This window comes from Actinophytocola sp. NPDC049390 (assembly GCF_044466355.1).
Taxonomy (GTDB): Bacteria; Actinomycetota; Actinomycetes; order Mycobacteriales; family Pseudonocardiaceae; genus Actinophytocola.
Genome location: NZ_JBITMQ010000008.1, coordinates 233,643 through 290,508, shown reverse-complemented (window position 1 = coordinate 290,508; position 56,866 = coordinate 233,643). Strand labels below are relative to the sequence as shown.

54 protein-coding genes and 1 riboswitch (2 of these 55 only partly in view) are annotated in these 56,866 nt (G+C 71.4%); of the genes, 11 read left to right on the top strand and 43 right to left on the bottom strand.

Annotation, left to right across the window (positions count from 1 at the left end; translation table 11 throughout):
* The 3 genes in view from ACIBVP_RS23880 to ACIBVP_RS23870 are tightly spaced (at most 22 nt apart) and all read right to left on the bottom strand, a layout consistent with a single transcriptional unit that may run on beyond the window.
* Positions 1-832, bottom strand: the 5' portion of a protein-coding gene (locus ACIBVP_RS23880; protein ID WP_396108468.1) for an RluA family pseudouridine synthase. It extends 101 nt beyond the left edge of the window; only the first 832 of its 933 coding nucleotides appear in the window; its start codon is at positions 830-832; its stop codon lies beyond the left edge, outside the window.
* Positions 829-1,401, bottom strand: coding sequence for a signal peptidase II (lspA, locus tag ACIBVP_RS23875; RefSeq protein WP_396108467.1), 573 nt, complete (start codon positions 1,399-1,401; stop codon positions 829-831). Before lspA ends, ACIBVP_RS23880 begins: the two co-directional genes overlap by 4 nt.
* Positions 1,402-1,423: 22 nt before the next feature.
* A complete protein-coding gene (locus ACIBVP_RS23870; RefSeq protein ID WP_396108466.1) occupies positions 1,424-2,773 on the bottom strand; it encodes an aminotransferase class V-fold PLP-dependent enzyme in 1,350 nt (449 codons plus the stop codon).
* A gap of 39 nt (positions 2,774-2,812) precedes the next feature.
* Positions 2,813-2,941, bottom strand: a riboswitch (SAM riboswitch).
* A 71-nt stretch (positions 2,942-3,012) separates the two neighbouring features.
* Between ACIBVP_RS23870 and sthA the strand changes: the two genes are divergently transcribed.
* Together sthA and ACIBVP_RS23860 are read left to right on the top strand one after the other, a co-directional pair.
* Positions 3,013-4,416 (top strand): Si-specific NAD(P)(+) transhydrogenase, encoded by a 1,404-nt coding sequence (gene sthA / locus ACIBVP_RS23865; RefSeq protein ID WP_396108465.1) that lies wholly within the window; start codon positions 3,013-3,015, stop codon positions 4,414-4,416.
* 70 nt (positions 4,417-4,486) lie between these two features.
* Positions 4,487-5,020, top strand: a complete 534-nt coding sequence (locus ACIBVP_RS23860) for a hypothetical protein (RefSeq protein WP_396108464.1) — start codon at positions 4,487-4,489, stop codon at positions 5,018-5,020.
* A 47-nt stretch (positions 5,021-5,067) separates the two neighbouring features.
* Here the strand turns inward: ACIBVP_RS23860 and ACIBVP_RS23855 are convergent, their stop codons facing one another.
* A complete protein-coding gene (locus tag ACIBVP_RS23855; RefSeq protein WP_396108463.1) occupies positions 5,068-6,552 on the bottom strand; it encodes a potassium/proton antiporter in 1,485 nt (494 codons plus the stop codon).
* 127 nt (positions 6,553-6,679) lie between these two features.
* Between ACIBVP_RS23855 and ACIBVP_RS23850 the strand changes: the two genes are divergently transcribed.
* The gene (locus tag ACIBVP_RS23850) at positions 6,680-7,639 is read left to right on the top strand and encodes a M28 family metallopeptidase (RefSeq protein ID WP_396108462.1); all 960 of its coding nucleotides are present in this window, start codon (positions 6,680-6,682) and stop codon (positions 7,637-7,639) included.
* On the opposite strand, the gene ACIBVP_RS23845 is transcribed toward ACIBVP_RS23850, so the two are convergent.
* From ACIBVP_RS23845 to ACIBVP_RS23740, 22 genes are all read right to left on the bottom strand, one after another.
* Positions 7,629-7,883, bottom strand: coding sequence for a DUF167 domain-containing protein (locus tag ACIBVP_RS23845; RefSeq protein ID WP_396108461.1), 255 nt, complete (start codon positions 7,881-7,883; stop codon positions 7,629-7,631). The genes ACIBVP_RS23850 and ACIBVP_RS23845 overlap by 11 nt on opposite strands.
* Positions 7,880-11,032, bottom strand: a complete 3,153-nt coding sequence (ileS, locus tag ACIBVP_RS23840) for an isoleucine--tRNA ligase (protein ID WP_396108460.1) — start codon at positions 11,030-11,032, stop codon at positions 7,880-7,882. The genes ACIBVP_RS23845 and ileS overlap by 4 nt, the downstream gene beginning before the upstream one ends.
* A gap of 229 nt (positions 11,033-11,261) precedes the next feature.
* Positions 11,262-11,906, bottom strand: a complete 645-nt coding sequence (locus tag ACIBVP_RS23835) for a hypothetical protein (RefSeq protein WP_396108459.1) — start codon at positions 11,904-11,906, stop codon at positions 11,262-11,264.
* Positions 11,907-11,930: 24 nt separating this feature from the next.
* Positions 11,931-12,761, bottom strand: a complete 831-nt coding sequence (locus tag ACIBVP_RS23830) for a DivIVA domain-containing protein (protein ID WP_396108458.1) — start codon at positions 12,759-12,761, stop codon at positions 11,931-11,933.
* Between the two features lie 49 nt (positions 12,762-12,810).
* Positions 12,811-13,095: a YggT family protein gene (locus ACIBVP_RS23825; RefSeq protein ID WP_396108457.1), complete on the bottom strand. Its 285-nt coding sequence runs from the start codon at positions 13,093-13,095 to the stop codon at positions 12,811-12,813.
* A 19-nt stretch (positions 13,096-13,114) separates the two neighbouring features.
* A complete protein-coding gene (locus ACIBVP_RS23820; RefSeq protein WP_396108455.1) occupies positions 13,115-13,819 on the bottom strand; it encodes a cell division protein SepF in 705 nt (234 codons plus the stop codon).
* Positions 13,820-13,855: 36 nt separating this feature from the next.
* Complete coding sequence (locus ACIBVP_RS23815; protein ID WP_396108454.1) at positions 13,856-14,584, bottom strand: YggS family pyridoxal phosphate-dependent enzyme; 729 nt, start codon at positions 14,582-14,584, stop codon at positions 13,856-13,858.
* Positions 14,581-15,297, bottom strand: a complete 717-nt coding sequence (pgeF, locus tag ACIBVP_RS23810; RefSeq protein ID WP_396108453.1) for a peptidoglycan editing factor PgeF — start codon at positions 15,295-15,297, stop codon at positions 14,581-14,583. Before pgeF ends, ACIBVP_RS23815 begins: the two co-directional genes overlap by 4 nt.
* Before the next feature lie 109 nt (positions 15,298-15,406).
* Positions 15,407-16,819 (bottom strand): cell division protein FtsZ, encoded by a 1,413-nt coding sequence (gene ftsZ, locus ACIBVP_RS23805; protein WP_396108452.1) that lies wholly within the window; start codon positions 16,817-16,819, stop codon positions 15,407-15,409.
* 192 nt (positions 16,820-17,011) lie between these two features.
* A complete protein-coding gene (locus ACIBVP_RS23800; protein WP_396108451.1) occupies positions 17,012-17,509 on the bottom strand; it encodes a DinB family protein in 498 nt (165 codons plus the stop codon).
* A complete protein-coding gene (locus ACIBVP_RS23795) occupies positions 17,506-18,510 on the bottom strand; it encodes a cell division protein FtsQ/DivIB (RefSeq protein WP_396108450.1) in 1,005 nt (334 codons plus the stop codon). The genes ACIBVP_RS23800 and ACIBVP_RS23795 overlap by 4 nt, the downstream gene beginning before the upstream one ends.
* The gene (murC, locus tag ACIBVP_RS23790) at positions 18,510-19,904 is read right to left on the bottom strand and encodes a UDP-N-acetylmuramate--L-alanine ligase (protein ID WP_396108449.1); all 1,395 of its coding nucleotides are present in this window, start codon (positions 19,902-19,904) and stop codon (positions 18,510-18,512) included. Before murC ends, ACIBVP_RS23795 begins: the two co-directional genes overlap by 1 nt.
* Positions 19,904-21,004, bottom strand: coding sequence for an undecaprenyldiphospho-muramoylpentapeptide beta-N-acetylglucosaminyltransferase (murG, locus tag ACIBVP_RS23785; protein ID WP_396108448.1), 1,101 nt, complete (start codon positions 21,002-21,004; stop codon positions 19,904-19,906). The genes murC and murG overlap by 1 nt, the downstream gene beginning before the upstream one ends.
* Positions 21,001-22,407, bottom strand: a complete 1,407-nt coding sequence (gene ftsW / locus ACIBVP_RS23780; protein ID WP_396108447.1) for a putative lipid II flippase FtsW — start codon at positions 22,405-22,407, stop codon at positions 21,001-21,003. Before ftsW ends, murG begins: the two co-directional genes overlap by 4 nt.
* Positions 22,404-23,768, bottom strand: a complete 1,365-nt coding sequence (gene murD / locus ACIBVP_RS23775) for a UDP-N-acetylmuramoyl-L-alanine--D-glutamate ligase (protein WP_396108446.1) — start codon at positions 23,766-23,768, stop codon at positions 22,404-22,406. The genes ftsW and murD overlap by 4 nt, the downstream gene beginning before the upstream one ends.
* A complete protein-coding gene (gene mraY / locus ACIBVP_RS23770; protein WP_396108445.1) occupies positions 23,744-24,832 on the bottom strand; it encodes a phospho-N-acetylmuramoyl-pentapeptide-transferase in 1,089 nt (362 codons plus the stop codon). The genes murD and mraY overlap by 25 nt, the downstream gene beginning before the upstream one ends.
* A complete protein-coding gene (gene murF / locus ACIBVP_RS23765) occupies positions 24,829-26,289 on the bottom strand; it encodes a UDP-N-acetylmuramoyl-tripeptide--D-alanyl-D-alanine ligase (RefSeq protein WP_396108444.1) in 1,461 nt (486 codons plus the stop codon). Before murF ends, mraY begins: the two co-directional genes overlap by 4 nt.
* Positions 26,290-26,395: 106 nt before the next feature.
* Positions 26,396-27,940, bottom strand: a complete 1,545-nt coding sequence (locus ACIBVP_RS23760) for a UDP-N-acetylmuramoyl-L-alanyl-D-glutamate--2,6-diaminopimelate ligase (protein ID WP_396108443.1) — start codon at positions 27,938-27,940, stop codon at positions 26,396-26,398.
* Between the two features lie 71 nt (positions 27,941-28,011).
* Complete coding sequence (locus tag ACIBVP_RS23755; RefSeq protein ID WP_396108442.1) at positions 28,012-28,677, bottom strand: rhomboid family intramembrane serine protease; 666 nt, start codon at positions 28,675-28,677, stop codon at positions 28,012-28,014.
* Positions 28,678-28,759: 82 nt separating this feature from the next.
* Entirely contained in the window at positions 28,760-29,971 is a 1,212-nt protein-coding gene (locus ACIBVP_RS23750; protein WP_396108441.1) for an RNA polymerase sigma factor, read from the bottom strand.
* On the bottom strand, positions 29,972-30,319 hold the full coding sequence (locus ACIBVP_RS23745) for a YciI family protein (protein ID WP_396108440.1): 348 nt from the start codon (positions 30,317-30,319) through the stop codon (positions 29,972-29,974).
* Between the two features lie 74 nt (positions 30,320-30,393).
* Positions 30,394-31,176, bottom strand: coding sequence for a TetR/AcrR family transcriptional regulator (locus tag ACIBVP_RS23740; protein ID WP_396108439.1), 783 nt, complete (start codon positions 31,174-31,176; stop codon positions 30,394-30,396).
* A 73-nt stretch (positions 31,177-31,249) separates the two neighbouring features.
* Between ACIBVP_RS23740 and ACIBVP_RS23735 the strand changes: the two genes are divergently transcribed.
* Positions 31,250-33,514 carry an ATP-binding cassette domain-containing protein gene (locus tag ACIBVP_RS23735; RefSeq protein WP_396108438.1) on the top strand — a complete coding sequence of 755 codons (2,265 nt, stop codon included), beginning with the start codon at positions 31,250-31,252 and terminating at the stop codon, positions 33,512-33,514.
* A 6-nt stretch (positions 33,515-33,520) separates the two neighbouring features.
* Here ACIBVP_RS23735 and ACIBVP_RS23730 read toward each other — a convergent pair whose 3' ends face one another.
* From ACIBVP_RS23730 to mraZ, 6 genes are all read right to left on the bottom strand, one after another.
* Entirely contained in the window at positions 33,521-35,080 is a 1,560-nt protein-coding gene (locus ACIBVP_RS23730) for an SWIM zinc finger domain-containing protein (RefSeq protein ID WP_396108437.1), read from the bottom strand.
* A gap of 45 nt (positions 35,081-35,125) precedes the next feature.
* The gene (locus ACIBVP_RS23725) at positions 35,126-36,013 is read right to left on the bottom strand and encodes a haloalkane dehalogenase (RefSeq protein ID WP_396108436.1); all 888 of its coding nucleotides are present in this window, start codon (positions 36,011-36,013) and stop codon (positions 35,126-35,128) included.
* Positions 36,014-36,024: 11 nt separating this feature from the next.
* A complete protein-coding gene (locus ACIBVP_RS23720) occupies positions 36,025-38,085 on the bottom strand; it encodes a peptidoglycan D,D-transpeptidase FtsI family protein (protein WP_396108435.1) in 2,061 nt (686 codons plus the stop codon).
* A 55-nt stretch (positions 38,086-38,140) separates the two neighbouring features.
* Entirely contained in the window at positions 38,141-38,692 is a 552-nt protein-coding gene (locus tag ACIBVP_RS23715) for a septum formation initiator (protein WP_396108434.1), read from the bottom strand.
* Positions 38,689-39,651, bottom strand: coding sequence for a 16S rRNA (cytosine(1402)-N(4))-methyltransferase RsmH (rsmH, locus tag ACIBVP_RS23710; RefSeq protein ID WP_396108433.1), 963 nt, complete (start codon positions 39,649-39,651; stop codon positions 38,689-38,691). The genes ACIBVP_RS23715 and rsmH overlap by 4 nt, the downstream gene beginning before the upstream one ends.
* 158 nt (positions 39,652-39,809) lie before the next feature.
* The gene (gene mraZ / locus ACIBVP_RS23705; protein WP_184814412.1) at positions 39,810-40,241 is read right to left on the bottom strand and encodes a division/cell wall cluster transcriptional repressor MraZ; all 432 of its coding nucleotides are present in this window, start codon (positions 40,239-40,241) and stop codon (positions 39,810-39,812) included.
* Positions 40,242-40,719: 478 nt separating this feature from the next.
* Between mraZ and ACIBVP_RS23700 the strand changes: the two genes are divergently transcribed.
* Genes ACIBVP_RS23700 through ACIBVP_RS23690 form a run of 3 tightly spaced genes read left to right on the top strand, consistent with a single transcriptional unit; the run spans position 40,720 to position 45,618 of the window.
* Positions 40,720-41,841 (top strand): AAA family ATPase, encoded by a 1,122-nt coding sequence (locus tag ACIBVP_RS23700; RefSeq protein WP_396108432.1) that lies wholly within the window; start codon positions 40,720-40,722, stop codon positions 41,839-41,841.
* 7 nt (positions 41,842-41,848) lie between these two features.
* Positions 41,849-43,123: a DUF58 domain-containing protein gene (locus ACIBVP_RS23695; RefSeq protein WP_396108431.1), complete on the top strand. Its 1,275-nt coding sequence runs from the start codon at positions 41,849-41,851 to the stop codon at positions 43,121-43,123.
* Between the two features lie 14 nt (positions 43,124-43,137).
* Positions 43,138-45,618 carry a transglutaminaseTgpA domain-containing protein gene (locus ACIBVP_RS23690; protein ID WP_396108430.1) on the top strand — a complete coding sequence of 827 codons (2,481 nt, stop codon included), beginning with the start codon at positions 43,138-43,140 and terminating at the stop codon, positions 45,616-45,618.
* 162 nt (positions 45,619-45,780) lie between these two features.
* On the opposite strand, the gene ACIBVP_RS23685 is transcribed toward ACIBVP_RS23690, so the two are convergent.
* Positions 45,781-46,305 carry a GNAT family N-acetyltransferase gene (locus tag ACIBVP_RS23685; RefSeq protein ID WP_396108429.1) on the bottom strand — a complete coding sequence of 175 codons (525 nt, stop codon included), beginning with the start codon at positions 46,303-46,305 and terminating at the stop codon, positions 45,781-45,783.
* Here ACIBVP_RS23685 and ACIBVP_RS23680 point away from each other — a divergent pair.
* Positions 46,304-46,900, top strand: a complete 597-nt coding sequence (locus ACIBVP_RS23680) for a helix-turn-helix domain-containing protein (protein ID WP_396108428.1) — start codon at positions 46,304-46,306, stop codon at positions 46,898-46,900. The genes ACIBVP_RS23685 and ACIBVP_RS23680 overlap by 2 nt on opposite strands.
* Here ACIBVP_RS23680 and ACIBVP_RS23675 read toward each other — a convergent pair.
* Positions 46,897-48,459: an aldehyde dehydrogenase family protein gene (locus ACIBVP_RS23675; RefSeq protein WP_396108427.1), complete on the bottom strand. Its 1,563-nt coding sequence runs from the start codon at positions 48,457-48,459 to the stop codon at positions 46,897-46,899. The genes ACIBVP_RS23680 and ACIBVP_RS23675 overlap by 4 nt on opposite strands.
* Before the next feature lie 146 nt (positions 48,460-48,605).
* Positions 48,606-49,010: a DUF3040 domain-containing protein gene (locus ACIBVP_RS23670; protein WP_396108426.1), complete on the bottom strand. Its 405-nt coding sequence runs from the start codon at positions 49,008-49,010 to the stop codon at positions 48,606-48,608.
* A 217-nt stretch (positions 49,011-49,227) separates the two neighbouring features.
* Here ACIBVP_RS23670 and ACIBVP_RS23665 point away from each other — a divergent pair, with 217 nt between their 5' ends.
* Together ACIBVP_RS23665 and ACIBVP_RS23660 are read left to right on the top strand one after the other, a co-directional pair.
* Entirely contained in the window at positions 49,228-50,235 is a 1,008-nt protein-coding gene (locus ACIBVP_RS23665) for a PHP domain-containing protein (RefSeq protein ID WP_396108425.1), read from the top strand.
* 82 nt (positions 50,236-50,317) lie between these two features.
* A complete protein-coding gene (locus ACIBVP_RS23660) occupies positions 50,318-51,070 on the top strand; it encodes an SIR2 family NAD-dependent protein deacylase (RefSeq protein ID WP_396108586.1) in 753 nt (250 codons plus the stop codon).
* Here the strand turns inward: ACIBVP_RS23660 and ACIBVP_RS23655 are convergent.
* On the bottom strand, positions 51,063-51,455 hold the full coding sequence (locus tag ACIBVP_RS23655; RefSeq protein ID WP_396108424.1) for a hypothetical protein: 393 nt from the start codon (positions 51,453-51,455) through the stop codon (positions 51,063-51,065). The genes ACIBVP_RS23660 and ACIBVP_RS23655 overlap by 8 nt on opposite strands.
* Before the next feature lie 55 nt (positions 51,456-51,510).
* Here ACIBVP_RS23655 and ACIBVP_RS23650 point away from each other — a divergent pair, with 55 nt between their 5' ends.
* Positions 51,511-52,467 (top strand): penicillin-insensitive murein endopeptidase, encoded by a 957-nt coding sequence (locus ACIBVP_RS23650; protein ID WP_396108423.1) that lies wholly within the window; start codon positions 51,511-51,513, stop codon positions 52,465-52,467.
* On the opposite strand, the gene ACIBVP_RS23645 is transcribed toward ACIBVP_RS23650, so the two are convergent.
* The 7 genes from ACIBVP_RS23645 to ACIBVP_RS23615 form a co-directional block, all read right to left on the bottom strand.
* On the bottom strand, positions 52,455-52,754 hold the full coding sequence (locus tag ACIBVP_RS23645) for a hypothetical protein (protein WP_396108422.1): 300 nt from the start codon (positions 52,752-52,754) through the stop codon (positions 52,455-52,457). The genes ACIBVP_RS23650 and ACIBVP_RS23645 overlap by 13 nt on opposite strands.
* A gap of 82 nt (positions 52,755-52,836) precedes the next feature.
* Positions 52,837-53,214: a hypothetical protein gene (locus ACIBVP_RS23640; RefSeq protein WP_396108421.1), complete on the bottom strand. Its 378-nt coding sequence runs from the start codon at positions 53,212-53,214 to the stop codon at positions 52,837-52,839.
* Positions 53,215-53,314: 100 nt separating this feature from the next.
* Positions 53,315-54,394, bottom strand: coding sequence for a WXG100 family type VII secretion target (locus ACIBVP_RS23635; protein WP_396108420.1), 1,080 nt, complete (start codon positions 54,392-54,394; stop codon positions 53,315-53,317).
* Positions 54,384-54,701, bottom strand: a complete 318-nt coding sequence (locus ACIBVP_RS23630; RefSeq protein ID WP_396108419.1) for a hypothetical protein — start codon at positions 54,699-54,701, stop codon at positions 54,384-54,386. The genes ACIBVP_RS23635 and ACIBVP_RS23630 overlap by 11 nt, the downstream gene beginning before the upstream one ends.
* A gap of 10 nt (positions 54,702-54,711) precedes the next feature.
* Positions 54,712-55,200 (bottom strand): YbaB/EbfC family nucleoid-associated protein, encoded by a 489-nt coding sequence (locus ACIBVP_RS23625; RefSeq protein ID WP_396108418.1) that lies wholly within the window; start codon positions 55,198-55,200, stop codon positions 54,712-54,714.
* Positions 55,201-55,211: 11 nt separating this feature from the next.
* Positions 55,212-55,988 carry an ESX secretion-associated protein EspG gene (locus tag ACIBVP_RS23620; RefSeq protein WP_396108417.1) on the bottom strand — a complete coding sequence of 259 codons (777 nt, stop codon included), beginning with the start codon at positions 55,986-55,988 and terminating at the stop codon, positions 55,212-55,214.
* Positions 55,981-56,866 carry the 3' portion of a PPE domain-containing protein gene (locus ACIBVP_RS23615; protein ID WP_396108416.1) on the bottom strand. The gene runs 347 nt beyond the window's last position, so the window shows 886 of its 1,233 coding nt (coding positions 348-1,233); its start codon lies beyond the right edge, outside the window; its stop codon occupies positions 55,981-55,983. The genes ACIBVP_RS23620 and ACIBVP_RS23615 overlap by 8 nt, the downstream gene beginning before the upstream one ends.

Here is a 56,866-nt window from a genome sequence, read left to right as displayed (position 1 = left end):
GCCGCCGTGCGTGCAGCCACTGGCGGGAGAGCCCGAGCCGCTTGGCGAGCGTCGGGTCGGCGCCGTAGGTGAGGTCGCCGACGCACGGGTGCTTCAGCGCGGAGAAGTGCACGCGGATCTGGTGTGTGCGGCCGGTTTCGAGGCGGATGTCCACGAGTGTCGCGGCACGGAACGCCTCGATCGTCTCGTAGTGGGTGACGCTGGGGCGGCCACCGGCGACGACCGCGAACTTGTAGTCGTGCCTGGGGTGCCGGTCGATCGGCGCGTCGATGGTGCCCGACGACGGGTCGGGGTGGCCCTGCACGAGCGCGTGGTAGCCCTTCTCGACCGTGCGTTCCTTGAACGCGCGCTTGAGGACCGTGTACGCGTGCTCGCTCTTCGCCACCACCATGATCCCGGTGGTGCCGACGTCGAGCCGGTGCACGACGCCCTGCCGCTCGGCCGCGCCGGACGTCGACACCCGCACACCGGCGGCCGCGAGCCCCCCGATGACGGTCGGCCCGGTCCAGCCGGGGCTGGGGTGGGCGGCGACGCCGACCGGCTTGTCCACGATCACGATGTCGTCGTCCTCGTGGATGACCGACATGCCCGGCACCTCGATCGCGGGTGGCGGGCCGCCGTCCTCGCGCTCCGGGTCCGGGATCGTGACCTCCAGCCACGCACCCGCGGTCAGCTTGTCCGACTTGCCCGCCGTGCGCCCGTCGAGCAGCACGTCACCGGACTCGGCGATCGCGGCGACCGCGGTGCGGGACAGGCCGAGGAGCTTCGCGAGCCCCGCGTCCACCCGCATGCCGTCGAGCCCGTCCGGCACGGGCAGGGTCCTGGCGGTCATCGGGCGTCCTTCTTGTCCGAGGTGCGGCGGCCGTCGTAGTCCCGGCCCAGCACCGCCATCAGCACGATCAGCGCGCCGCCGACACAGATTGACGAGTCGGCGATGTTGAACACGGGGAACGCCTCGCCGTTGGGCGCGAACGGGGACAGGAAGTCCACGACGTGGCCGTGCATGGCGCCGGGCGCGCGGAAGAACCGGTCGAGGAGGTTGCCGAGCGCGCCGGCGAGCACCAGCGCGAGACCGATGGCCCAGCCGGTGGACCGCAGCTTCGGCATCACCCAGATGATGCCGATGACCACTGCGAGCGCGATGAGCGTCAGCACCCACGTCATGCCGGTCGCCATGCCCCAGGCGGCACCCGGGTTGCGCACGATCTGCAGGTAGAACAGGCCGCCGAGCACCCGGACGGGCTGCTCGTGCTCGAGCCCGGCCAGCGCGAGCTGCTTGGTGATCTGGTCGATGACCAGCACGACCGGAGCGACGGCCGCGACGAGCCACACCTTCCTCGGTGGCAGCGGCGCCACGGGTGGCTCCGCGGTCTCGGGATCGGTTCTCGGCTCGTCAGTCACTCAGTCATTGTCCATGGTCTGTTCACAGACCGGACAGGAAGGCTGGCAGGGGCCGGGTGTCCCCGACCGGCGCGTACCTGCCGTCGACCAGCTCGTAGCGCTCCGCGGTGCCGTCGGTGACCAGCCGCCGCAACGCGGTGAGCAGGCGGTCGACGTGCTCGGCGGTGCTGCCGAGCCCGAGGCTCGCCCGCAGCGCGCGCCCCGTGGTGAGCCTGCTGACCGCGATGTGCGCGCAGAACGCGCCGTCCCGCACGCCGATGCCGTGCTCGGCCGACAGGTACGCGGCGACAAGGCCGGGGTCGTGGCCGTCGACGGTGAAGCTGACGACGCCGACGCGCGGGTTGTCGTCACCGAGGATCGACAGCTGCCGGACGCCCGGGATGCTCGCGAGCCCGGTACGCAGGCGGTCGAGCAGCTCCTCCTCGTGCGCGACCACCGCGTCCCACGCCGCGCCCAGCGTCCGGCAGGCGACCGCCAGCGCGTACGCGCCGACTACGTTCGGCGACCCGGCCTCGTGCCGCTCCGGCCCGAAGTTCCACGACACGGCACGGTCGGTGACCAGGCGCGTCGCGCCGCCGCCCGCGAGGTACGGGTGCGCGGCCCGCAGCCAGTCGGCCCGCCCGACGAGGGCGCCGGCGCCGAACGGGGCGTACAGCTTGTGCCCGGAAAGGACCACGTAGTCGACGTCGGCCTCGGTGACGTCGACCGGCCGGTGCGGCGCGAGCTGCGCGGCGTCGAGCACGACCCGGGCGCCGTGGCGGCGGGCGACGGCGGCGAGCCGCGCGACGGGCCACAGCTCACCGGTGACGTTCGCGGCGCCGGTGACCACGACGAGCCGAGGGCCGGTCGGCGTGGCGGCGAGCGCCTCGTCGAGGTCGCGCTCCACGTTCGCGGTCGGGGTCACCCGGTACACGTTGGGGCCGCGCCACGGCAGGAGCGCGGCGTGGTGGTCGGTGTCGAAGACGATCACCGAGGTGTTCTTCGGAAGCGCCCTGGCGAGCAGGTTCAGCGCGTCGGTGGTGTTGCGGGTGAAGATCACCTCGTCGGTGCGGCGGGCGCCGACGAACGCGCGGACCACGCCACGGGCGCGCTCGTAGACCTTCGTGGACACCTGCGAGGCGAACCCGGCGCCCCGGTGCACGCTGGCGTACCAGGGCAGGAACTCGTCGACGGCCCGCTGGACCGCGTCGAGACAGGGCGCGCTGGCGGCGTGGTCGAGGTTGGCGTACTGGACCTGTGTGCCGTCGGTGAGCGGCACGGTGAGCCCGCTGCCCGCGACGGACGGCAGGTTCGGCCTCGGTGCTTCGACCGCGGCTCGGGCGTGGGGGATCGCGAGCGTTCCGAACGGAGCTTGCGGAGTGAGCGTTGACACTGTCGGGCGCCTCCTGGGTCGGGGACCCCGTTCCCCAGGGGCCCGCGCTTGCCCGTCCGCGCTGCGCGGCGGGCCTGGTCCTCACCCGGGGCACCCCACCGCGGTTGGAGGGTTGCCGGTCAGCAAGCCGGGGCTTGGCAGAGTCAACTGCAGCTGACACTCATGACCTTCGTGAAGAAAAGGTAGCCGATGTTCGGTTCGGCTGTCCAACGGATGTGACCCTTGCCAGACTGTGCCGCATGGCTGACTACGACGTGCTGGTGCTGGGATCGGGTCCGGGCGGTCAGAAGGCGGCGATCGCCGCGGCGAAGCTCGGCGCGTCCGTCGCGTTGATCGAGCGGCGCAACATGATCGGCGGCGTCTGCATCCAGACGGGCACGATCCCGTCGAAGACGCTGCGCGAGGCGGTGCTGTACCTGACCGGCATGTCGCAGCGGGAGCTGTACGGGCAGAGCTACCGCGTCAAGGAGGACATCACCATCGGTGACCTGACCGCGCGGACGTCGCACGTGATCGGTCGCGAGGTGGACGTGATCCGCAGCCAGCTGGCCCGCAACGACGTGGACCTGCTGCCCGGCCTGGGCCGGTTCGTGGACCGGCACACGGTGCAGGTGGTCGACGGCACCGGCCAGGAACGCAAGGTCACCGCGGAGAAGATCGTGATCGCCACCGGCACCCGCCCGGCTCGGCCATCCACTGTGGCGTTCGACGACCAGACCATCGTGGACTCGGACGGGATCCTCGGCCTGGAACGGATCCCCCGCTCGATGATCGTGGTCGGCGCGGGTGTGATCGGCATCGAGTACGCGTCGATGTTCGCCGCGCTCGGCACCAAGGTGACGGTGATCGAGCAGCGGATGCGGATGCTGGAGTTCGTCGACACCGAGGTCGTGGAGGCGCTCAAGTACCAGCTGCGGGACCTCGCGGTGACGTTCCGCTTCGGCGAGACGGTGACCGCGGTCGAGCGGTACGAGAAGGGGACGGTCGCGGTCCTGGCGAGCGGCAAGAAGATCCCCGCGGACACGGTCATGTACTCGGCGGGGCGGCAGGGCGTGACCGACGGGCTGGACCTCGCCGCGGCGGGCCTGACCGCGGACAAGCGCGGCCGGATCACCGTGGACTCGTCGTTCCGCACCGAGGTGGACAACATCTACGCCGTCGGCGACGTGATCGGCTTCCCCGCGCTCGCGGCGACGTCCATGGAGCAGGGCAGGCTGGCGGCGCACCACGCGTGCGGCGAGCCGGCGCACGAGATGCACGAACTGCAGCCGATCGGGATCTACACCATCCCGGAGATCAGCTACATCGGGCGGACCGAGGACGAGCTGACCGAGCAGCGGGTGCCGTTCGAGGTCGGCGTGTCCCGGTACCGCGAGCTGGCGCGCGGCCAGATCATCGGCGACTCGTACGGGGTGCTGAAGCTGCTGGTGTCCCCCGAGGACCGGTCACTGCTGGGCGTGCACGTGTTCGGCACCAACGCGACCGAGCTGGTCCACATCGGACAGGCCGTGATGGGCTGCGGCGGCACGGTCGACTACCTCGTCGACACGGTGTTCAACTACCCGACGCTGGCGGAGTCGTACAAGGTGGCCGCCCTGGACGCGACGAACAAGATGCGGCAGATCAGCATGCTCACAGACTGACCGCTCGTACGAACAGGACAGTTCCAGGTCATCGGGCAACGTTTCGCCCTGCCGCGGCGAACTGCTGACCATGAGTCACCCGAATCCGGAAATCCCGCCACCGTACGTGCCGGTCCCGCCTCGACCGAGGCGGAGTCGCGTACCTCTCGCCGCGATCGGGGTCGTCGCCGTCGTCGTTGCCGCCGCGGCGGTCATCGTGGTTCTGGTCGGTGGGGCGGACAAACCCGCCGCGACCGGCGACAGCCCGGAGGCATTCGCCGCCACCCGTGACACCGAGACCACCACGACGACAACGACGACGTACACGCGCACGCCGTACGTCCCGAAGCCGGAGGACTTCGAACTGGAGGTACAGGTTCTCGAACAGCAGTGCTACGGCAGCGCGGGATGCAACGTGACGTTCCGGATCAGCGTCGCCTACAACGGCGACACGATCTACGACGGGGATGGTCCGTACACCGTCGTGTACAGCCTCACGGGCACCGACGATCCGTTCGTCAGCCGTTTCACCCTGCTTTCGCAGTATGAGTACTCGGCAACCGAAGAAATGGTGTCCACTCCGCCCGGCGCGAAGCTGAAAGCCGCCGTGACGCAGGTGTTCTGACCGGGTCAGATCCACGCGGCCGTCGGCGACGTACCTGGACACCACACCTAGTCCTCGCCGGTTTCGCCGCGCCAGCGGGCGAAGCGGCCCGCGCGGTCGACGGCGCGGATGCGGCGTTCGGTGGCGGAGCGGACCTGTTCGGTGGCCACGACCAGCAGCTGGTCGTGTTCCTGCACGCGGGTCGACGGGCCGGGGGTGTGGCCGACGCCGTCGCGGACCAGCAGGCTCACGGTCGCGCCCGCCGGGAGGCGCAGCTCGGTCAGGTAGACACCGTGCATCTTGGAGCCCTTCGGCACGGTGAACGTCAGCAGCACGGCACCCAGCTCGTCGAGCGGCGCCGCGTCGACGTCGACCTCGCGGGTCTCCCCCGTCTTCGCGAGGCCGAGCCACCGGGCGATCAACGGCAGGGTGCTGCCCTGGACGATCGTCAGCACGATGACCAGCACGAACACCGCGTCGACGAGCCGTTCCGCGCCCGGCACGCCCTCGGTGAGCGGGATCATCGCCAGCACGATCGGCACGGCACCGCGCAGGCCGGCCCACGACAGGAACGCCTGCTCGCGCCACGGCACGCGGAACGGGGTCAGCGACACCGCGACCGAGATGGGCCGGGCGAGGAACGTGACCACGAGACCGGCGACGAGACCCGGCACCACCGCGTCCAGCAGCCGGTTCGGCGACATGAACAGTCCCAGCAGGACGAACAGGCCGATCTGCGACAGCCAGCCGAGCCCCTCGGCGAACGACAGCGTGTCGTTGCGGTGCGGGAGCTTCGCGTTGCCCAGCACGAGCGCCGCGAGGTACGCGGCGAGCAGGCCGGACGCGTGCACGAACGCCCCCGAGGAGAACGCCAGCACCGAGACCGCGACCGTCGCGAGTGGATAGAGACCCGTCGCGGGCAGCGCCGACCGGCGCAACGCGTGCGCGCCGACCCAGCCCAGGGCCACCCCGATCAGCCCGCCGACCACCAGCTCGTACACGGCGAGCAGCGGATCGGTCCACGACGCGCTGCCGCCGGACGCCAGCAGCACCACCACGAGGTAGGCGGCCGCGTCGTTCATGCCGGACTCCAGCTCCAGCGCCCCGACCAGCCGTCTGCCGACGGAGATGTTGCGCAGCACGCTGAACACGGCGGCCGCGTCGGTGGACGCGAGGACCGCGCCCCACAGGAACGCGATCCGCCAGTCGAGCCCGAGGATCCAGTGCAGCGCGGCGCCGGTGACCGCGATGCTCACCGCCACGGCCACAGTGGACAGCACGACCCCCGGCCAGAACGAGGCCCGCACGTCCGACCAGCGCGTGGTCAGCCCGCCCTCGGTCAGGATCAGCACGAGCGCCGCGAGGCCGAGCGACTCGGTGAGCGACGCGTTCTCGAACTCGATGCCGATGCCGGCCTCGCCGAGCAGGACGCCGATCGCCAGGTAGAGCACGAGCGACGGGAACCCCAGCCGCACCGACACCCGCACCGCGAGCACGGAGATCAGCAGGACAGCGGCGACGGCCCCGAGCACCACCGAAAGCTCCTGGGCCACACCTTCCTCCTGACCGCCGCTGTGTCTGACATTCGATCCACGAAGTGGAAAATCCCGACGAACGAACCTACCGGCTCGACCGCCCCGTTGACACGCTGAGCAGGGCCGTCGACCCCCGGGAGTAGCCATGATCACGCGCCGAGTTCCGATCGTCGTGGCGCTGCTGTGCGCGACGATCACCGGCTGCGCCACCGCGACCGCCGTGCCGGAGCGGCTGGCAACCGTCGCACCGCACGCGGCTCCCGACATCCCCGTGGCCGACGTCCAGGCACACCTCGCCGAGCTGTCGCGGATCGCGGACGAGAACGGCGGCAACCGCGCGCACGGGCAGCCCGGCTACCGGGCCGGGCTCGACTACCTCAAGGGCAGGCTCGACGCCGCCGGGTACACCACCGCGCTCCAGGAGTTCACGATCGGCGGCGCGACCGGCTACAACCTGATCGCGGACTGGCCGGGCGGCGACGAGAACGCCACCGTGATGTTCGGCGGCCACGCCGACAGCGTCAGCGCGGGCCCCGGCATCAACGACAACGGCTCCGGCTCGGCCGGGTTGCTGGAGGTGGCGCTGACCGTCGCCGAGCAGAACCTGCGGCCGGCCAAGCACCTGCGGTTCGCCTGGTGGGGTGCGGAGGAGCTGGGGCTCGTCGGGTCGACCGAGTACGTCGAGAGCCTGCCGGACGCCGAGCTGGCGAAGATCGCGGGCTACGTCAACTTCGACATGATCGGCTCGCCGAACCCCGGCTACTTCGTGTACGCGTCGGGCAGCCAGCCGCCCGGCTCGGAGGCGATCGAGAAGGTGCTCGCCGACCACTTCGCCGCCATCGGCGTCCAGACCGAGCCGGTCGAGGTCGGCGGCCGGTCCGACCACGCCGCGTTCGCGCGGGCGGGCGTCCCGACCGGCGGGGTGTTCACCGGCGCGGAGGAGACCAAGTCCGGCGAGCAGGCGGCCAAGTGGGGCGGCACGGCCGGGGAGGCGTTCGACCCGTGCTACCACCGCGCCTGCGACACCCTCGACAACATCGACACGACCGCGCTGGACCGCAACTCCGACGCCATCGCCAACGCGGTCTGGACCCTCACCGGCTGAGCAGTTCGTCGAGCCGGGTCTGGTCGCCGGGCAGTTCGACGACCTTGTCCCGGCCCTTCTCCCCCACCACGATCGCGACGTCCTGCCTGCGGACCCCGAACGCCTTCGCGAGCGCCTTGCGGACGGCCTCGTTCGCCTTGCCCTCGACGGGCGGGGCCGTCACGGCGACGACCAGTGCGTCACCGTGACGGCCACCGACGGCGTCCTTCTTGGCGCCGGGCTTGACCCGGACCGCGAACCTCACGCCTTCGTGACGGTCACCGCGACCTCGATGCCGTCGCCGACGGTGCCCGTGAAGCCGCCCGCCGGGCCGTACGTGACCTGGTTCGCCAACGTCTCGCCCGCCAGGAACTCCTCGTACGCGCGCACCGCCGCGACCACCTCGTCCGGTGCCTGGACGGTCACCGTGACGCGGTCGGCCACGTCCAGGTTCGCCTCGCGGCGGGCCTGCTGGACCACCCGGACCATGTCGCGGGCGATGCCTTCCGCCTCCAGCTCCGGCGTGGTGGCCGTGTCGAGGACGACCAGGCCCGACGAGTTCGGCAGCTCACCGGTCGCGCCCCTGTCCGTGGCCACCAGCCTGCGCTGGAACTCGCCCGGCAGCAGCTCGATGCCCGCCGCGACGACCGAGTCGCCGGACGTCGTCCACTCGCCCGCCTTGACCGCGCGGATGACCTTCTGCGTGTCCGCGCCGAGGCGGGGGCCGCAGGCGCGGGCGTTGACCACCAGCTCGAAGTGGCCGTGGGCCGCCACGTCCGTGGTCAGCGTGACCCGTTTGACGTTCACCTCGTCGGCGATCAGGTCGGTGAACGACGACAGCGAGTCCGCGTCCTCCGCCGCGACCGTCAGCTCCGCCAGCGGCAGCCGCACGCGCAGCTTGTTGGCCTTGCGCAGCGCGAGCGCCGCCGAGCAGACCTGCCGCACGCGGTCCATGGCCGTCACCAGCGCGGCGTCGGCGGGCAGCAGGTCGTCCGACGGCCAGTCCGCCAGGTGCACGGACCGCTCGCCGGTCAGGCCGCGCCACACCGCCTCCGCCGTGAGCGGGAGCAGCGGCGCCACCACCCGCGACACGACCTCCAGCACCGTGTGGAGCGTGTCGATCGCGTCCTTGTCGCCCGACCAGAAACGGTCGCGGGAGCGGCGGACGTACCAGTTGGTCAGCGCCTCCAGGTACTCGCGCACCCCGGCGCACGCACCCGACAGGTCGTAGACGTCGAGCGCGGCCCTGGTGTCGACCACCAGCTCCTGCGTCTTCGCCAGCACGTACCGGTCCAGCACGTGCTTGGAGTCCGTGCGCCACTCGCCCTCGACGCCCTCGGCGTTCGCGTACAGCGCGAGGAAGTACCACGTGTTCCACAGCGGCAGCACGGCCTGGCGGACGGCGTCGCGGATGCCGCGTTCGGTGACCACGAGGTCGCCGCCGCGCAGGATCGGTGAGGACATCAGGAACCAGCGCATGGCGTCGGAGCCGTCGCGGGCGAAGACCTCGTTGACGTCCGGGTAGTTCTTGCGCGACTTGGACATCTTCTGGCCGTCGTCGCCCAGGACGATGCCGTGTGCCATGCAGTTGCGGAACGCCGGTCGGTCGAACAGCGCCGTGGCCAGCACGTGCATGGTGTAGAACCAGCCGCGGGTCTGGCCGTTGTACTCGACGATGAAGTCGCCCGGGTAGTGGTGCTCGAACCACTCGCGGTTCTCGAACGGGTAGTGCACCTGCGCGTACGGCATGGAACCGGACTCGAACCAGCAGTCCAGGACCTCCGGGGTCCTGCGCATCATGGATTTTCCGGTCGGGTCGTCCGGGTTCGGGCGGGTCAGCTCGTCGATGAACGGGCGGTGCAGGTCGGTCGGGCGCACGCCGAAGTCGCGCTCCAGCTCGTCCAGCGACCCGTACACGTCGACGCGCGGGTACTCGGGGTTGTCCGACACCCACACCGGGATCGGGCTGCCCCAGAAGCGGTTGCGGGAGATCGACCAGTCGCGCGCGTTCTCCAGCCACTTGCCGAACTGGCCGTCCCGCACGTGCCCGGGGACCCAGTTGATCTGCTGGTTCAGCTCGACCATGCGGTCGCGGAACTTGGTCACCGCCACGAACCACGACGTCACCGCCCGCTGGATCAGCGGGTTGCCGCAGCGCCAGCAGTGCGGGTACGCGTGGTCGTAGGTCTCCTGCCGCAGCAGCTTCCCGGCCGCCTTCAGGTCCCTGATGATCTGGCCGTTGGCCTCGTTGAGGACGTGCATGCCCTCGTAGGCGGGCACGGTGGCGTCGAAGCGGCCGTGCGCGTCCACCGGCGTGACCGGGGTGATGCCCGCCGCGTCGGTGACGACCTTGTCCTCCTCACCGTAGGCGGGGGCGATGTGCACGATGCCCGTGCCGTCCTCGGTGGTGACGTAGTCGGCGGCCAGGATCTGGTGCGCGTTCTCCGTGCCCGCGAAGAAGTCGAACGGCGGCGTGTACCCGCGGCCCAGCAGGTCGGCGCCCTTGTACCTGGCGACGACCGGCGGCTCCTCGCCCAGCTCACGGGCGTACGCGGCCACCCGGGCCTCGGCCAGCAGGTAGCGCTCGCCGTTCGCCTCGACGGTCACGTAGTCGACGTCCGGGTGCACCGCCATCGCGAGGTTCGACGGCAGCGTCCACGGCGTGGTGGTCCAGATGAGCGCCAGCTCGCCCGTCTCCAGCCGCAGGCCGACCGTGACGGCCGGGTCCTGGCGGTCCAGGTAGACGTCGTCCATCTTCGTCTCGGTGTTGGACAGCGGCGTCTCGCAGCGCCAGCAGTACCAGAGGACGCGGTAGCCCTCGTACACCAGGCCCTTGTCCCAGAGGGACTTGAAGGCCCACATGACGCTCTCCATGAAGTCCAGGTCGAGCGTCTTGTAGTCGTTGTCGAAGTCGACCCAGCGGGCCTGGCGGGTCACGTAGTCGCGCCACTGCTGCGTGTACTGCAGCACCGACGTGCGGCACGCCGCGTTGAACTCGGCGATGCCCATGTCCTCGATCTCGGCCTTGGTCTTGATGCCGAGCTGCTGCTCCGCCTCGAACTCGGCGGGCAGGCCGTGGGTGTCCCAGCCGAACCGGCGCTCGACGTGCTTGCCGCGCATGGTCTGGTAGCGCGGCACCACGTCCTTGACGTAACCGGTCAGCAGGTGCCCGTAGTGCGGGAGGCCGTTGGCGAAGGGCGGTCCGTCGTAGAAGACGAACTCGTTCGAGCCGCGGTCACCGGCCGGGCGCACGTCGACGGACGCGACGAACGTGCGGTCGGAGTCCCAGTAGTCGAGCACGGCCAGCTCGAGGTCCGGGAAGGACGGCTGCGCTGCGACGCCGTGGGCAGAGCCGCTGCCGGAGCCGTTGCCAGAGCCCTCGCCAGAACCGTGCCGCGCCTTGGGGTATGCCATCGGGGTCCTCGTGGTCCGTCGTTCGTGTGCGTTTCCACACGGGGACGACGTGACGCCGCGGTACCACCCCGCTTGCCGGCGCACGTGCGCGCCGACCTCTCGTTCACCGGCTGTGACGGGCCGACCCGTCCGGTTCTACTGAGGCCACGAGGCCCGTTCTTCCGGAGGCTCCCCGGTGATGGCCGGATCAACGCCTGCTACGTCAAGGATGCCAGAGCGCGCAAGCCGGTTAGCGCGCGGCCCGGTGCCTGGCGGCGAGGACCGCGTCCGGGCTGCAGCGGGCGCACGGCGTGAAACCGAGCTGGCGCGCCTCGGACACCGCGATCGGGATCGTCGGGCGCGGGCCGAGCCACGTGCAGGTCGCCAGGTGGTACCGGGGGTGCTCGTCGACCACGCGCACCTCGGCGGTGAGGTCCGCGACCACCAGCAGGTCGCTCGCGTCGGTCGGTTCCTCGTCCGGCTCCTCGTCGAACGAGGCGGGCGCGTCGGCCATGGCGGGCTCGACGGGCTCGATGTTCCTGGTCACCTCGGCGTCCGACTCCGGCGGCACCGGCGTGGCCCCGTTCCGGGACCCGGCAGGCGGCTCGCCGCCCTCCGGGTCACCGAACCAGTCGGCGTCGCCGCCGTCACCTCGGTCATCGCCTCGCTCACCGGGCTGGTCGTCGCGGTGGCCACCCACCGTGACCACCGTGGGCTTGCCGGCCTCCTTCGCGCGGGCCTTGCGTCTGCCGCTCAGCCAGTCGGCGACCAGGAGTCCCGCCGCCAGCACGCTCACCACGACGGAGACCCAGGCCCACAGCGTGTTGGCCGTGGTGAGCGCGGCGATGAGCAGCCCGAGGGCAGCCACCACCAGCGCCAGGACGATGTACAGCACTGGTCAGTCAGTCGGGGTTACGACTCAGCCGGCTTCGGCGCGCGGACCGAACGCGTAGCCCTGCTGGCCCGACGACCTGCTGCCCTCCGAGGACGACGAACCCGTGGTCGGCGCGGCGGAACCCCGGTCGCCCAGCTCGCGCAGGCTCGACTCGAGGAACGTCTTCAGTCGCGTGCGGTACTCGCGTTCGAACGTGCGCAGCTCGTCGATCTTCTTCTCGAGCGCCGTGCGCTCGGCCTGGACCTGCCCGATGACCTCGGCGTGCTGCCGCTGCGCCTCGCGCTCCAGCGTGGTGGCCTTGTCGCGGGCCGAACGCTCAAGGGTCTCGGCGCGGGTGCGCGCGTCGTTGAGCATGGTCTCGGCACGCGTGCGCGACTCGTTGATCATGGTGTCCGACTTGGCGCGGGCGTCGGACAGCAGCTGCTCGGACTTGGTGCGCGCCTCGGCGAGCATGCCGTCGGACTCCGCCTTGGCCTCGCCGGTGAGCCGGTCCGCCATCTCCTGGGCGAGCCCGAGCACCTTCGCGGCCTGGACGTGATGATCGCCACCGGACGAGCCGGGGGAAGTCTGCTCCAGTGCGCTCGGCGGCGGCACCGGCGTGAGCCGTCGCTCCTGGACCGGCTGTGGCGCGGGTGCGACCGAGCGCGCGTCCTCGATGTCGGCACGGGCCGACTCGAGCTGCGCGTCGAGCTGCTCGACCTGCGCACGCAGGTCGTTGTTCTCCTCGATCAGGCGGGACAGCTCGACCTCGACCAGGTCAAGGAACGCGTCCACCTCGTCCTCGTTGTAGCCCCGCTTGCCAATGGGAGGCTTGCTGAACGCGACGTTATGCACGTCAGCGGGGGTCAACGACATCTGATCACCTCACGCACTCAGGGGCTGCCTGTCCACCCGGGTTCCCCAACTACCCGGGATAGGCCAGTCGCATCAGTATGAACACGACCAACAGCAGCACCATAATCGATAGGTCCAGCCCTACGCCTCCGATCCGGACCATCGGTATCAACCGACGGACCAAGCGGACCGGAGGATCGGTCACTGTGTAGATGGTCTCCAGCGTCACCGCAACCCCGCCTGCCGGGCGCCACTCCCTCGAGAACGCTCGGACGAGCTCCACCACGACGCGCGCGGTCAGGAACAGCCAGAAGACGAACAGTACCCAATACAAGACAAGCCGGAGCGGATCCACGTGTCAACTCTGCCATCACTCACTGCCGGTTGAGCAACCCGCCCTCCGCTATGCGCCGTTTGTCCTCGGCGGTCGGGTCCTGGTTCGGCGGTGAGATCAAGAACACCTTGTTGGTGACCTTGTCGATCGAGCCGCGCAGCGCGAACGCCAGACCGGCGGCGAAGTCCACCAGCCTGCGGGCGTCCGAGTCGTCGAGCTCGGTCAGGTTGATGATCACCGGGGTGCCGTCCCGGTAGTGCTCGCCGATGGTTCTGGCCTCGGCGAAGCTCGTCGGGTGCAGTGTCACGATCCGGCCCATCGGGTAGCCCCCAGCGCTCGGCTTTGCCACCGGTTCGGGGCGCGGCAGCGGCCGCGGCGCCGGGTCCCGGCGGGGTTCCACGGCCAGCGCGCCCTGCGTCGGCGCGTCCGTCGACCAGGACGGGCGCGGCCTGCCCGCGGACCGGGCCGGGAAGTCGGCGCGCGCCGACAGTTCCGTCTCGTACCCGTCCTCGTACCGCGCGTCGTCGCCCCGGCGACCGAACCCGCGCCTGCGCGGCGGCTGGTCGTACGGGTCGTAGTCGTCCTCGTCGGACAGGTACTCGGGACGGCGGTGGCCCCGGCCGCGGTCGACGTAGTCGCCGCTGTAGTCACCGCCGTATTCGTCCAGGTCATCGAGGTCGTAGCCGTCGTACTCGTCGGCAGGGACCATGCCGAAGTAGGCCTTCAGCTTCTGCAGCGTGCCCATACCCCTGCCCTCGCTACGTACGACTACCGGAACGTGTTATGGCGAGGCTAGGCCACGGGTGCCCAGGAGAGCGGTTCCGACACGCACGCAGGTTGAACCGTGAGTAACGGCCGACTCGAGATCACCGGTCATCCCGGCGGACAGTTCCGTGGCCCCGGGATGATCTTCACGCAGGCGATCGGCAGCACGCGCGAGGCGTTCGAAGGCGTCGTCCGAGGTCATCGTGAGCGGCGCCACAGCCATCAGACCACGCAACCGTAATTCACTCGAACGGGCGACATGATCGGCGAGTGGCATGAGCGTGTCGAGCGGCGCTCCCCCGCGTTCGGGGTCGTCGTCGATGCTCACCTGGAGCAGGACGTCGAGCGGCTCGGTGCGGTCGCCCGCCTCGCGCGCGTTGCGCACGGCCTTGTCCAGCGCGTCGACGAGCCGGTCCGAGTCGACGGACTGGACCTCGGCCGCCCAGCGGGCCACGGCACGGGCCTTGTTGCGCTGCAGCCTGCCCAGCATGTGCCACCGCACGGCCGCGTCCGGACGGAGTTCCCGCAGGTCAGCGGTCTTCGGACCGGCTTCCTGCTCGCGGTTCTCGCCGAGGTCGGTGACCCCGAGGTCGGTCAGCAGGGCGGCGTCCGAGGCCGGGAACGTCTTGGTGACCGCGATGAGCCGAACGGCGTTCTCCGCGCGCCCGGCGGTGCGGCAGGCGGTCGCGATCCGTTCCCGGACGGTCGTGAGCGCGGCGTCGATCTCCGCCCGTCGATCACTCATGACGCGTCCTCGGGGTCGAGCCACGTGAGCGCGGCCAATCGCCCAGTGGTCCCTTCCCTGCGGTGACTGAACAGCGTTTTGTCCTCGATCGTGCACCGCGGATCGATCCCGATCTTGGCGACACCGGCGTCGGCGAGCTGCTGCCAGAGACCGGCGCGGATGTCGAGCCCGGGCGTGCCCTTGCGGGTCTTGGACGCGCTGCCCGGCAGGTGGGCCGCCACGTCGGCCTGCATGGCGGCGGGCACCTCGTAGCACTCGCCGCACGCGGCCGGACCGAGCAGCACCTCGATCCGGTCGACGCTCGCGCCCGCCTTCTCCATCGCGGCGAGGGCGGCGGGGACCACCCCGATCCGCGCGCCGACCCGGCCGGCGTGGGCCGCGCCGACGACCCCGGCCTCGGGGTCGGCGAGCAGCACCGGCACACAGTCGGCGCAGAGGGCGACGAGCGCGAGGTTCGGTTCCGCCGTGACGATCGCGTCGGTCGCCTCGACGCCGCCGGGTCGCGGACCGTCGACGACCTCGGCGTTGCGGCCGTGGATCTGGTCCATCCAGACGAGCCGGTCCCGCTCGAGCCCGAGCTCGTCGGCGAGCCGCGCCCGGTTGGCGGCGACGTCGGCCGGGTCGTCGCCGACACCGCCACCGAGGTTGAACGACTCGTACGGCGGCTTCGACCGGCCACCGGCCCTGGTCGTCACCACCCGCCTGATCCGCAAGGTTCCCTCCGGGGTTCGGGAGTGCTTGTTCCACTATCCAACCGGATCGCCGGAGACGGATCGGGGCCGCCACGCGCTTGGCGTGACGGCCCCGTCTCCGAGCCTCGCGTTACCTCCGCATGAACGGCGGGACGTCGACCTCGCCGTCGTCCGGCTCGTCGGTCACCGGGACCGCGCGGGGCGGAAGGCTGCCCGTGCCGCCGGTGGGGCGGGGCCGGGGCGACGCCGCGGGCGGGACGCTCGCGTTGCCCATCGGGTTCGAGTAGCCGACCGCGGCCTGCCGGGGCGGCGGAGCGGTCTGCTGCGTGCTCGTGGCCGGGTTGGTCGGCTGCGGCGGGGTGGCCTGAGGCTGCGGGGTCACCTGGGCCTGCGGCGGGTTGGCATGCGGCGATGGGCGCGGCGGGTCGTGCTGCACGGGTGGCTGCGCCGGCGGGTGGACCGTCGCCGCCTGCGGCTGCGCGGGCGGCGGCGCGGGCTCCTGGTGCTCCGGCCTGCCGACCTCACCGGACTGGGCCGAGGCCGTGCCCGTGCTCCGCGAGCTGACCATGGTCGGGTCGAGCTTCTTGTGCGTGGGCGTGCCGCTGTCGAACCCCGCCGCGATGACCGTGACCCGGACCTCGTCGCCGAGCGAGTCGTCGATCACCGTCCCGAAGATGATGTTGGCCTCGGGGTGCGCGGCCTCCTGCACCAGCGACGCGGACTCGTTGATCTCGAACAGGCCCAGGTCGGAGCCGCCCGCGATGGCGAGCAGCACGCCGTGGGCGCCGTCCATGGACGCCTCCAGCAGCGGCGAGTTGATCGCCTTCTGCGCGGCCTGGACCGCGCGGCCCTCGCCGCGGGCCGAGCCGATGCCCATGAGCGCGCTGCCCGCGCCGGACATGACGCTCTTCACGTCGGCGAAGTCCAGGTTGATCAGACCCGGCGTGGTGATCAGGTCGGTGATGCCCTGGACACCGGACAGCAGGACCTCGTCGGCCGAGCGGAACGCGTCCATCAGCGAGACGCCGATGTCGCCGAGCTGCAGCAGCCGGTCGTTCGGGATCACGATGAGCGTGTCGCACTCGTTGCGCAACTCGGTGATCCCGTCCTCGGCCTGGCGCGCGCGGCGCTTGCCCTCGAACGCGAACGGCCTGGTGACCACACCGATGGTGAGCGCACCGAGCTTGCGGGCGATCGACGCGACGACCGGCGCGCCGCCGGTGCCGGTGCCGCCGCCCTCACCCGCGGTGACGAACACCATGTCGGCGCCCTTGAGGACCTCCTCGATCTCCTCGCGGTGGTCCTCGGCGGCCTTGTGACCGACCTCGGGGTTCGCGCCCGCGCCGAGGCCACGGGTCAGTTCGCGGCCGATGTCGAGCTTGACGTCGGCGTCGGACATGAGCAGTGCCTGCGCGTCGGTGTTCACCGCGATGAACTCGACGCCCTTGAGGCCGACCTCGATCATGCGGTTGACAGCGTTGACCCCACCGCCGCCGATTCCGACGACCTTGATCACCGCCAGGTAGTTGTGCGGGGGCGTCATCGGACCGCCTTCCTGATCTGAAGCCTTGTGCTGTTCCCCGAGACAGTCGCCAGACGTAAACCCTGAACCTCTACGAGAGACTTAGAGTTATGTCAAGCGCTGACGTCGAATCAGGACGGTAGGCATGGACCGTTCCCGTTTCCAGCCGCCACGCCGTGTAGTTGCGCTTCTGTGTGTGCCTTTCACCCTTCGCTACTCGCCGGTGCTGCCGTCCAGCAACTCGCGAAGCAGGTCCAGATGACCGGCGTGGCGCCCGGTCTCCTCAATCATATGGATCAAAACCCAGCGGAGGTTCACGGGTTCGCCGCCCCGCGTCGCGGTCGCCTCGAGGTCGAGGTTCTCCGCCACCGCCCTGCTCCGGGCGCACTCCTTCACGTAGCTCTCGACCAGCTCGGTCAGCGGCGTGGTCATGCCCGCGCGGAACTCGGCGTCCGGGTCGGCCGCGAACCGTTCCCGCCACTCGTCGGGCCTGCCGTCGAACAGCACGCCGAACCAGTACTGCTCCACATAGGTCAGATGGGCCACCAGCCCGGCGACGGTGGTCAGCTCGGACGGGACCAGCTGCTGGCGGGCCTGTTCGTCGGTGAGGCCGGTGGCCTTCACGACGACGGCCTCGCGGAGGAAGTCGAGGAAGCCGGTCAGCTGCTCGCGTTCACCCGCCACCCACGGCGGTTCGGTTCTGGGAGTCACCCGGCAACCGTAGGGAACTCCGGGGTCGCGACGTCATAGGTTTTTCCCGGGCGGGTCAGCAGCGGGGCGAGCACGGCGGCCTTGCGTTCGTTGTCGCGGGCGTTGCCCCACTTGATCACGCGGCGGTCGGCGAGGGTGAGGCGCACGTCGCCGGGGGTCTTCGCGGTCACGGTGACGACCTTGGCCCGCAGCTGCTTCGGGATGGCGGTGAGCACGGTGACGGCGGCCTTCGTGGCCGGGTTGTCCGGGCGGACGTCGTCCATCGCCAGGGTGGGCAGGCCCCTGGGGGCGGTCCTGGTGATCGCGTAGTCGAGGCCGGTGGCGTCGATCAGGTGGATCTCCTTGCCCGCTCTGCGCACGGCGACCGGGGTGCGCTCGGTGACGACGATCTCGACCGTGCTCGGCCAGGACCGCTCGACGACCACCTCGAACACCCTGGGCAGCCCGGCCACGCGGGCGGCGGCCTCGTCGGCGTCGAGGCGGACCATCGGCGTGCCGGGCTCGATGGCGGCGGCCGCCAGCACGTCGGCCTCCGCGATCTCCTTGACGCCGATGACCTCCACGGACCGCACTCCGAGCAGGGACGTGAACATCACCAGGTAGGCGACCACGACCACACTGACCACGGCCAGCACGGCGATCCACCGGCGGGCGAGGTACCGGCCGCGGGTCGGGCCGCTGTCCTCGGCGCGGGCCGCGGGCGGCCGCCGCCGGGTGAGGGTGCGGCTGGAGTCACGGGCGGGACGGGCCCGGGCGCGTTCCCGCTCGGCACGGCGGGCCGCGGCGGCACCGGCGCGGGTGCGGGCGGCGCCCGTGCGGCCCGAGGTGGCGCGGGCGGGTTCGGCGCGCTCCTCGGGCTCCTCCCGGGACTCCGTGCGGCGGCGGCCCCGGCTCCACGACTCACGCGGTGCGTCGGCCGCGCCGCGGCGGCGCCGGGTCGGCGAGCCGTCCCGGGTTCTGCCGCGCCGGGCGCGGTCGCCGCCGCGGGCCGTGCCGGTCATCAGGCCCTGACCCGGCGGTCCAGTTCGGCGATCAGCTCCTGGCCGAGCATCGTGACGTCACCGGCGCCCATGGTCAGCACGATGTCGCCCTCACCGGCCAGCGACGCGACCAGCTCCGGCACGCGCTCGAACGACGACTCGAACCGGACCTGCTCGGGCGGCAGCGGCACGTTGTCGACGATCAGCTGACCGTTGACACCGGGCTCGGGCTGCTCGCGGGCGCCGTAGACGTCCAGCACCACGACCTCGTCGGCCAGGCCGAGCGCCACGCCGAACTCCTTCGCGAACAGCCTGGTCCGCGAGTACAGGTGCGGCTGGAAGATCACCACGAGCTTGCCGCCGTGCGCGGCGGGACGGGCGGCCCTCAGCTGCGCGGCCACCTCGGTCGGGTGGTGGGCGTAGTCGTCGTACACGCGCACGCCGCCAGCCAGGCCCTTGAACTCGAACCGCCGCCGCACGCCGCCGAAGCTCGCGATGCCTTCGAGCAGGCCGTCGAGCGGCGCGCCGAGTTCGAGGCCCGCGATCAGGGCGCCGAGCGCGTTGAGGGCCATGTGCTCGCCCGGCACCGCGACCCGCACGTCGACCTCGGCACCGTCGAGGAGCACACGGGCGACGCCCGCGCCGTCCACGGGTTCGTAGGCGGTCATGGTGACGTCCGCGGCGGCACGGCCGTAGCGGCGCACCCGCACGCCCTTGTTCTCCGCCAGCAGGCCGAGCGCGGCCGCGCCGGGGTCGTCGGCGCAGACGACGAGCACGCCACCCTCGGTGACGCGGTCGACGAACGACTCGAACACCGCGTTGTAGGCCTCGGCGGTGCCGTGGTGGTCCAGGTGGTCGGGCTCCACGTTGGTGACGACCGCGACCGACGGCGAGAACGCGAGGAACGAGCCGTCGCTCTCGTCGGCCTCCGCCACGAAGACGCCACCCGCGCCGTGGTGGGCGTTGGCGCCGGACTCGTTGAGGTCGCCGCCGATCGCGAACGACGGGTCGAGCCTGCAGTGCTGCAGCGCGACCGTGAGCATGGACGTGGTGGACGTCTTGCCGTGCGTGCCCGCGACACAGGCGACGCGGTGGCCGTCCATCAACGCGGCGAGCGCGGCGGAGCGGTGCAGCACGTCGATCCCGCGGGCGGTCGCCTCGACCAGCTCCGGGTTGTCCGGCTTGATGGCCGACGACACGACGACGGCCGTGGGCCCGCCGTCGAGCAGGTCGAGGTTGGCGGCGTTCTGCCCGACCGCGACCTTCGCGCCCTGCGCACGCAGCGTCATCAGCGTCGGCGACTCCTTGGCGTCGGAGCCGGAGACCCGCACGCCCCGGGCGAGCAGGATCCTGGCGATCCCGCTCATCCCGGCACCCCCGATCCCGACCAGGTGCACCCGCTCCAGAACGGCCATTACTTCCCCACCACTTCCAGCACCATGCGCGCCAGCACGTCCGCGGCCTCCCGGTGCCCGGTGCCCTGCGCGGCGGCGCTCATCTTCTTGAGCCGCAACGGGTCGGTCAGCAGCGGCACGGTCAGCTCGGCGACGGCCTGCGGCGTCAGGTCCTCGTCCTTGACCATCAGCGCGGCGCCCGCGTCGACCATGGGCTGCGCGTTGAGGGCCTGCTCACCGTTGCCGTGCGGCAGCGGCACGTACACGGCGGGCAGCCCGATCGCGGACACCTCGGCGACGGTCATCGCGCCGCACCGGCACAGCACCGCGTCGGCGGCCGCGTACGCGAGGTCCATGCGCTCCAGGTACGGCACGGTCGCGTAGCGCGGCGCGCCGGGGAACTGTTGCACGGCAACGGACTTCTTCGGGCCGTGGGCGTGCAGCACGCCGATGCCGCGCTGGGCGAAGATCCCGGCGCACGCCGACACCGCGTCGTTGATCGACTGCGCGCCCTGCGACCCGCCGAACACCAGCAGCGTGGGCGCGGTCGGGTGCAGGCCGAAGAACTGGCGGGCCTGCGCACGCAGCCGGAACCGGTCGAGGCCGATGATCGAGCCACGCAGCGGGATGCCGATCACCTCGGCCTTCGGCAGGCCCGTGCCCGGCACGGCGACCGCGACCCGCTCGGCGTACCGGGCGCCGACCTTGTTCGCGAGACCGGCCTTGGCGTTGGAGTCGTGCACGACGATCGGGGTGCGGCCACGTGCGGCCAGGTACGCGGGCAGCGCCACGTAGCCGCCGAACCCGACGACGACGTCCGCGCCGACCCGGTCGAGCACCTCGCGGGTCTGCTTGATGGCGGAACGGACCTTGAGCGGCAGCTTCAGCAGGTCGACGTTCGGCTTCCTCGGCATCGGCACCGGCGGGATCATCTCCAGCTGGTAGCCGCGGGCCGGGATGATCTGCTTCTCCAGGCCACGTTCGGTGCCGAGCGCCACGACCCGGGCGTCCGGCCGGATCCGGCGCACGGCGTCGGCCAGGGCCAGCGCGGGCTCGATGTGCCCCGCGGTCCCTCCCCCGGCGACGACGACGCACGGTCCACGGTTGGCAGGGGTGGTCAAGAACGTCCTCCTAGTCTGCGGCGCGGGGCGGGCGGTCGGCCGCGGACGGTCGTTCGACCGACGGCACGACCCGATGAGCCTCGCTGCGTGGCGGGTGGCCGGACCGGCTTGCGCCTGACCGGCGGCTGGTAGGGCTCCGGGGCGGGGAGCCGCATCAGCCTGCCGAATCGTCCCGGCCCCTGTGAGCGTAGTGCGGCCACCGCTTCGGGCTCATGCCGCGCACAGTTCGCGAGGACGCCGAACACCAGCATGGTGGTCACGACGGACGTGCCGCCGGAGGAGATGAGAGGCAGTGTGATGCCCGTGACCGGCAACAACCCGACCACGTAGCAGATGTTGATCGCGGCCTGGGCGACCAGCCAGACGGTCAGTGTGGCGGCCACCATGCGGATCCACGGGTCGATGTTGCGGGTGGCGACCCGCATGCCGACGACCGCGAGCAGGCCGAACAGGCCGAGCACCAGCGCGCAGCCGACGAAGCCCAGCTCTTCGCCGATGAGCGCGAAGATGAAGTCGTTGTGAACGTTGGGCAGGTACTCCCACTTCGACTGGCCCTGCCCGATGCCCTTGCCGAACAGCCCGCCGTCCGCGAGCGCGTACAACGCCTGGTCGGACTGGTAGTCGGCGCCCTGGCTGTCCTCGCCGGGGTTGAGGAACGACACCACCCGGTCCAGGCGGTACTCGGTGCCGATGGCCAGCAGGACCACACCGGCGAGGCCGCCGAGCGCGAGCGCGCCGAACAGCCGCAGCTGGGCGCCGGCGAACCAGAGCAGCGCGATGAGCACGACACCGAGGGTGACCGTGCCGCCGAGGTCGGGCTGCAGCATGACCAGCGCGAACATGACCAGTGCGGCGGGCACGACCGGCACGAGCAGATGCCGGTACTGGTGCAGCAGGCCGCGCTTCACGACGAGGATGTGCGCACCCCACAGCGCGAGCGCGAGCTTGGCGAACTCGATCGGCTGCACCGACAGCGGACCGACGCGGAACCAGCTGCGGGTGCCGTTGAGCGTCGCGCCGAGCGGGGTCAGCACCAGCACCAGCGACAGGACCGTGAGCCACAGCGCGACCGGTGAGAGCGCGCGGATCTTCTGCAGCGGCACCCGCACGCCGATCCAGAACAGCACGAGCCCGACCAGCACGAACACGACCTGCTTGCCGAACACCGCGTAGGCGGAGCTGCCCTGGTTGATCGAGACGACCGGGGACGCGGACAGCACCATCACCAGCCCGATCACGATCAGCAGCGTGCAGATCGCGAGGACCAGGTGGAACGACGCGAGCGGACGCCCGAGCCACGCGGTCAGCCCGGTGCTGATGGCGTGGAGGCGGCCGGTGCGCGCCTTGCGCTTGCTCTTGCCCTCGGTGTCGCTGTCGGACGCGTTGTCTCTGACCGTCGTCATCCGCGCTCCGCCAGCACGTCCCGCACGGCGTCGGCGAAGGCCGCGCCGCGGTGCACGTAGCTGGCGAAGAGGTCGTGGGACTTGGCGGCGGGCGCGAGCAGCACCACGTCGCCTGCGAGAGCCATCGCGTTCGCCACGCGCACCGCAGTGAGCATGGGGTCATCGTCTCCTGAAGGGACGCGATGGACCGGCACATCCGGCGCGTGTCGCGCGAGTGCGGCCGCGAACACGTCCTGATCGGCCCCGATCAGGACCGCGCCGCGCAGCCGGGGCGCGGCCTCGGCGACCAGGTCGGCGACCTGCGCGCCGTGCAGCAGGCCACCGGCGATCCACACGACCGACTCGAACGCGCCGAGCGAGCCCGCCGCGGCGTGGGTGTTGGTGGCCTTGGAGTCGTTCACGTACCGGACGCCGTGGTCCTCGGCGACCAGCTCGACCCGGTGCGCCGGCGGCTGGAAGGCGCCCAGCCCGGCCCGCACGGCCTCCGGCGACACCCCGTACGCCCTGGCCAGCGCGGCCGCGGCGAGCGCGTTGGCGACGTTGTGCGGGCCGACGGGACGGACCTCCGCGACCGGCGCGAGCAGCAGGTCGCCGTGCACGAGCCAGCCGTCGGTGACGCCGAACTGGCCCGCGGCGGGGGTGCCGGTGCTGAAGCCGACCCGCTGCGGCACGTCCTGCGCAAGACGTTCGGTCTCGACGTCGTCGGCGTTGTAGATCGCGAGCCCGGCGCCGTCGAAGATCTTGCCCTTGTCGGCGACGTAGGCGGCCATCGTGCCGTGCCACTCGAGGTGGTCCTCGGCGATGTTGAGCACCGCGGCGGCGTGCGCGCGCATGGACGTCTGCCAGTGCAGCTGGTAGCTGGACAGTTCCACGGCGAGCACGTCGTAGCCGCCGAGCACGGCGTCGATCACCGGCAGACCGATGTTCCCGCAGGCCACCGCCTTGGCGCCGGACGCCAGCAGGATCGACTCGAGCATGCCGACGGTGGTGGTCTTGCCGTCGGTGCCGGTGACCGCGAGCCACACGGGCGGGTGCTCGAGGGTCTCGCCGAGCCGCCACGCCAGCTCGACCTCGCCGATCACCTCGATCCCGGCCTCGGCGGCCGCGGTGAGCAGCGGCGCGGTCGGGGGCCAGCCGGGGCTGGTGACGACCAGGTCGGTGCCCTCCGGCGGGGTGGTGAGCCCGGCGGCGGTCGTCACGCCGTCCGGCAGGTCGGCCAGCCGGTCGGCGGCCGCGTCGGTGACGGTGACACGCGCGCCGGTGCCGAGCAGGGCGGCCGCCACCGACTTCCCGGTGACGCCCGCGCCCGCGACGAGCACGTTCCTGCCCGCGAACATCAGTTGCCGCCCGCGCTCAGCCATTCCGAGTAGAAGAGGCCGAGGCCGAACATCGCGCAGATCCCGGCGAGCAGCCAGAACCTGATGATCACCGTGGTTTCCGCCCACCCGGCGAGCTCGAAGTGGTGGTGGAACGGCGCCATGCGGAAGAGCCGTCGGCGTGACGTGCGGAAGACCGCGATCTGCAGCACCACCGACAGCATCTCGACCACGAACAGGCCACCGACGATCACCATCAGCAGCTCGGTGCGGGTCGTGATGGACAGGCCGGCGACCAGGCCGCCGAGCGCCAGCGAGCCGGTGTCGCCCATGAAGATCTTCGCGGGGGCCGCGTTCCACCACAGGAAGCCGATGCAGGCGCCCATGGCCGCCGCCGCCACGACCGCCAGGTCGAGCGGGTCACGCACGTCGTAGCAGCCCGGCCCGGGATCGGACGCGCCGCAGTTGTAGCGGAACTGCCAGAACGTGATGACCACGTAGGTGCCGAACACCATCGCCGACGAGCCGCCCGCGAGCCCGTCGAGGCCGTCGGTGAAGTTCACCGCGTTCGACCAGCCCGACACCAGCAGGTAGCAGAACACGACGAACCCGATGGTGCCGAACGAGATGACCGTGAGGTCGCGGACGAACGACAGGTTGACCGACGCGGGCGTGAACCCGTAGCTGTCGGCGTAGTTCACCGCGAGGATCGCGAACGCCACGGCCACGACCAGCTGGCCGACCATCTTCGCGGTCTTGTTCAACCCGAGGTTGCGCTGCTTGCGGATCTTGATGAAGTCGTCGAGGAAGCCGACGAGGCCCAGGCCGACGGTGAGGAACAGCACCAGCAGCCCGGACGCGGTCGGGGCCTCGCTGTCCTCCGAGACCATCGAGGTGATCAGGTGGGCGGCGAAGTAGCCCACCACCATGGCCACCAGGATCGCGACGCCACCCATGGTCGGGGTGCCGCGCTTGGACTTGTGGCCCTCCGGGCCCTCCTCGCGGATCTCCTGGCCGAAGCCCTGCCGGGAGAACACCCTGATCAGGTATGGCGTGAACAGGATGGAGACGATGAGGGCGATCGCGGCGGCGATCAGGATGCCGATCACGCGCGGCTCCCCAGCAGCGCGTCGGCGACCCGCCACAGGCGTTGCGCGTTGGCGGCCTTGACCAGGACCACGTCGCCCGCGCGCAGCTCGGCGCGCAGCAGGTCGACCGCGGCGTCTACATCGGGCACCAGGACCGGCTCCTCTCCACGCGAGCCGGCACGGCTCGCACCTTGCTGCATTGGCTGTGCGGCCGCGCCGACCACGACCAGCCGGTCGACGGCGAGGTCCGCGGCGAGGCGGCCGATCTCCTCGTGAATCCGGTCGTGGTCGGCGCCCATCTCGGCGAGCGGTCCGAGCACGGCCCACGCGCGGCCTTGTCCGGCCCCGCTGATCGTCACCAGCGTCCTGAGCGCCTCGCGGGTGGCCTCGGGACTCGCGTTGTACGAGTCGTTGATGACCGTGACCCCGTCGCCGGTGGTCTCGACCGCCATCCGGCGCGCGGACACGGCCCTCGCGGTGGACAGGCCGGCGGCCACGTCGGCGAGCGGCATCCCGGCGGCCAGCGCGACCGCGGCGGCGGCCAGCGCGTTCGCGACCATGTGCGCGCCGTGCAGGGTCAGCGCGACCCGCGCCTCGCCCGCCTCGGTGACGAGCGTGAAGGAGGCCCTGGCCTGGGCGTCCAGCTCGACGTCGGCGGCACGCACGTCGGCGTGCTCGGCGCGGCCGAAGGTCAGCACCCGCGCCTTCGTGCGGCTCGCCATGGCCGAGACGTACGGGTCGTCGGCGTTGAGCACCGCGACACCGTCCTCGGGCAGCCCCTCGACCAGCTCGCCCTTGGCCAGCGCGATGGTCTCCTGGGAGCCGAACTCCTCGATGTGCGAGGTGCCGACGTTCAGCACGGCGCCGATCGTCGGCGGCGCGATCGCGCACAGGCCCGCGATGTGGCCGACCCCGCGGGCGGACAGCTCCAGCACCAGGTGCTTGGTGTCCTCGTCGGCTCGCAGCACGGTCCACGGGTGGCCGATCTCGTTGTTGAACGACCCTGGTGGCGCGACGGTGGCGCCGCGCGCGCTCAGCAGCGCGGCGATGAGGTCCTTGGTGGAGGTCTTGCCCGCCGACCCGGTGACGCCGACGGTCAGCATGCCCTTCGCGGTGAGCCTGCGCGCGACCTCGCGGGCCACGGCGGCGAACCCGGCAAGCACGGCGGCGCCGCTGCCGTCCCGGTCACCCGCCAGCGCGTACACGCGGGACGGCCCGTCGACCGCGACCGGCGGGACGAGCACCGCGGGCGCGTCGACCTCGCGGGCGGCGAGCACGGCGACCGCGCCGTCGGCGACCGCCCGGGCGGCGAAGTCGTGGCCGTCGACCCGCTCACCGGGCATCGCGACGAACAGGCCGCCCGGGGTGACCTCGCGCGAGTCGAACTCGACGGTGCCGGTGACGACCTCGTCGCCCGTCGCGTTGTGGAGGCGGCCGCCGGTCGCCTCGGCGACCTCGGCCAGCGTCAGCGGGATCATCGCCCACCACCGGCGTTGCGCCGATTGAACGGTCCATTCAACCGGGCCGGGGGCCCCCCGATTTTCACGGTAGCCGAGAGCACCGACGGATTCGGTGCGTGGCGGGTCATGTGGACTCCTCGTGCAGGCGGGCCCAGATCGCCGCCCTCAGTTCGTCGTGGTCGGAGAACGGGTGCACGACACCGCCCGACTCCTGACCGGTCTCGTGTCCCTTGCCCGCGATGACGACGACGTCACCGGGCCGTGCACGGTTCACCGCCTCGACGATCGCGGCGCGGCGGTCACCGATGTCCAGCACCTCACCCCGCTCCCCCGGCGGCACCGACTCCACCCCGGCCAGCATCGCGGCGCGGATCGTGGCCGGGTCCTCGGTGCGGGGGTTGTCGTCGGTGACGATCAGCAGGTCGCTGCGGCGGGCTGCGGCCTCGCCCATCATGGGCCGCTTCTCGGTGTCGCGGTCGCCGCCGCAGCCGAGCACCGCGATCACGCGGCCGTCGGTGCGGGCCCGCATGGCGTCGAGCGCCTGGGCGACCGCCTCCGGCTTGTGCGCGTAGTCGACGACCGCGGTGAAGTCCTGGCCGACCGCGACCCGCTCCATCCGGCCGGGCACCTCGACCGCGCCGAGCCCGGCCGCGATGTCGGTGGGCGCCACCCCGGCCGCGTGCAGGCAGGCGGCGGCCACCAGCGCGTTCGCCACGTTGAACCGGCCCGGCATCGGCAGCGTCACCGGCAGCGTCAGCCCGTCGGGCCCGTGCACGGTGAACGTCTGCTCACCGGTGTAGGAGGTGGTGAGACCGGACGCGGACCAGTCCCCGCCACCCTGCGTGGACACGGTGACCGTGCGCGGGGTGACGAGGCGCTTGCCCCACTCGCCGTCGGTGCACACCACCTCGGTGGTGGACCGGCCGTCGAACAGCAGCGCCTTGGCCTGGAAGTAGTCCTCCATGTCGGAGTGGAAGTCCAGGTGGTCGCGCGAGAGGTTGGTGAACGCGCCGACGGTGAACCGCGTGCCGCTGACCCGGCCGAGCGCGAGCGCGTGGCTCGACACCTCCATCGGCACGTGCGTGACGCCGCGCTCCAGCATCACCGCGAACAGCGCCTGCAGGTCCGGCGCCTCGGGTGTGGTGAACGCGCTGGCCAGCCGCTCCCCGGCGATCCTGGTCTCGACCGTGCCGACTAGCCCGGTCGTCGACCCGGCGGCCCGCAGGCCCGCGTCGATCATGTACGTCGTGGTGGTCTTGCCGGCCGTGCCGGTGACCCCGATGACCCCGAGGCGCAGCGACGGCTCGCCGTAGATCCACGCGGCGACCGACCCCAGCACCTGCCGGGGGTCGTCGTGCACGACGACGGGGACGTTCTTCAGCGCGGCGCGCCGGGCGCCCTCCTCGTCGGTGAGCACCGCGACCGCGCCAGCGCGGACCGCCTCGGCGGCGAAGTCGGCGCCGTGCACGCGGGCACCGGGCAGCGCGGCGAACAGGTCACCGGGGAGCACGTGCTGCGCACGGAGCGTCGCTCCAGTGACGTGGACGTCGTTCTCCTGGCCCAGGACACGCGCGTCCGCCCGCGCCACCAACGTGGTGAGCGGTACTGGTTCGATCCTGGTGGGGCGAGGCGGTGCCGTGACGGCCTTGCCAACGAGCTTGGCGGGCACGTCGCGAGAGGTTACCTGCGCACAGAGGGCGATCAAGGACACCCTGGTGCGGTCGGCCGTGTCGCGTTGGGCTAGACGGCGGGAGGCAACCCCGGCACCGCACCGCCAGAAGCGTCCGCAACCGGTTTCTTTCTGCGCAGGCGCAGGAACAACGCGGCCACCATGCCGCCCACGAGACCGGCGACGTGGCCCTGCCACGACACGCCCTCCCGCCCGAAGCCCACCGAGTTCCACATCGCGTACCCGTAGGCGAGCGCGACACCGATCGAGATGACGACGTCCGCGGGCCTGCGGTCGACGAACCCGCGCAGCAGCAGGTACCCGAAGTAGCCGAACACCACCCCGCTGGCACCGACCGTGACGCTGTTCTCCGGCGAGAACAGCCACACGCCGAACCCGCCGACGACGATCACCACGAGCGTCATCACCAGGAACCGCTTCGGGCTCGGGATGGCCGCCATCAGCCCGAGGCTGAACAACGGCAACGCGTTGCCCGCGAGGTGTTCGAGGCTGCCGTGCAGGAACGGCGACGTGACGATGTCGAGCAGGCTGCTCGGTTGCCGCGGCAGGATCCCGCCGGACTGCGCGAGCGAGTAGTCGGTCCCCGCGTTGACCAGCTGCACGAGCCACAACAGGCCCAGGAACGCGACCATCAACGACGCGGCGCGCCCGATCGGGCTCGAGAGCGCACCCTCCTCGTCCGGTGTCGGCAGCGGCGTACTCGGCAGAGTGCTCACACGTCGAGTATTCGGCACCCGGCCAACCGGCTCAATGCCCTGAAAGACGCTTTCGGGGCGTTGCGCGTCCCGAAAGCGTCTTTCAGGGCATTCCCCTTGCCAGGGTCAGGAACTCCTCCCGCCGGTGGCGTCGGTACTCGCGTTCCTTGTCCGGTGCCGGGCCGCGCAGCGACTCCGCCAGCTCCCCCGCCGCCTCCGCGTACCGGTGTTCGCGGGCCAGCAGCTCCGCGCGGATCGCGTGCAGGCGCGGGCTCGGCGGCAGCCCGGCCAGCAGCGCCAGCCCGGTTTCGGTCCCGTGAGCCTCCGCCGCCGCGACCGCGTGGCCCAGCTCCGCCGCCTCGCTCGGCGCGACCGACAGCAGAAGCTCGTACAGCCGCAGGATCTCCGCCCAGTCCGTGGCCGAGTAGCTCGGCACGCGGGCGTGCTCGGCCGCGATGGCCGCCTGGAGCTGGTAGGCGTCCGCCTGACCGCCGGTGCGGCGCAGCGAGTCGTTGAGCAGCTCGATGCCGCGGCCGATGGCGCACGTGTTCCACCGCGTGCGGTCCTGGCGGTCGAGCGTCACCACGTCGCCCGCCGCATCGAGCCGGGCGGGCCGTCGTGCGTCGGTGAGCAGCAGCAGCGCCAGTACCGCGGCGGGCATCGGCTGGTCCGGCAACAACCCGTGCAGCAGCTCGGCGAGCCGCACCGCCTCCGCGCACGTGTCGACGTCGTGGTCCACGTGCCCGGTCGTGTAGAGGCTGTGGATCACCCCGCACACCGCGGGCAGCCGGTCCGGCAGCTCCGCCGCCGAGGGCACCCGGTACGGGATGCGGGCGGCGGCGATCTTCTGGCGTGCCCTGGTCAGCCGCTTCGCCGTGGCGGGCTCGGTGGTGAGCAGCACGTCGCCGATCTGTGCCGGGGTCAGCCCGCACAACGTCCGCAACGCAAGGGCGATCCGCGTCGGCGGGGACAGCGACGGGTGGCAGCACGTGAAGATCAGCCGCAGCATGTCGTCGGCGACCACGTGGTCCGGTGGGACGTCCTCGCGGTGCAGGTCGGCGAGGCGTTCCTTGTCCTCGCGGACCCGTTCGCGCCGCAGGATGTCGATGGCCTTGCGGCGGGCGGTGACCGTCAGCCACGCCCTCGGCTCCGGCGGCACGCCCGTGACCGGCCACGCGCCGAGCGCCGCGATCGTCGCCTCCTGCACGGCGTCCTCGGCCAGCCCGACGTCGCCGAGGGTCCGGATGAGAGTGGCGAGGATGCGCGTGCCCTCGACCCGGACCGTCTCGGCGACGGTGTCGTGCTCCGGCCGCACCTACTTGGCCGCGATGACCGGCCGGACCTCGACGGCCCCGCCCCAGGCCGCCGGGATCTCCGCGGCGATCTTCACCGCCTCCTCCAGGTCGTCGGCCTCGATCAGGTAGTAGCCGGTCAGGGCCTCCTTCGTCTCGGCGTACGGGCCGTCGGTCGTCACGACCTGGCCGCCGCGCGCGCCCTCCACCCGGACGACCGTGGCCGTGCCGGTCGGGTGCAGCACGGCGCTCTGCACGATCCGGTCGGCGTGGTCCACCCCGAACTTCCGGTACTCGGCCAGCTCCTCGGCGTGCTCCGGCGCCCACCAGTCGACGTCCGCGGTGAAGGTCATTGCGAGGTACTGCGCCATCGGGTCCTCTCCTCCGTCCCGGCCCACCCTGGGCCGTCAAGCATGGAACGAACGGGCCCCGTTCCGAAAGGACATCACCCGGCCACCCTTTTCTCGATGCCGTCCAGCAGGGCCGCGAGACCGGTGTGGAACGTCTCCGTGGCCGCCTGCTCCTGGTACGGGACGGTCTCGTCGGCCAGTGTGAAGCCACCCGCGCGCGCCAGCCTGGCGACCATCGGGAAGCGCTCGTCGAAGTCGGTGGCCATCTCCTCCAGGAGCGCGGACCGCGCGTACCACCACTCGTCGTCGCCGGTGCCGGTCGCCGCCGCCGCGTCCCTCGCCTCGGCGACGACCTGCGCCACCCCCCGGACGAACTGGAACAGCGCACCGGTCAGCTGCCGCGTCGCCGCCGGGTCGAGCCCGCTCGCGAACAGGATCCGCAGCACCTCGTCCAGCACGACGTACTCGTTGGGCCCCAGCACCGGCCGGGCCTGCGACACCTGTAGCACCCACGGGTGGCGCAGGTAGAACGCCCACAGGTCGCCCGCCCACGCGGTGAGCGCGGGGCGCCAGCCGTCGGCCAGGTCGTAGGTGTGGTGGGCCTCGGCGATCACCGTGTCGTACATGAGGTCGACCAGCTCGCTCTTGCTGGGCACGTACGTGTAGAGCGCCATGCCGGTGCGGCCGAGCCGTTCGCCGACGGCACGCATCGACAGCGCCGCCATGCCGTACTCGTCGGCGATCCCGATGGCCGCGGCGACGATCGCGTCGACGCTGAGCCCCTGTCTGGGCCCTGGTTTCGGCTCCTCGGCGGCCGATTGGCGCCACAGGAGCGCCATCGACCGCCGCGCGTCGCCCTGACCGGCGAACACCACCACGATTGCAACTCCTTACGTCGTAAAGTACTGTCGCTCGGGCATCACTTTACAGTATAAAGAGAGAGGCGGCGACGTGCGCGACCCGGCCGACAGCCACGACATGATCGAGGTGCGCGGCGCCAGGGAGAACAACCTGGCCGACATTTCCGTCGACATCCCCAAGCGCAGGCTGACCGTGTTCACCGGGGTGTCGGGCTCCGGCAAGTCCTCGCTGGTCTTCGGCACGATCGCGGCCGAGTCACAGCGGTTGATCAACGAGACGTACTCGGCGTTCCTGCAGTCGTTCATGCCCGCGCTCGGCAGGCCGGACGTGGACCGGCTGCACAACCTGTCGGCGGCGATCGTCGTGGACCAGGAGCGGATGGGCGCGAACTCCCGCTCCACGGTCGGCACCGCGACCGACGCGCACACGATGCTGCGGATCGTGTTCTCGCGGCTCGGCGAGCCCGCGGTCGGCCCGTCGACCGCGTTCAGCTTCAACCTGCCCGACGGCATGTGCCCGCGCTGCGAGGGCATCGGCAAGGTCAACTCGATCGACGTGGACCAGCTGGTCGACCGGGAGCTGTCGCTGAAGGAGGGTGCCATCACGGTGCCGAACTTCGCGGTCGACTCGTGGTACTGGCAGTCGATGGCGCACTCCGGGTTCGTCGACCCGGACAAGAAGCTGGCCGACTACACCGAGCAGGAGTGGCAGGACTTCCTGTACAAGCCCGCCACGAAGATGAAGTTCGGCGGCGTCAACACGAACTACGAGGGCCTGGTCGTCAAGGTGCAGCGCCTGTTCCTGTCGAAGGACAAGGAGGCGGTGCAGCCGCACATCCGCGCGTTCGTCGACCGGGCGGTCACGTTCTCCGCGTGCCCGGACTGCCACGGCGCGCGGCTGAACGCGGCCGCGCTGTCGTCGCGGATCGACGGGAAGAACATCGCCGACTGCGCCGCCATGCAGATCAGCGACCTGGCCGAGTTCGTCCGCGGCCTCGACGCCCCGTCGGTGGCGCCGCTGCTGAAGACGTTGGGCGAGACACTGGACTCGCTGGTGGAGATCGGTCTGGGGTACCTGTCGCTGAACCGCGAGTCGGGCACGCTGTCCGGCGGCGAGGCGCAGCGCGTGAAGATGGTGCGGCACCTGGGTTCCAGCCTGACGGACGTGACCTACGTGTTCGACGAGCCGACCGTCGGCCTGCACCCGCACGACATCCGGCGCATGAACGACCTGCTGCTCCGGTTGCGGGACAAGGGGAACACGGTGCTCGTGGTCGAGCACAAACCGGAGACGATCGAGATCGCGAACCATGTCGTGGACCTCGGGCCCGGCGCGGGCCCGGCCGGTGGCCGGGTCTGCTACACCGGCGACGTGGCCGGTCTGCGGGCGTCGGACACGCTGACCGGCAGGCACCTGGACCACCGGGTGACGCTGCGGCCACAGGTCCGCGAACCGGCCGGGCACCTGCCGATCCGGGGCGCGTCCCTGCACAACCTGCGGCACGTGGACGTGGACGTGCCGCTGGGCGTCCTGACGGTGGTGACCGGCGTCGCCGGGTCGGGCAAGTCGTCGCTGATCCACGGCTCACTGTCCACACGGGACGACGTGACCGTGGTGGACCAGTCCGCGATCAGGGGTTCGCGGCGGTCGAACCCGGCGACGTACACCGGCCTGCTCGACCCGATCCGCACGGCGTTCGCCAGGGCCAACGGTGTGAAGGCGGCGCTGTTCAGCGCGAACTCGCAGGGTGCGTGCCCGAACTGCAAGGGCATCGGCCTGGTGTACACGGACCTCGCCATGATGGCCGGCGTCGCGTCGGTGTGCGAGAAGTGCGAGGGCAGGCGGTACACCGAGGAGGTGCTCCGGTACACGTTGCGCGGCAAGAACATCAGCGAGGTGCTGGCGATGTCGGTGACGGAGGCGCGGGACTTCTTCCCGTCCGGCGGCGCACGGGCGATCCTCGACCGGCTCAGTGACGTCGGCCTGGGCTACCTGGGCCTCGGCCAGCCGCTGACCACCCTGTCCGGCGGCGAGCGCCAGCGCGTGAAGCTCGCGATCCGCATGTCCGAAGGCGCGGGCACCTACGTCCTGGACGAGCCCACGACGGGCCTGCACCTCGCGGACGTGGACAACCTCCTCGCCCTGCTCGACCGCCTGGTGGACAAGGGGAACACGGTCATCGTCATCGAGCACCACCAGGCGGTGATGGCGCACGCCGACTGGATCATCGACCTGGGCCCCGGCGCGGGCCACGACGGTGGGCGGGTGGTCTTCGAAGGCACCCCGGCGGCACTGGTCGCGGGCGGCGGGACGCTGACGGCACAACACCTGAAGCAGTACCTGGAGCGCCCGTAACGACGATCAGCTCGAAAACCCCGCCCGGCGCAACTCGTCCAGCAGCGCGGGCCGACGAGCATGCGCCAACCGCAGCGAGGCCACGAAACTCGCGACCGACTCCCCGCACCGCTCGGCACAGGCCGCCATCTCCTTCAGCAGCACGCACGCCTCCCGGTACGCGTCCCGCCCACCCCGCCCGAGGCACTCCGACACCAGCGTCCGGTACGCCCCGAGCACGTCGGCGGGATGCGTCTCGGCCCGCAGCCGCACCACCTCCACGCCGGCGCAGTCGTGCTTCACCGCCGCGAGCCACGCCTCCTCGACGTCCCCGTCGTCCACGAGCGCACCCACCAGCTCCTCGGGCGGCAGCACCTCCAACGCCCACGACCGCAGCCCCGACCACACCTTCGCCGAGATCGCCGTGTGCCGCAGCCGCCCGTAACAGACCCGGGTCCGTGCCGACCGGAGGTCGGCCTTCCGCAGTTCCACCGCCTCGTCACCACGCTGGCCGTCCAGGTACGACTCGACCAGCAGCTCCGTCAGGGACAGGTCGCGGGTCTCCGCCACCCCGCGCTCGGCCCACCTGATCGCCTCGTCCAGCCTGCCCGCGTGCCGCAGCACCGACACGATCTCCCGGTACGACCGCACCGCGGGCAGGTCGTCGGCGAGCACGTCCACCAGCGTGTCCACGTCACCGGACGTCTTCGCCAGCTGCTCGCGCATCCCGCGCAGCACGGTGTGGTCCGCGTCGTCGTCGAGGGCGTGCCACGCCTCGTCCAGGAGCGTGCGGTACGCGGCCATGCCGGTCTCGCCGAGGGGTTCCGCGAAGTCGCCGATGTCGATCGTCGGCCACGTCGGCCAGTTCGACCGCACCTGGAACAGCCACGCCGCGAGCTTCGCCGGGTTCGGCCGCGCCGCGGCACACGCCCGCGCGTACAGCTTCACCGCACGCCGGGCCACCCCCGAGATCGCACCCGACGGGTCGTCGACCGCGCCCATCGCCGCGACGAGCAGTTCCACCGCGTGCCGGGCGAGCGGCCGTGCCTCGGCGGCGTGCCCGGCGTCCACGAGGTCCCGCACCGTGTCGACGACGTCCTTGGCACGGGTGGCGTAGTCGGCGTCGGCGAAGCCGCGGACCCGCAGCGCACTGTCGAGCTGCCTACGCAGCACCGCCACCTGCGGCGCCCCCGTGCTGCCCGCGCGCAGCACCAGCTGCCGGTACAGCGCCGGGTCGCGCTTCGCCTGCTCCAGCAGGAGTTCCACCAGTTCACGCTGGTCCAGCGAACGCAGGTACGTCTCGATGTCCGCCTCCGGAGCGGACGCGCCGGACGCCAGCAGGACCAGGCCCACCGCCACGCAGTGCTTGCAGAAGTTGCCCTCCACACCGAACGGGCAGCCGCACTCACCGGTCAGCGCGTCGTTGTCCCGCCCGAGCCACACCTCGTAGACGTCCTTGCCCCGCACGGCCGCCCGCACCCCGAGCGCGGTCGGCTGCAGGTCCCCCACCGCATCGACGTACTCCCGCCCACGACGGAAGGACCCGTCACCCGCGACAGCGCGAAGATCGTCCTCGGTGAACCACATTGCGCAATCAAAGCGCACCTCACCGAGAATTCACGAAACGCGAGGTCATGGGCGCGTCATGAAGCGGGCGATCTCCTCACCCAGCCGCTCCCCCGCGTCCTCCTGCAGGAAATGGCCGGCGCCCTCGATGACCGGGTGCTCGCGTCCGGCGGCGCCCGGGATCAGCTTGCGCAGGATCGGCGCCATCGGCCCGGTGATCGGGTCGCCGTCGCTGAACGCGCACAGGAACGGTTTCTCCCACTTCCGCAGCACCTGCCAGGCCGCCAGGTTCGCCGGTGCCGCCGGGTCCTCCAAGGACACCGGCACCAGCCCCGGCATCACCCTCGGCCCGACCTTGTACGACTCGTCGGGGAACGGTGCGTCGTAGGCGGCACGGACAGCGTCGGACAACACCGTCGTGCAGCCCGACTGCACGAACCGGCCGATGTCCAGCGACGGCGCGTTCTCCACGGCCCGCCGGAACTGCCACCACACGTCCGGCATGCCGTGCTCGCCGGTCGGCAGGCCCGTGTTCGCCGCGACGATCCGCGCCACCCGGTCCGGGTGCTCCGCGGCCACCCGCAACCCGATCAACCCGCCCCAGTCCTGACCGACGACCGTCACGTCACGCAGGTCGAGCACGTCGAACGCGAGCGCGCGCACCCACTCCACGTGTGCCGCGTACGTGTGCGCGGCGGCCCCCGGCTTGTCCGAGCGCCCGAAACCGACCAGGTCAGGTGCGACCCCGCGGATTCCCGCGTCCGCCAGCACCGGCAGCACCTTGCGGTACAGGAACGACCAGCTCGGCTCCCCGTGCAGCAGCAACGCGACCGGCCCGTCCTCGGGACCGGCCGTCACGTACGCCATCCTCAGCCCGCCGACCGTCGCGTACGACGGGGGGTACGGGAAGTCCGGCAGGTCGGCGAACCGGGCGTCGTCCGTGCGCAGAGTCATGCCCAGCATGATTACTGCTGGATGAGCGGAACGAAAGGCGTCTGCTTCTTCGACAGCGGGATGTTGTACGTCTGCGCGAGGTGCGAGGCGATGTCGTGGAACAGCGGCGCCGCGGTCTTGCCCTCCGGCGGACCGCCGACGTACTTCGGCCGGTCGATCATGATGCCGACGACGAACCTCGGGTCGTCGGCGGGCAGGATGCCCGCGAACGTGATCCAGTACTTCTCCTGGCTGTACCGGCCGATCGTCCTGTCGAACTGCTGCGCGGTGCCGGTCTTGCCGGAGATCTGGTAGCCGGTCAGCGCGGCGGGCTTGCCGGTGCCGTTGTTCGGCGTCGGCGCGTCCTGCACCACCGCGCGGAACATGTCGCGCACGACCTTCGCGGTCTTCGCGTCGACCACCCGCACCGGCTTCGGCTCGGGCTCCGGGATCCGCTCGCCCTCCGGCGTGACCCGCTCGGCGACCACCCTCGGCGGCACGCGCACACCGTCGTTGGCGACCGCCTGGTACATGCCCGCCATCTGCAGCACGGTCATCGACAGGCCCTGCCCGATCGGCAGGTTGCCGAACGTCGACCCGGACCACTGGTTACGCGGCGGCACGCGGCCGGCGCTCTCGCCCGCCAGACCCACACCCGTACGGGCGCCGAGGCCGAGCTTCTTCAGCATCTGGGAGAACTTGTCCTGCCCGCACTCCTGCGCGAGCATCAGCGTGCCGACGTTCGACGACTTCGCGAAGATCCCCGTCGTGGTGAACGGTTGCGTGCCGTGGGACCACGCGTCGCGGACGGTGCGGTCGGCGACCTGGATGCGGCCCGGCACCTGGTGCACGTCCAACGGCGAGGTGATGTTCTGGTCGACCGCGCACAACGCGGTCACGACCTTGTTCACCGAGCCCGGCTCGTACGGGTTGCTGATCGCCGGGTTGCCCATCTCCTCGATGTCCCAGCCGTTGCTGCTCGGATCGAACGTCTTGTCGTTGGCGAGCGCGTAGACCTCGCCGGTCTTCGCATCCATGATCACCGCGCTGCCGCCGCGCGCCTGCGCCTTGGCGACGTAGGCCGCGAGCGCCTGCTGCAGGAAGTACTGCAGATCGGCGTCGATGGTCAGCACGAGGTCCGAACCGTCGACCGCGGGCCGCAGGTCCCGCTCGGTGCCCGGGATGATGACGCCGTCGTCACCTTCCTCGGTGGCCACCTCCTGGCGGCCGGGCTTGCCTGCCAGCTCGTAGTCCCGCAGCAGCTCCAGGCCCGCCAGGCCGTGCAGGTCGTGCTTCTTGACGTCCTTGTCGTCCATGCGCCAGTTGGCGACGCCGATGATGTTGGCCGCGGTCGTCTTGCCCGGGTACTCGCGCTCCGCGCGGTACTCGGAGATCACCGACGGGTACTCGTCCTGGATCTGCCGCGCCACCCCGGGCTCGACGTTGTGCACCAGGTAGACGAAGTTGGCGTCCTTGCGGAGCTTGTCGAGCAGGTCGCCCTCCGACACCTTGCCGCCCAGCTTCGTGGCCATGAACCGCGCCATCTCCTGGGTCTCGGTGTCGAAGTTCAGCGGCTCACCCTTGGCCTTGCCGTCCTTGATGTTCTTGTTGAAGGTGTCGATCTCCTTGCGCTGCGCCCTCGGCTGGAACGCGAGCGACCGCGACTCGACGCTGAACGCCAGCGCCATGCCGTTGCGGTCCAGGATCGAACCGCGGTGCGCGGGCAGGTCGATCTCCGTCATCCGCTGCCGCTCGGCCTTCGCGGCGAGCGCCTCGGCCTCGAACCCCTGCACCTGCACGAGCTTCAGCCCGGCCGCGACCAGCGCCGCGATCAGCAGGAAGCGCACGACGACGACCCGGACGTGGTGGTTCGGCGGCTTGCGCTTCGCACGGACCAGCCGCCGCGGCCCCGTCGGCACCGTGCGGGGCGGCGGCCGGCGACCGGAGCCGTGCGTCGCGGCACGCGGCGGCACGCCACGGGGCGCGCCACGGCCCGGCAGACCGCTCCGCACGGGCACACCGGACGCGGCGACGCGCTGCACCGGCCGCCGGACCGGCCCGCCGGGACGCCGTGCCCTGGGCTGCCCCGGCATCAGCCACCGCCTCCAGCGGACCGAAGGACCCCATCGGCAGTTGCCGTCGTGACGCTCATCCGCCCGCACCTCGCTGGTTGGCCGGCGGCGAGGTCTGGGTGGCGGGCGGCTTGGGTTTCTCCACCGGCTTCTCCACCGGCTTCGGGTCACCGACGAGGACCACCGTGCCGTCGGGCTTCACCACGAGCCGCGCCGGGTCGCCGGCCGGGACCATGCCCATCGCCTTCGCGCGCTCGGCCAGCGACGCGGCCGACTCCTTCTCCGTCACCTCGCGCTGCAGCACGGCGGCCCGCTCGGACAGCCGCTCCACGTTCTTCTTGGCCTCGTCGAGGCGGTAGGAGTCCGCGATCGCCTGCGTTGACAGCCACAGCGTGGCCGCGACGCCCACCACGAGCAGCACGATGATCAGCACCGCGAACGGCACCCGGCCCGCGCCGTGGTCGAGGTCCTCCTCCACCACGCGCTGGACCGGCCTGCCCTCGCGCTGCGCTCGTCGTGCGTAAGCCCGTTGCGCCGCCGCGGACCTGGTGCGCCCGGGAGTCCGCGTGGGCGCGGGCTCCGCCGTCTCCGTGCTCCGGGTACGAGTCGGCTCTGCCTGGATGGTCATGCCGCCTCCAGAATCCGCTCGGCCGCACGCAACCGGACCGAGGCCGCACGCGGGTTGTGTTCGATCTCCTGCTCGTCCGCCTGCTCGGCACCCCGGGTCAGCAGCCGCAGCTGCGGCCCGTGCCCCGGCAGCTCGACCGGCACGCCCTCCGGCGTGCGGGACTTCGCCAGCTCGGCGAGCGCCTGCTTGACGATCCGGTCCTCCAGCGACTGGTAGGACTCCACGACGATCCGGCCACCCACCCGCAGCGCACGCAACGCGGCGGGCACGGCGGCGCGCAACGCGTCCAGCTCGCCGTTGACCTCGATGCGCAACGCCTGGAACGTCCGCTTGGCCGGATGCCCGCCCGTGCGCCGCGACGCCGCCGGCACCGCCTCGTACAGCAGCTCGACCAGCGGCCCGCTGGTGGTGAACGGCGCGGTGGCCCGCGCACGCACGATCCGGTCGACGATCCGCTTCGCGAACCGTTCCTCGCCGTAGTCGCGCAGGATCCGCACCAGGTCACCGGGCGGGTAGGTGTTCAGCACCTCGGCCGCGGTCAGCTCCGCGGTCGGGTCCATCCGCATGTCGAGCGGTGCGTCCTTGGCGTACGCGAAGCCGCGCTCCGCGACGTCCAGCTGCATCGACGACACACCGAGGTCCATGAGCACGCCCGCGACGCCGCCCTTCGGCGCGATCCCGAGGCGGGACAGCACCTCCGGCAGCTCGTCGTAGACCGCGTGCACGAGGTGCACCCGGTCACCGTGGCGGGCGAGCCGCTCACGGGAGCGGTCGAGCGCGTTCGGGTCCCGGTCCAGACCGACCAGGGTCAGCTCGGGGTGCGCGTCGAGGAGCGCGTCGGAATGGCCGCCGAGGCCGAGGGTGGTGTCGACGAGAACCGCGCCGGGCGTGTCGATTGCCGGTGCGAACAACTCGAGGACGCGTTCGAGGAGAACAGGAATGTGCGCGGTCGAGCCCATGCCGAACACACCCCCTCTCCCGCCGAATATCCAAACGGGTGCCGCCAGGTCCCCGCCCGCTCGTCGAACCTGGCGCCGGGGAAGGTGTGCCAGGGTCGAAGGCGAGCGGAACGGAGGCCTCGCGGCACCCGCGCCCATGCCCGTGATTACCGCTCCCGTCAGAACACGCCGGGCAGGACCTCCTCCCGTGCCTGGGAGTAGTCGTCCTCGTGCTCGTCCAGGTAGGTCTGCCACGCTTGCGCGTCCCAGATCTCCAGGCGGGTGATCGCACCGATGACCACGCACTCCTTGGTCAGCCCCGCGTAGCGGCGGAGCTCCGGTGCGATCGCGATCCGCCCCTGGCCATCGGGCCGCTGCTCATCCGTGCCGGCGAACAGGTACCGCTGGTAGGCGCGAACCGCCTCGTTCGTCAAGGGAGCGGCAGCCACTTTGCGTGCCATCTCCTCGAACTCCGCTCGCGGGAAGACGTAGAGACAGTGGTCCTGACCCTTTGTCACCATCAGCCCGCCCGCGAGGGCGTCCCGGAACTTGGCAGGCAGCGTGAGCCGCCCCTTGTCATCCAGCTTCGGGGTGTGCGTACCGAGGAACATCAGGGTCCGCACCTCCCCTACCGGTCCATCCGGACCAGCCATGGGGCCCCCTTCCGCCCCACTTGCCGCCACCGTACCCCACTTTTCACCACAGTCAACGTCGAATGACGGGAAACTGCCGCGCGGGCCCCGGCATTTGCCCAGGTCAATGCGTGGGGGGAACGGTGGGGGGCGGTGGCGGGACTCCCCCATCCGGGTGCCGCACGCGCCACCGGCGGTGCCCGGAGAAGCGGCCGAACGGACCGTTTCAGGGGCTCGCGGGTTCGGCGTGGGGTGTTGTGGGGAAGCCCTGTGGGGAGAAGTGGAGGACCCCGCTCACCGGCAATTCGGCCGACCGGAACACACCCGGGCCGAAAGGCGTAAAGATAGAGGGACACACCCGTGCCCCCGGCCGTGCCGGAGGGTTGGGGTACTTCTCGGAGGTTTGACACACTTCGTAGCAGGCTCTGTCGAGCCTACGAAGTTCTCAGGAGGTCGCGTGACGTCGAGTACCCCGCCATCGGCGCTGCCCGGTAATCCCTACGCGGCACACGGCGGCGACCCCTACGCCCACAACGGCGACCAGAGCACGCAACAGCAGCACACCCAGTACCGCCAGGTCGCGCCGCTGGACGAGCTGGGCGCCGCCGCACAACGGATCGCCGCGAACGTCGAGCGGGTCCTCGTCGGCAAGCCGGAGGTCGTGCGCATCGCGCTCGTGACACTGCTCGCCGAGGGGCACCTCCTCGTCGAGGACGTGCCCGGTGTCGGCAAGACGTCGCTCGCCAAGGCGCTGGCCAGGTCCATCGACTGCACGGTGAGCCGCATCCAGTTCACCCCCGACCTGCTGCCCTCCGACGTCACCGGCGTCTCGATCTTCAACCGGCAGACCAACGAGTTCGAGTTCCGGCCCGGCCCGGTGTTCGCGAACATCGTGGTCGGCGACGAGATCAACCGCGCCTCCCCGAAGACGCAGTCGGCGCTGCTCGAGTGCATGGAGGAGGAGCAGGTCACCGTCGACGCCAACACCTACCACCTCGAGTCGCCGTTCATGGTCATCGCGACCCAGAACCCGATCGAGATGGAAGGCACCTACGCGCTGCCCGAGGCGCAGCGCGACCGGTTCACCGCGCGCGTGTCGATCGGCTACCCCGATCCGGCCGCCGAGCTCGCGATGGTGGACGAGCACTCGGGCCACAACCCGCTCGCCGACCTGCAGCCGGTGTCGCACGCCGACCAGGTTAAGCACCTGGTCGAGACGGTGCGCGCGGTCAAGCTCTCCCCCGACATCCGCCGCTACGCCGTCGAGCTGGTGTCCGCGACCCGCCGGCTGCCGGAGATCCGGATCGGCGCCTCTCCGCGGTCGACGCTGCACCTCGTGCGCGCGGCCCGTGCGCAGGCCGCGCTGTCCGGCCGTGACTTCGTGGTCCCCGACGACCTCCACGCCGTCGCCGTGCCCGTGCTCGCGCACCGGCTCGTGCTCACCCCGGAGGCCCAGGCTGGCCGCCGCTCCCCCGCCGAGCTGATCCGCGCCCTCGTGCAGCGGGTGCCGGTGCCGCAGTCGGGGCCACCGGCAGCGCCGCAGTCCGGCGGCAAGTGGGCCGCACGCGGGGACAGGTAGCCGACCGGTGGCGCGGCCGCTCAGAGGTGCGCTCTCGGGCCTGACCACGCGCGGGCGCTGCCTGCTCGCGGCCGGGCTCGCGGCGGCGCTGTGTTCCGTCGTGCTGAACGAGCGGGACCTGCTGCGGGTCTCCGTGTTCGTGGTGGCACTGCCGATCCTCGTGTGCCTGCTGACCGCGGTGGCGCGGGTCGGCCTGCACGCGCAGCGGCAGATCAACCCGATCCGCACGCCGGTCGGCGGGCGGGCCGAGGTGACGCTGCACATCACGTCCACCGGCAGGCTGCCGACCGGCGGGCTGCTCGTGTCCGACGGCGTGCCGTACTCGCTCGGCGGCAAGCCGAGGTTCGTCATCGAGCACCTGCCGAGGCACACCGGCACCCGGCTGCGCTACCACGTGCAGCCGATGCTGCGCGGCGTCCAGGCGCTCGGCCCTTTGAAGGCGACGATCACCGACCCGTTCGGGCTGGCCGAGTTCGAACGGGAACTGGCGCACACGTCACGGCTGATCGTCGTGCCGCGCGTGGTGAAGCTCGTCGGCGTGCCCGGCGGGTCCGGGCTCGGCTCCGGCGACGACGGGTCGGTCCGGCTCAACGCGGGCCAAGGCGAGGACGACGCGATCGTGCGCCCGTACCGGCAGGGCGACGACCTGCGGAAGGTGCACTGGCGGTCGACCGCGAAGCGCGACGAGATGATGGTGCGCGTCGAGGAACGGCCGTGGCGTGGCGGTACGACCGTGTTGCTCGACCACCGCGCGTCCGCGCACCGCGGCACCGGCGCGAACTCGAGCCTCGAGTGGGCCGTGTCGTTCGCGGCCAGCGTCTGCCTGCACCTGCACCGCTACGGGCAGCGGATCAAGCTCGTCACCGAGTCCGGTGGTCTGATCGTGCGCGACCACGGCGACGGCACCCACAACGACCACGCCGTGCTCGACGCGCTGGCCGCGCTACAGGCCACGCCGACGACCAGCATGGACAGCGCGGGCGACCCCGCGGGCGGGCAGGAGCTGATCGCCGTTCTCGGCGCGACCACACCCGAGTCGCTGTCGCAGCTGATCGGGCACCGGTCGCGCGGCACCCGCAGCCTCGCCGTGCTGCTGGACACCTCGGCGTGGGCGGCGCCGGACGAGGGCGACGCGGGTTCCGACATCGAAGGCGCGACCGCGCTGCTGCGCGGCGCGGGCTGGGGGGTCACCGTGGCACGGCCGAACACGCCGATGGCCGCGACGTGGGCGACGCTGTGCCGCACGCACGGCACCCGCGCCGACACGGTGATCACGGGATAGGGAGTGGCACGAGCGTGGCAGTAACGACCCCACCGGCAACCCCGGCACGGCCGCCGTCGGGCGCGCCGAGACCCGACGCGCCGCCGCCGTCCGGTGGCGAGCTGAACTCGGCGCAGTGGTCGATGACCGTCACGCCGGTGGTCGCCGCCGTCACCGTGCTCTGCGCGTCGCTCGCGCTGTCCGGCGTCATCGAGGGTCTCCGCTGGTGGGGCTACTCGGGTGTCGCGGTCACGGTGGTGACCGCGGTGGGGCTCGGGTTGCGGGCCGCGCGGACACCGGTCCTGCTGGTCGGTCTCGCGCAGATGTTCGCGCTGCTCTGCCTGCTCGTGGCGTTGTTCACCGACGAGGGCGTGCTCGGGATCCTGCCCGGCCCGGACGCGCTCGCCGAACTGGGCAACGTGCTCCAGACGTCTGTCGAGGTGGTGCGGACCGGGGTGCCGCCGGTGCCCGCGACGCAGGCCGTGCTGTGCCTCGTGGTGATCGCGATCGGCCTGGTGGCGGTGCTCGTCGACACGCTCGCCGTGTCCGCGGGGACGCCGGCCGCGAGCGGGCTGGTGCTGCTGTGCGTGTACGCGGTACCCGCCTCGCTCGCCGACGACATGCTGCCGTGGTGGGCGTTCGTGCTGGGGGCGCTGTCGTTCGCGGCGTTGCTCGCGGTCGACGGCGCGCACCGGCACCAGCTGTGGCGCAACCGGCCGACCGTCCAGGGCACCAACGGCGGGCTCGGTGGGCCCGCCGCGCTGGTGGCGGGTGCGGTCGCGATCGCGTTGGTCGCGGGCGGCACCATCACGTGGATCGGCACCGTCGGCCAGCTGCCCGGCGGCAGGAACGGCGGCGGCGAGGGTGGCCTCGGCCTGAACCCGTTCACGTCGCTGCGCGGCATGCTCGACCAGGAGGGCAACGTCGAGCTGTTCCGGGTCACCGGTATGGAAGCCGAAGGCGGCGCCCCTTACCTGCGTGCGATGACACTGCCGGTGTACAAGCGCGACGGCGGCTGGGAGCCCGACAACGAACGGGAGTTGCCGAGGGGGGTCGAGGCGGCCGGGCGGCTGCCGCTCCCCGAGGGTGTGAGCGCGCCGGACCAGGACGACATCAGCGAGATCCAGATCGAGCCGGTCCACTCGCGGGACTACTGGGCGGTGGTGGCCGGTGTCCCGGTCGGGCTTTCGGGTCTGCCCGACGACATGCGCTACGACGCCGAAAGCGGCATGGTCTACGGCGAGTCCCGCCGCGAACTGCCGACGTACATCGAGGAAGCCGTCCTCGAGCCGCCGACCGCGGCCGACCTGGCGGCCGACGGGTTGTTCACCGCGTCCGGCCAGATCCCGTCGATCTACCTGCGCGCCGACGGGCTGCCGCAGCCGGTGGTCGAGCTCGCGCAGCGGCTCACCGCGGGCAAGCCGTCGACGTACGAGAAGGTCAAGGCGATCAAGAACTACTTCGCCACCACCAACGGCTTCCAGTACGACACCGAGACCGCGACCGGTGCGGACGAGAGCGCGCTCGAGGACTTCCTGTTCCGCAGCAAGCGGGGGTACTGCGAGCAGTACGCGTCGGCCATGGCGATCCTGTTGCGGGCGGCACAGATCCCGTCCCGGGTGGCCATGGGGTACACCGGCGGCTACGCGAACGGCGGCTACCGGACGATCACCACGCAGAACGCGCACGCGTGGGTGGAGGTGTTCTTCCCGTCGTCGGGGTGGGTGACCTTCGACCCGACCCCGCTGTCCGACGGGACGACCTACAGCCCGCCCTACGTCTCGGACACCGGCATCTCCGGTCCGGAGGACGACCCCGAGAACCCGAGCCAGACGTCCGCGGCGCCGACCGCGCCGAGCGCGCCGACCGGTACGCCGGAGGACGAGGAGACGACCGAGGCCGGCGCGGGCGGCCAGGGCCAGCAGGAGCAGTCGACCTCGCTGTGGATGTGGGTGGCGATCGCGGTGATCCTGCTGGCCGCGGTGGTGCTGACCGCGCTCGTGCCCGCTGCCCGCGGGATGCCGAGGCGGCGTCGCATGTTGCTGCCACCGGCGATCGGGGCGTGGGCGCTGGCGCTGGTGTTCGTGGCCGCGCTGGTGTCGTGGTGGCTGGCGATCCTCGTGGTGGTCCTGCTGATCGCGGCGGCGCCCGGCGTCGTCCGGGAACGCAGGCGGCTGGCACACCGGCACAACATCCACACGAGCAGCCCGGACGCGGCCACGTCGGCGTGGCAGGAGCTGATCGCGGAGTCACGGGACCGGGGCATCGAGGTCAGCAGCACGGAGACCGTGCGTACGGCCGCGCGCCGCATGGCCCGCGAACACTCCCTCGACGACACGGGCCGCCGCGCACTGCGCACGGTGGTGGGCGAGGTGGAACGCAACTGGTACGGCGGCCACCCCCAACCCGACCCGAACCTGGCCCCCGCCTTCGACAACCTGGTGGAAGGCATCCGCCGCGGCTCCCCCCTGAACTGGCGAGCCAAACTCCTCCCCCGCTCAGTCCTCCGCCGCTAACCCCGCGAGTCGCGCCCCCAGACACCGCGAGTCGCGCTCCCGAACATAGCGAGTCGCGTTCCCAGGCATAGCGAGTTGTATGTTTCGTGCCGATCTTGGTCCGCGGCACGGACCTCGATGTGCACGAAACCGACAACTCAGTGTGCGTGGGAACGCGACTCGCTATGTCTGGGGGCGCGACTCGCGGGGGGTGGTGGTGGACAGGGGGCGTTGGGTCCACGTGACGTCGTGCCAGTTGTCGTGTTTCCAGCCGATGCGGCGGTACGTGCCGATCGGTTCGAAGCCCATCTTCTTGTGGAGGGCGGCGCTGGGCTCGTTCGGTTGCGTCATGCCTGCCACCGCCATGTGGTAGCCGCGCGCCGCCAGGCGCTCGAACAGCTCCGTGTAGAGGGCGCGGCCCACGCCGCCGCGGTGGTGGTCCTGTGCCACGTACACGCTGACCTCGCACGAGAACCGGTACGCCGCGCGTGACTTGTACTCGCCCCCGTACGCGTACCCGACGACGCGGCCCTCGTCCTCGGCGACGAGCCACACGTGGGTCTCGCGGGCCCGCTCGATCCGCGCCGCCATCTCCGCCTCCGACGGCGGGTCCAGCTCGAACGTGATCACCGTGTCCCGTACGTACGGCGCGTAGATCGCCGCGCACGCCGCGGCATCCCCGGCCGCGGCAGCGTCCCTCACGAACATGTCGACGATAGTAGACAAAGCGTCCACTATCGTGAATGCCGTGACCGACCTCAGCACTGCGATAGCCACCACACTGCAGGAGGCCCGCCAGTCACGGGGCCTGTCCGGCGGCGCGCTGGCCGACCGCTCCGGCGTCTCCCGGGCCATGATCAGCAAGATCGAGCGGGGCGAGACCCAGCCGACCGCCGTGCTGCTGTCGCGCCTCGCCGCCGCGCTCGGCATGACGCTGTCGGAGCTGGTCGCACGTGCCGAGCAGGACCGGAAACGGCTGGCCAGGAAGGACGACCAGCCGACGTGGACCGACCCGGAGACCGGCTACGTCCGGCGCGCGGTCTCCCCCGTGGCCGGCGGGCCGCTCGAACTGGTCGAGGTCGAGCTGTCCGCCGGAGCCGAGGTCGCCCAGCCCGCCGAGTCGTACGCGCTGGCGCACCACCAGATCTGGGTCCTCGCCGGACACCTGGTCTTCCGCGAGGGTGACGTCGAGCACCACCTCGGCCCCGGCGACTGCCTCCAGCTCGGCGCGCCACAACCCTGCGCGTACGTCAACAGGAGCGACGCGCCGTGCCGGTACCTCGTGGTGCTGGGCAGGCGCTAGACCGCCGGATAGCGGTTGTAGTCGGGGAAGTTGCCGTACAGCAGCTCGTCGGCCGGGCCCTGCGTGACCGCGTGCACCAGGTGCTCGCCGCCGACGAACGCGCCCTTCCACGAACCGCCGCGGCCGCCGAACGGCTCCTCGCGGTCGCCACGGGAACGGGGCTTGTTCACGCCGACCTTGAACGCCTGCACGTGCTCGGCCAGCTCGCCGGCCAGCTCCTCGTCGTCGCAGGCGATGGTCGCGACGAGCGCGCCGTTGGACGCGTTCATCTGCGCCAGCAGCTCCGCCTTCGTGTCCACCACGACGATGGTGTCGACCGGGCCGAACGGCTCCTCGTGCATGAGCCGCGCCGCGCCGGGCGGGGCGAGCAGCGTGGTCGGCGCGACGTACGCGGACGTGTCCTGACCTGGCAGGAACCTGCCCTGGTCGAGCGAACCCCGGTAGAGCGGCACGGCGCCGTGGTGCAGCGCCTCGTCGACCCGCTTCGCGAGGTCCCGCGCCTTGGTGGCGGAGATCATCGGGCCGAAGTCGAGCACGGGCAGGTCACCGGACTCGTCGACCGCGAGCGGGTGGCCGAACTTGATCGACTGCACCACCGGCAGGTACGTCGCCAGGAACGAGTCGACCAGGTCGCGCTGCACCACGAACCTCGGGTAGGCGGTGCACCGCTGCTTGGCGTACTCGAAGCCCTTCTTCAGGTGCGCGGCGAGGCCGTCCCAGTCGGAGAACTCCCAGATGCCCCAGCAGTTGAGGCCTTCCTGCTCGAGCATGTGCCGCTTGCCGGTGTCGACGAGCTGCGCGGCGACCTTACCGCCGTTGTCGCGGCCGCCGACGAACGCGAGCGCGCCGATCTCCATCGACCGCACCAGCGCGCCGGACAGCTTCGAGCCGTCACCGGAGAGCAGCGTGACCGGCAGACCCGCGTCGTTCATGAGCGCGTGCGCGACGGTGAGGCACACCGCGCCGCCCTGCGTCGGGGTCTTCGCGACCACCGCGTTGCCCGCGAGCAGCTGCACCAGCTCGGCGTGCACCAGCACCGACATCGGGTAGTTCCAGCTCGCGATGTTCGACACCGGGCCGGGCAGCGGGGTCCGCTCGAACGGACGGCCGTGCGCGTCGGTGGCGAGCATGGCGTCGACGTTCTCCAGGTACCAGCGGACGCCGTCGAGTGCGCGGTCGACATCGGCGCACGCGAGCTTCCACGGCTTGCCGATCTCCCACGCGAGCAGCAGCGCCAGGTCGTCGCGAGCGTCGGTCATCGCGTCGACGGCGGCGGTCACCCGTGCCTTGCGCTCGGCGAGCGGCACCTCGGCCCAGTCGCGGTGCTGCTGGTGCGAGGCCGCGACCGCCTTCAGCGCGACCGGCTCGTCGATCTTGGACAGCTGCCCGATCGTGGACTGGTCGACCGGCGAGACCATCGGTGATCGCTCGCCACCGTCCTGCCAGCGTCCCTCGTACAGGTTCCTCAGCCGGTCACCGGCGAACCCGTCGGGCGCCACCTGGGCGACCCGTTCCGCCAGTCGCGACCACTGTGCGTGCTCCGGGATGCGCAAAGCCACGGCCTACCTCCATCGCTGAGACGACGAGCCCCTTGGCCGATGGTGACTGGCAGGCTTCGAGAAGTCATCGAAGGTGCGTCGGAGGTCACGCACGAAAAGGTCGCCGGGTGTCACGGTGAACACCCGACGATCCGGACATTTTTCGGTTACGGTCCGTCTTCGAACCGCTTACGGAAGCGGTCCTCCATACGTTGCGAGAATGAGCTTCGGCGCGCCTTCGGCGCACCTCCGCCACCACCGCCTTCGGCGCCCTCCTCGCTCTCCCCGGCACCATTTCGCATGGCGGAGAGCGTGAGCAGCGCACCGAAGAACATGACCAGGAAGCCGAGCAGGCTGACTACCGGGACACCGCCAGGCTTCAGCGGCAGGATGACTCCGAGGACCAGGAGCGCGACACCCAGCACGAACAGCGCGATGCCCTGCAGGCGTCGACGCCGTGACGGGCGACGCAGCCGCGCGCCCCGCACGCTGGATGCGAACTTGGGATCCTCGGCGTAAAGCGCACGCTCAATCTGGTCGAGCAGTCGCTGCTCGTGCTCGGAGAGTGGCATTCGTTCCTCCTCCGGCACAGCGGTCGCGAGCGCCGGGCGATCACGGGTCTTTGGCCGCCGGACCCGGCGGGCGCCCCACGGTGGGGACGTCACCTCCAGGATACGAGCCGCGAGGCTCCGCGACTACCCGATCCGGAATCATGGTCGTATGCATCAGCAAAACCCGGCCACTCCCGAGTCTGTCACGAGCGCCGACGGCCCCGCCCGGGTGGGTTGAGTGGAACCGGCCACAGCGCTGCGCCAGATCGCGTTCCTGCTGGAGCGCGCCGCCGAGCCGACCCACAAGGTGCAGGCGTTCCGGCGGGCCGCCGCCGTGGTCGCCGGGCTGCCCGACGGCGAACTGGCCGAGCGCCTGCGTGCGGGGACGTTGACCGCGCTGCCCTCCATCGGCAGGACCACGGCGGCCGTCATCACCGAGGCCGCACGGGGTGAAGCACCCACCTACCTGCAGCGACTCCTCGCGGGCGGGCTGGCGCCGGTGGCGGGCGGCGAGGCCATGCGCGCCGAGCTGAGAGGTGACTGCCACACCCACTCGGACTGGTCGGACGGCGGTAGCCCGATCAGGGAAATGGCGGAAGCCGCCATCCTTCTGGGGCATGACTGGATGGTCCTGACGGACCACTCCCCTCGACTCACGGTCGCGAACGGCTTGAGCGCCGATCGGTTGCGTGAGCAGTTGGACGTGGTGGCGGCGCTCAACGTGGAGCTGGCGCCGTTCCGCATCCTGACCGGCATCGAGGTCGACATCCTCGACGACGGCGCCCTCGACCAGCTGCCGGAGCTGCTGGCCCGCCTGGACGTCGTGGTCGGCAGCGTGCACTCGAAGCTGCGGATGCCCCACGACGAGATGACCGACCGCATGCTGGCCGCGATCGCCAACCCGCACCTGGACATCCTCGGCCACTGCACAGGCAGGCGGGTGAAGGGCAGGCAGCGGCCGGAGTCGGAGTTCGACGCCGCGGCCGTGTTCGCGTCGTGCCAGGTCAACGGCGTCGCAGTGGAGATCAACTCCCGCCCGGACCGGCTCGACCCGCCGCGGCGGCTGCTGAGCCTCGCCCACGAGATCGGCTGCGTGTTCTCGATCGACAGCGACGCGCACGCGCCGGGCCAGCTGGACTGGCTGCCGTACGGCTGCGAACGAGCCGAGGAATGCGGAATTTCACCCGATCGGGTGATCAACACGTGGCCCGCGGAACGCCTGCTGGAGTGGACGGCCGGTCGCTGACACGCGCCGCGGGTTCGTCGACTCGCCCGGCGAGCGGATACTCGGGGAGGTAATCCGGCAGGGGCGGTGGCAGAGGAGGCAGCTGGTGAGGGAGCCGGACGAACTGGGCGACGGCGTCGCGGTGGTGTCGGCGGCGGCGCGGATCACCGTGCTGTCCGGCGCCGGTGTCTCCACCGACTCGGGGATCCCGGACTTCCGCGGCCCCAACGGGTTGTGGACGAAGGATCCGAAGGCCGAGCGCCTGTCGAGCTTCCAGGCCTACGTCGAGGACCCCGAGGTGCGCCGCGCGTCGTGGCAGGCGCGGCTCGCCCACCCGGTGTGGCGGGCGGAACCGAACGACGCACACCGGGCGCTGGTGAAGCTGGAGAAGGCCGGGCGGCTGGTGTCGGTGGTGACGCAGAACATCGACGGGCTGCACCAGCGCGCCGGTTCGACGTCGGTGCTGGAGCTGCACGGCTCGATGCGCGAAACCGTGTGCCTGCAGTGCAACGAGCGCCGGCCGATGGCCGAGGCACTCGAACGTGTCGCGGAGGGCACGGCGGACCCGTCGTGCCGCGTGTGCGGCGGCATCCTCAAGTCGGCGACGATCTCGTTCGGTCAGCCGCTCGACACCGACGTGCTCATGGCGGCCCGGGACGCCGTGCTGTCGAGCGACCTGATGCTCGCCGTCGGCAGCTCGCTGTCCGTGCAGCCGGCGGCCGGGCTCGTGGGTCTCGCGGCACAGGCGGGCACGACCGTCGTGATCTGCAACGCGTCGGAGACCCCGTACGACGACCTGGCGACCATCGTGCTCCGCGACCCGCTCGGCGAGGTGCTGCCCGCGCTGATCAGGTGACGCGGATTCCGGCCGACCGCAGGGCTTCCTCGACGCGGAGCCGTTCGACCTCGCGGTCCATCCCCTCGCCCACGGTGTCGAGCCGGTGGGGCACGTCGAGTGCCGCGCAAGCCTGGACGAGCAGCGCGTCGTAGGCGTCCCGGGCGGCGCGGCGGCGGACGGCCGGCGTGCCGGGCGGGAAGTCGGCGAGAGTCCGGTGCACGCGGCGCAGGTCGGCGGCGAGCCGTTCGACGGGCGGACGGGCGGGTTCCGGTCCGTGGCGGCGCCTGCGCAGGTAGGCGCCGACGGCGTCGACGGTCTTCGGCACCCGCAGCAGCACCCAGAACAGCAGCGTCGGGGCGATCACCACGACCACCAGCAGGACCAGGTTGCCGACGGGCACCATAACTGGGAATGTTACCTCGTGGAACATTGACGAGAACTCGTTACAGTTTGTGACTGTGCGTCGAGTCCTCGTCACCCTGTTCGCCGCGCTCGCCGTGTTCTGTTCCGGCGTCCCGGCCCACGCCTATGCCAACGCCTTCTTCCACACGCAGAGCTCCGGCAACCGCGGCGTGGACGTGCTCGCGATCCAGCACCTGCTGACCCACCACGGCCACACGGTCACGGCCGACGGCGTCCTCGGCCCCGCCACGACCACGGCGATCCGCGCGTTCCAGTCCGCGAGGGGCCTCGCTGTGGACGGCATCGTCGGCCCGGTCACGTGGGCGGCGCTGGTGCCGCAGATCCGCCAGGGCGCGAGCGGCCCCGCGGTGCGCGCACTGCAGGTCGAACTGAACGAGAAACGCAGGCTGTCGCTGCCGGTGAACGGCGTCTTCGACGCGGCGGTCACCACCGCGGTCCGCGACTTCCAGTCCCACGCGGGCATCGGCGTCGACGGCGTGGTCGGCCCGACGACGTGGCGGAACCTGGTGTGGCACTACGGCTATCCCGACATGGCGGCGGGATTCTGCGACAAGGACCCGGACGGCAACGGCACCGCGAACTGGGCCACGGCCGCCGCGGTCGCACAGCTCGAACGGGCCGCCCGCACCTTCGCCGCGACCGGCCAGGGCCAGATCCCGTTGGGAGACGCGGGTTTCGAACACGGCGGGGCCATCCCCGGCCACGCCAGCCACCAGGTCGGCCTGGACGTGGACCTGTGGCCGATCCGCACGGACAACGCCCAGTGCACCGGGAGCCGGATCACGTGGCAGTCGTCGACCTACGACCGCGCCGCCACCCGTGCGCTGGTGGAGGCCATCCGCGCGGCGGCACCCGGCCACGTGCGCCTGATCTTCTTCAACGACCCGGTCCTGATCAGCGAAGGCCTCACGACGCAGTACGCCAACCACGACAACCACCTGCACGTCCGCTACTGCGAACGCGTCCACCCGAACAGCCTCTACACCTGCTGACCGATCGCCAGGTTCACGAACCACCGCAACTCCCCGGCAGTCTGCCGGTCGTCCTCGGTTCCGCCGCCCATCGCGTCGACACCCGCGTCGACCTGATCCGCCAACGCCCGCAGGCGGTCCCGGGCCGCTTGGTCGCCACGCGCCTCGACGAGGTTCGCGCGCCCCGCGTGGGCACGATCCCACAGACTCCGGCGCAGGACGGTCATGTCGTCGGCAGTGGTCGGCACGTGTGCGACGAGGAAGGGCTCGGCGAACCCCCAGATCTCGGCGGAGGTGAGCGCGACCATGCGCTCGACCCGCGAACTCGGCGTCTCCCCAACGTCGGTGTGTCGTAGACGGGCTTTTCCTTGCTGCGGGAGAACCAGCCCATCAGTTCTGTTGCTCTTCGGGATGACGGGTGAGCGCGTCGTTCACGAACTCCCGGATCTCCTCTGCCGCGAGCCGCGCCATGAGCACCTGCCGCTCGGACGCACCCTTGCCCTCGACGACCCCCACCCAGACCTCCGCGTCGTCGGCGACGCGGAGCACGCGTGCCCGTGCCGGTTCGACCTCGGCGCCGCGCGCGTGCTTGTACGCGGCGATCGCGTGCTCGGCCTGTTGCCACAGAAGACGCTGCGACTCGGACAGCTCCGCGGTCGTGAGCCGCGTGTTGGGATCTTTGAGCGATCCCACCTTCCTTCTTGACGTGGCAAGCGCGATGATGACGAGCAGCACCAGGCCAAACCCGACCGCCCCAACCCACTCCATCAGCGACCGTCTCCCTTCGTGTTCTCGATGGGGGTGAACCAGCCGCGTCCGTTCCGTCTTCCGGTGCCCCCCAGCGTTGGCGTACTGCTGGACGAACGGGTCACGACAGCTCTCCTGACACCCGGTGCGGCCCTGGCCCGTCGTTGAGGTAGCTCTCCTGCCGCGCGGGTGCCTCTGTTCGAGTCTCGGGATCGAGAGCCTTGTCGACCTGGCCGGTCACGTACTTGCCCGCTTCCTTCGTGGACTCGACGATCAGCTTCTCGCCCATGCCACTGGCGGCGACATGACCCGCCCATGCGCCCAGCCCGTTGACTGCCTCACGCTTCACGCCGTAGTACGTGTGCCGGGCGTACTCGGCCCCCTGCCGAAGCAGGCCATCTCCCAGCTTCCGTCCCTGCCGCATCACCCTCGCCGCGTGCTTGTGGGTGTCCTTCAGGTTCTTGGCCGCTTTCATGAGGTGCTTGCGCAGGTTGTCAGCCATCTCGCCGCCCCTGCCAAGCACCCGCTTGAGCTTGTCCAGCCATTCGCGGACCGTCGGCCAGAAGCCGGTCGCCGACTTGACCGCCTCGGGAATGGCGGCCGCGGTCGTCGGTGGCGGGAAGCGCAACATCAGGCTGACGAGCTTGCCCGCGAAGTCGGCGACGAGGTTGCGGATGATCGAGCGGACGACCGCGACCACGACCTTGCCGATGGTGATCAGCCCGGACATCGCGGACGCGCCCGCCGCGACGCCCCGGTACAGCTCCACCCGGCTCGTGCAGAACGAGCGGTACGTGTCGGCGGCCGAGCCGCGCCAGCCCTGTGCGTCGGTCTTGTACGCGCTCTCCAGATCGTCGGCGGCCTGGTTCATCTCGTCGCTGATCCCGGTCCACGTGCCCGCGACGACGTCGAGTTCCTGCTGTTCGCCCGCCAGCCAGTCGAGTGGTTCGCGGAGCCAGCCGACGTACTCGATGAGCCAGCCGAACCCCATGCTGAGCAAGACCGCCAGCGGGTCCTCGTTGCGGAACCGGCTGGCGTCGAGCAGCCCGCTTCCCAGGTTGAACAGGCCCTCGGTCCAGTCGCCGCTGAGGATCTTGGCCTGGGCGTCGAACAGGTCCTGTGCCATCCCCGCGCCTTCGAGCGGCGACGGGCCGGCGGCGCCGCGCTCGGCGTCCTGGACGATGCGGTTGTCACTCGTCACGGGTCAGCTCCTCGAACATCGTGACCGCCTCCTGCTCGGTCATGTCCACGTCGTCACGCCAGACGCGGACCCCCTCGATGTGGTCGTCGGTCGCGTCCAGCGCGTCCCGCAACGTCGTCTCACATTCCGCGCGCACCTCGTCGCAGTCCACGCCGTACCTGGCGGCGAACAGCCCGAACGCCATGGCCCGGATCGGCTGGCTTCCCGCGCCGACGGCGGTGTTCACGCGGTCGCGGACGTGCTGGAGCTTGGTGTGGTGGGCGGTCAGCTCGCTGAGATCGATCGCCGAGCTGTTCTTGTCGTTCATCGTCGGCTCCTCAGCGCAGCAGGTTGCGGTCACCGAAGTCAGGGGCCTCGTCCGGCCGCTGACCAGGGCGGGACGGCCGCGGTCGGGCCGCCGACAGGTCCTCCTCGGCGCCGATGCGCAACGTGCTCCGCTTCCGTTCCTTCGGCTCGTCGCGCGGTCGCGGATAGGTGGTGCGGTACTGGTCGTCCATCGCGGCGAGGGTTGCCTCGGGTGCCGTGTCCGCCAGCCGGTCGTGGACCGCGTCAGCGAGACGGGACTGTGCGCGCCGCATCGTGTGGAGGATCTCCTGCGCCAGTTCCTGTCCCTGTTTGGCGCGGGGGCCGTCGCCCAGCCGCAGTTCGACCACGTTGCCGGTCGCGTTGACGGTCACCGCGATCTGGCCGTCGTCGCTCCGCTCGGTCACCCGGACGGCACCCAAGCCGTCCTGGACCGCATTCGCTTGCCGCCGCACCTTCTCGATGTCCTGTTCGAGACCGGCGATCAACTGTTCCGGATCCATGTCGTTCCTCGTCACTGTCGTGCCTTCGTCTCTGCGGACAGCGCGCTCAGCATGTCGTCGAGCTGGCGGGTGAGCGCCGCGTCCGTGCCGGGCGTGAGGGTCACCCAGTCCCGTTTCCTGGTGAACAGGTACCGCTGTGCGCCGTCGTAGACGCTGACGACGTGCGGTGCCCGGGCGCGGGCGGCGCCCGCGGGTGTGCGCGCGGCACCGAACTGTCCGAAGTGGACGATGTCGCGCCAGGCGTCGACGATCTTGCGTGCCTCGTCCTTGCCGAGTCCGTGGGCCGCCAGGGAACGGGCCAGGTCCCTGGCCCTCGCTGCCTTGTCGAGGACGGCGGCGGGAAGCGTGACCGAGCGGCCGGTGCCTGGCGGGTGGAGCGGCAGCAGCGACACGGCTGTGGGCGCGACCTGGTCGGCGCGCACCGCGTCGAGTGTCAGTCCGCGACCGTCGAGCACGGCGACGGTCGCCCAGCGGTGGTGCCAGGCAAACAACGCGGACGTGCGCGGACCCGAGGTCAGGTGCAGCCGGGCGTCGAGTTCCCACTCCGGCCGGGCGACCCGGTTCAGCAGTCCGGTCACCCGCTCGTCGGGTGCCCGCGGACTGCCGAGACCCTTCGCCGCGAGCGAGGCCCATGCCGTGGCCCGCAGTTCTTCCCGCTCGGCGATGGTGGCGCCGTGCGAGTCGATGTCGAGGATCGGCGGGAAGGACCCGAGCCGGAGGTGCTCCCACAAGATGTCGTACTCCAGCAACGACAACGTGACCGCTCTGCCCACGGGATCGTCAGTCATCTTCTTCGTCGCCGATGACCGGCGGGGCCACGGGCGGGGAGGTGTCCCAGAAGTCGTCGCGGAAGTCACGCAGGTACTCGGGCGAGGTGCGTTCCTTGTCCTCGTCGTCGCGGCGGCCCGCACCCATGGGACCGAACCCGCCCATCCCTGCACCGGGGCGGGGGCCGGCAGCCGTGCCGCCGCGGGCAGCTACCGGGTCACCGGCCAGCGGTCCGGCGCCGACCGCGCCGCCACGTCCTGGCGCGGCGCCACCGACAGGGCCACGCCCGGTGCTCCCGCTGCCACCGCCTGGCGCACCGCCCGAACCACGACCACCGCCGACGCCCCGGTCAGTGCCACGCCCGCCCGGCTCGCCGAAAGGCAATGGACCGAACGCCGTCACCGGCGACCCACCGGTAACGGGCGAGGTGACCGGAGCGTTGACTGACGGGAAACGGTTCGGTGGTGTGGTGACACGTGCGGGGTCGGTGCCGCCTGGTGGTGGCGCCGCCGCACCCGGCGTGGTTTCCCGGCCTGCCGTGTCGCCTCCGCTGACCGGCCCGCCGTCGCCGGAAACCGGACCGCCCCGGTAGCCCACGTCACCGCTGTCACCGGACTGGCCGGGGTAACCGCCGTCGGCTGGTTTCCTGACCGGGTCGTCCTCGACACTGATCACGTCTGGCTCCGGTTCCGGCGGGCCGACGGTGACGCTCTGCGGCGGGACGAAGGCGCCCACGCTGTTCTGGGCGGCGGCCGAGTTGGTCGAGTACGTCTCCATCAACTCGACGGCGTGCCGCTTGGCGTTCTGCGCTTCCCGCTCGGCGGCGTCCTGGTCCTGTTGCGCGGCGATCAGGTCCTCGACCGTCGGCGGGAACGTCACGGTTTTCGACGGCGTGACC

Coding starts and splice junctions, on each gene's coding strand:
- murD (WP_396108446.1), bottom strand. CDS start 23,768: ATGGCTGAGCGCGGGCGGCAACTGATGTTCGCGGGCAGGAACGTGCTC.
- ileS (WP_396108460.1), bottom strand. CDS start 11,032: ATGGCATACCCCAAGGCGCGGCACGGTTCTGGCGAGGGCTCTGGCAAC.
- ACIBVP_RS23715 (WP_396108434.1), bottom strand. CDS start 38,692: ATGACCATCCAGGCAGAGCCGACTCGTACCCGGAGCACGGAGACGGCG.
- ACIBVP_RS23730 (WP_396108437.1), bottom strand. CDS start 35,080: ATGTGGTTCACCGAGGACGATCTTCGCGCTGTCGCGGGTGACGGGTCC.
- ftsZ (WP_396108452.1), bottom strand. CDS start 16,819: ATGACGCCCCCGCACAACTACCTGGCGGTGATCAAGGTCGTCGGAATC.
- ftsW (WP_396108447.1), bottom strand. CDS start 22,407: ATGACGACGGTCAGAGACAACGCGTCCGACAGCGACACCGAGGGCAAG.
- ACIBVP_RS23795 (WP_396108450.1), bottom strand. CDS start 18,510: ATGACCGGCACGGCCCGCGGCGGCGACCGCGCCCGGCGCGGCAGAACC.
- ACIBVP_RS23625 (WP_396108418.1), bottom strand. CDS start 55,200: ATGGATCCGGAACAGTTGATCGCCGGTCTCGAACAGGACATCGAGAAG.
- ACIBVP_RS23645 (WP_396108422.1), bottom strand. CDS start 52,754: ATGGTCGCGCTCACCTCCGCCGAGATCTGGGGGTTCGCCGAGCCCTTC.
- ACIBVP_RS23830 (WP_396108458.1), bottom strand. CDS start 12,761: ATGTCGTTGACCCCCGCTGACGTGCATAACGTCGCGTTCAGCAAGCCT.
- ACIBVP_RS23655 (WP_396108424.1), bottom strand. CDS start 51,455: ATGGTGCCCGTCGGCAACCTGGTCCTGCTGGTGGTCGTGGTGATCGCC.
- ACIBVP_RS23685 (WP_396108429.1), bottom strand. CDS start 46,305: ATGTTCGTGAGGGACGCTGCCGCGGCCGGGGATGCCGCGGCGTGCGCG.
- rsmH (WP_396108433.1), bottom strand. CDS start 39,651: ATGGGCTCGACCGCGCACATTCCTGTTCTCCTCGAACGCGTCCTCGAG.
- ACIBVP_RS23850 (WP_396108462.1), top strand. CDS start 6,680: ATGATCACGCGCCGAGTTCCGATCGTCGTGGCGCTGCTGTGCGCGACG.
- ACIBVP_RS23745 (WP_396108440.1), bottom strand. CDS start 30,319: ATGGCGCAGTACCTCGCAATGACCTTCACCGCGGACGTCGACTGGTGG.
- ACIBVP_RS23670 (WP_396108426.1), bottom strand. CDS start 49,010: ATGCCACTCTCCGAGCACGAGCAGCGACTGCTCGACCAGATTGAGCGT.
- murF (WP_396108444.1), bottom strand. CDS start 26,289: ATGATCCCGCTGACGCTGGCCGAGGTCGCCGAGGCGACCGGCGGCCGC.
- ACIBVP_RS23640 (WP_396108421.1), bottom strand. CDS start 53,214: ATGGAGTGGGTTGGGGCGGTCGGGTTTGGCCTGGTGCTGCTCGTCATC.
- ACIBVP_RS23720 (WP_396108435.1), bottom strand. CDS start 38,085: ATGCCGGGGCAGCCCAGGGCACGGCGTCCCGGCGGGCCGGTCCGGCGG.
- ACIBVP_RS23725 (WP_396108436.1), bottom strand. CDS start 36,013: ATGACTCTGCGCACGGACGACGCCCGGTTCGCCGACCTGCCGGACTTC.
- murC (WP_396108449.1), bottom strand. CDS start 19,904: ATGGCCGTTCTGGAGCGGGTGCACCTGGTCGGGATCGGGGGTGCCGGG.
- ACIBVP_RS23630 (WP_396108419.1), bottom strand. CDS start 54,701: ATGAACGACAAGAACAGCTCGGCGATCGATCTCAGCGAGCTGACCGCC.
- ACIBVP_RS23680 (WP_396108428.1), top strand. CDS start 46,304: ATGTCGACGATAGTAGACAAAGCGTCCACTATCGTGAATGCCGTGACC.
- ACIBVP_RS23860 (WP_396108464.1), top strand. CDS start 4,487: ATGAGTCACCCGAATCCGGAAATCCCGCCACCGTACGTGCCGGTCCCG.
- ACIBVP_RS23820 (WP_396108455.1), bottom strand. CDS start 13,819: ATGGGCACGCTGCAGAAGCTGAAGGCCTACTTCGGCATGGTCCCTGCC.
- ACIBVP_RS23815 (WP_396108454.1), bottom strand. CDS start 14,584: ATGAGTGATCGACGGGCGGAGATCGACGCCGCGCTCACGACCGTCCGG.
- mraZ (WP_184814412.1), bottom strand. CDS start 40,241: ATGTTCCTCGGTACGCACACCCCGAAGCTGGATGACAAGGGGCGGCTC.
- sthA (WP_396108465.1), top strand. CDS start 3,013: ATGGCTGACTACGACGTGCTGGTGCTGGGATCGGGTCCGGGCGGTCAG.
- ACIBVP_RS23620 (WP_396108417.1), bottom strand. CDS start 55,988: ATGACTGACGATCCCGTGGGCAGAGCGGTCACGTTGTCGTTGCTGGAG.